The organism is Helicobacter acinonychis (assembly GCF_900461455.1).
Taxonomy (GTDB): domain Bacteria; phylum Campylobacterota; class Campylobacteria; order Campylobacterales; family Helicobacteraceae; genus Helicobacter; species Helicobacter acinonychis.
This window is the reverse complement of sequence record NZ_UGIA01000001.1, coordinates 980,414-1,038,084: the sequence shown is the minus strand read 5'-3', so window position 1 is coordinate 1,038,084 and position 57,671 is coordinate 980,414. Positions and strand designations below refer to the sequence as shown.

Sequence of the window (57,671 nt, the reverse complement as noted above, 5' to 3'; positions counted from 1 at the left end):
GGTTTTTAAAAACGCTAGCATGCTTAAAGGGGCTAGTAGGCTTGTGAGTATGATAGGAATATAGGGGTTTTCAATAGCAAAAGCGTCTAAAAAAACATTCGCATACACGCTTGAAACAAATACGCATGCCAATAAAAAAGCGTTTTGATTGAACAGAATAAGACGCATAATTAAATTTTGAAACCTTGAGATTGTTTTAGAATATTATAGCTATATTTTATTAAAGAATTTTAGCTTGATTTTAATTTTAAGGGTAGTCTTTTTTAAGTTATGTTATTATTTTAAAATTTCAAGTCTAAAGAGTGCGTCTTGATGGCGTTAAAATCATGGGCGTTTTAGCACTCACTATCTTTATGAGAGATAGAGATAATAGAAATAGAGATGCATGAAAGAAAGGTTTGGGTTTAGGGTTTGAATTATATTGATTTGGCGTTACTTGTGGTGGTGGTAGCCTTTGGGATTAGGGGATTTTATCATGGCTTGGTGAGTGAAGTAGCAGGGATTTTAGGGATTGTGCTTGGCGTGTATTTAGCGTCTCGCTATTCTGTGGCGATCGGTCAATTGTTTTCAGATCATCTGTATGATTTAAGAAATGAAACCATGACTAATCTCATTGGTTTTTTATTGGTGTTGGCATCTGTTTGGGTGTTTTTCTTGGCTTTAGGCGTGGTGCTAGGAAAGGTGTTGAAGTTCAGTGGGCTAGGCATTATAGACAAGGCGTTGGGGTTTATTTTTTCATGCTTAAAGACTTTTTTAGTGCTTTCTTTCATCCTTTATGCACTCTCTAAAATGGAATTGATGAAAGACGCCAATACCTACTTGCAAGAAAAAAGCGATATTTTTCCCACCATGAAAAGTATCGCTAGCAAGATCATGCACCTTGATGGCGTCAAACATGTGGAGCAAAACCTTAAAGAAAACCTTGAAGAAATGAGCGATGAAGTCAAAAATAAAGAATCTTTTAACAAAGCTAAAGAATCTTTTGATAAGGTCATGGATAAGGGCGTAGAAGTTCTAAAAGAAAAGGCTAAAGATTCGCCTAAAAACATGCTAGAGCTAAAAGATAACCTAATTAAGCCCAACCAAAACCCATCTAAAGAACCCCTATAAAGGCAAAACATGTTTTCTAACCAATACATCCAACAACGCATTCATAAAGCCAACAGCTTGAGAGAAGAAGGGAAAAACCCTTATAAAAATGGCTTGAAACGAAGCCTAACAAACGCCGCTTTTTTAGAAAAATACGCTTATGTTAAGGATTTAGAAGGGCCTAAAGACAAAGAAAAATGCGAGAGTATTGTAGGGAGGGTCAAGCTCTTGCGTTTAATGGGTAAGGCATGTTTTATTAAAATTGAAGATGAAAGTGCGATTTTACAAGCCTATGTTTCACAAAATGAATTGAACGATGAATTTAAAAGCCTAAAAAAGCATTTAGAAGTGGGCGATATTGTGTTGGTGAAAGGCTTTCCTTTTGCCACTAAAACCGGTGAATTAAGCATTCATGCCCTAGAATTCCACATTTTAAGCAAAACCATTGTCCCCTTACCTGAAAAGTTTCATGGATTAAGCGATATAGAATTGCGTTACCGCCAGCGTTACTTGGATTTGATAGTCAATCCTAGCGTTAAAGATGTGTTTAAAAAGCGCAGTTTGATTGTCTCTAGCGTGCGTAAATTCTTTGAAATGGAAGGCTTTTTGGAAGTAGAAACTCCGATGATGCACCCCATTCCTGGCGGGGCGAACGCAAGGCCTTTTATCACTTATCATAACGCTTTGGAAATTGAAAGGTATTTAAGGATTGCCCCAGAATTATACCTTAAACGCTTGATTGTAGGGGGTTTTGAAGCGGTGTTTGAAATCAATCGTAATTTTAGGAATGAAGGCATGGATCATAGCCATAACCCCGAATTTACGATGATTGAGTTTTATTGGGCGTATCACACTTATGAAGATTTGATTGAACTAAGCAAGAGGTTATTTGACTACTTGCTAAAGACTTTAAATTTAGATTCAAAAATCATTTATAACGACATGGAAGTGGATTTCAATCAAACGAGCGTGATTTCCTATTTAGACGCTTTAGAAACAATAGGGGGCATTAGCAAGGAGATTCTAGAAAAAGAAGACAAACTTTTAGCTTATTTGTTAGAGCAAGGTATCAAAGTAGAGCCTAATCTCACTCATGGTAAATTACTCGCTGAAGCGTTTGATCGTTTTGTAGAACACCAACTTATTCACCCCACTTTTGTAACCGAATACCCTATTGAGATTAGCCCGCTAGCCAGACGCAACGATAGTAACCCTAATATTGCTGACAGGTTTGAATTGTTTATTGCAGGAAAAGAAATCGCTAACGGCTTTAGCGAATTGAATGACCCCTTAGATCAATTAGAACGCTTTAAAAATCAAGTAGCCGAAAAAGAAAAAGGCGATGAAGAAGCCCAATACATGGACGAAGATTATGTGTGGGCGTTAGCTCATGGAATGCCCCCCACTGCAGGGCAAGGCATAGGCATTGACAGATTAGTGATGCTACTCACTGGGGCTAAAAGTATTAAAGATGTGATTTTATTCCCAGCGATGCGTCCTGTTAAAAACGATTTTAATATTGAGAGTGAAGAATAATGGCTTATTTTTTAGAACAAAGCGATAGTGAAATTTTTGAGTTGATCTTTGAAGAGTTTAAGCGCCAAAATGAGCATTTAGAAATGATAGCGAGCGAGAATTACACTTTTGCTAGCGTTATGGAAGCTATGGGAAGTATTTTAACGAATAAATACGCTGAAGGCTATCCTAATAAGCGCTATTATGGAGGCTGTGAAGTGGTGGATAAAGTAGAAAGCTTGGCCATAGAAAGGGCTAAAAAGCTTTTTAATTGCCAGTTTGCTAATGTGCAAGCGCATTCAGGCTCGCAAGCTAATAACGCTGTCTATCACGCCCTTTTAAAGCCTTATGACAAGATTTTAGGCATGGATTTAAGCTGTGGGGGGCATTTAACGCATGGCGCTAAAGTGAGTTTGACCGGTAAGCATTACCAGAGCTTTTCTTATGGCGTGGGTTTAGATGGCTATATTGATTATGGAGAAACGCTAAAAATCGCTCAAAGCGTTAAACCTCAAATCATTGTGTGTGGGTTTTCAGCCTATCCAAGGGAGATTGATTTTAAGAAATTTAGAGAAATCGCTGACGAAGTGGGGGCATTACTGTTAGGCGATATAGCCCATGTGGCAGGGCTTGTAGTCGCTAGTGAGCATGCCCATCCTTTCCCACATTGCCATGTGGTTTCAAGCACCACTCACAAGACTTTAAGAGGGCCTAGAGGGGGGCTTATTTTAACCAATGATGAAGAAATAGCGGCTAAGATTGATAAAGCGATCTTTCCAGGGACTCAAGGCGGACCTTTGATGCATGCGATTGCTGCAAAAGCGGTGGGGTTTAAAGAGAATTTAAAGCCAGAGTTTAAAACTTATGCAAAGTTGGTGAAATCTAACATGCAAGTTCTCGCTAAAGTGTTAAAAGAAAAAAACCATAAGTTAGTGAGCGATGGCACTTCCAACCATTTGCTTTTAATGGATTTTTTAAACAAGCCTTATAGCGGAAAAGATGCTGACATTGCATTAGGGAATGCCGGAATCACTGTGAATAAAAACACCATTCCTGGTGAAACGCGTAGCCCTTTTGTAACGAGCGGGATAAGGATTGGCTCAGCGGCATTGAGTGCAAGGGGCATGGGCACTAAGGAGTTTGAAATCATAGGGAACAAAATATCAGATATTTTGAATGATATCAATAATGTTAGTTTGCAATTGCATGTGAAAGAAGAATTGAAAGCGATGGCTAGTCAATTCCCTGTGTATCACCAACCTATTTTTTAAGGAAGTCAAGATGACAGAAATGGAATTAAAACTTATTAAAATAGACACAAGCCATTATTTTGAAAAAAAACCAGGCTTGGGGGAGAGGGTGGATTATGCAGGGCGTTGCTATTATAATAAATTCCAAAGAGTCAATGCCATGCTCACAAGCACACTTATTCAAAAACATTTAAAAAGAGAAGTAGAAATCGCACACAATCTCATCTTGCGTAACGATAAGGTGGAAAACATTGTGTTTGACTATAACGGAAGGAATCCGGAGCGGTTTTATCATAAGGCACAGTTATTGCTTCGTGAGGAAGGTTTTATGAATTTTACCGCTTATAACACCAAAACACCTGGGCATTTGCATTTGTATGTGCATAAAGGGCATACGGAATTAGGCGAGGGCGAAAGATTGGTTAAAACCTTATCTATGAAGTTGGCGCAAGGGCTGCCTAAAGAGTGGAAAGTCTTCCCTAGCAACGAATGGCCTAAGGAATTTAATATTTTAGCTTTACCTTATGAAGTGTTTGCAAAAGAGCGAGGAAGCTCTTGGGCGAAGCATTTATAACAATTTTTGAAAGGATTTTTGATGTCAGAAAAAGAAAGATTGGATGAAGTGGTTTTAGAAGAGGAAAATAATGGAGGTGGCACTAAAAAGGTGTTTTTGATTGTGGCGATAGCCATTATCATTTTAGCGGTGCTTTTAATGGTGTTTTGGAAAAGCACTAGAGTCGCTCCCAAAGAGACTTTTTTACAAACCGATAGCGGGATGCAAAAAATAGGCAACACGAAAGATGAGAAAAAAGACGATGGGTTTGAAAGCATGAATATGGAACCTTCCAAACAAGAATCCACGCTAGACAAAGTGGCAGATGATGTTAAAAAGCAAGAAGATAATGCGTTTAACATGCCTGTTCAAACCAATCAAGCTCAAACAGAGATGAAAGCCCTAGAAGACGCTAAAAAAGAGTTGGATTTTGTTGAGCACACTCCTATGGTGGCTCAAAAAGAATCTCAAGTTGCGGCTAAAAAAGAGGTCTCTAACAAGAAGCCTAAAGTAACGCCTAAAAATAAAGAAGCCAGTAAAGATAAAGCTAAACATATAGCTAAAAAAGAGTCTAAAGTCAAAAAAGAAGCCCATAAAGAAACTTCCAAAAAGACTAAAAAAGTTAATGCTACTAAAATGCATTATTTACAGGTGGGAGTTTTTGCACACACGCCCAACAAAGCGTTTTTGCAAGCGTTCAACCAGTTCTCTCATAAGATTGAAGACAGGGGGGCTACTAAACGCTATCTTATAGGTCCTTATAAGAGCAAGCAAGAAGCCTTAATGCATGCAGAGGAAGTCAGCAAGAAAGTGGCTAAACCTGTTGTCGTAGAATTGCGTTAAAGGCTTTTGCAAACTTAAAAGAGTTATCTCTCTTTTAAGTTTATTTTTTAAAAACTCCCTAGATTTTTTTACAAAGAAACTCCCCATTATTGTTGCAAACTCCCTAAAATAGGCATTCAAAACTTATACTATAGAAAACATGGGTGGGCTGACTGATGATGAATTGCTGAACATGGGCGCAGTCATAAGGAACGGTAGCGTGGCGTTAAACAGCTTTGAAAAGCTTGCAGATGGGTTTAGGTATGGCTACGAATGGGACAATAACGGCGTGAAGCTCGGGTTAGTGGTAGACGATTTAAACGATGGGAATAAGATTTTTGATTTTTATTCAAATAGAAATTTTGAAAAGTTTGATAGGAGCAATGGCGTTTATAGTCCTGAACTACCTAACGCCACAGATAAGGGAAGCAGACCACAGCCTACAACCCTTAAACCTAATCCTACACAAAAAACCCTTAACCAGTCAAGAGTCTTTATTAAAAAAACCAGAAAACCCTAACGAATTGACACCAGAAACTCCAAATTTATCCCCCCACAAACAAGCTAACGCCGAAAAGCTTGCGAAGTTAGAACGAGAAGCACAAGAAAGCGAACAGGAATTTTTAAAAGCCAAAGAACAAGAAGCTAAAAGGAAAGAAGCCTTAAAACGCAAATTAGAACACGAGCGCGGCAACGCCGGTAACCTTGAAAGCCAGACTAAGATAGAAGTGGGAGAGGATATCCCCACACAGATTTTAGCGAGCATCCCTAAGAGTCGGGTGCGCTTGAACGAAAGAGAGATTTACGACTTAGACTACGCGATCGTGAATGCAAAAGATCTAAAGCCCAGTTTCACTACAGGAGGCACGCAAAAGCGCACCGCCATGAACGAAGAACAGATCCAAAGCATCGCGCGGAATTTTGACCCTAAAAAGATATTCGGGAGCGGAGGGTTTGAAGACTTGCCCATCATCTTGCATGACGGGCAGGTGATCGCGCCCAACCACTGGGTAGAAGGCATGCTCAACTTCACGCCTAAAAGCCGATACGCTTACGATAAAGCGATCAAAGAATACTACCGCGTCCACCTGAAGCCGGATGAATTGTTAGTGAGAATCCCCCACAAACGCTTGAACCACACCGAGATCAACCATTTAGCGGCCGCGTCCAATCAAGGGCACTTTAACAGCGAAAGCGATCACGCGTTAGCGGTTTTGAGCCATTACGAAGCGAAATTAAAAGAATTAGAAAAGAAATTAGACGCTGATAGCATCTACTCATTAAAAAACATCGTAGCTAAAAACCTGAATTTTGATAAGGCCTCCCACCCTATCGTAACCGACAGCAATTTAGCGTTGCTGATGTTCAACATGCCAAGGACCAAAACCCAAGGCATAGAATTACTGAACCGATGGCAGAAAGAATTTTCTAACGACATTAAAAGCTATGAAAAGGTGAAAAAAATGTTTGCAGACAACGCTGGGAGTTTCCATAACCTCATTCATGACATGAACCTCCCTAAAGTGAGCCTGAACGCTTATTTGAGCGGCATCATGGATCGCGCTTTCGCGAACATGAAGAAATACCCGACCACGAGCGAGGGCTTGAAGGATTTGAGCGAGAGATTCTACCAAACAAGCTCCTTAGGGGTGTTTGAAAAATCCGATCAAGCCGTCAGCGATATCAGCGAGATCTTAGGCGCTGGGTTTGCCCGGTTTGCACGCTTGGATGATCCGAGCAAGGCGTTGTTTGAAGCCTTAAAGAGCGATAACATCAAGAAAGGCTTGAAAGAATTCAAGATCGCTGATGAGGCTAAGGACATGTTTGATCCCAACAGCAAGGAATTCAAGGACATTGACATTTACGACTTCACGCGTTACCTTTTGATGGTCAATAGGGAGCCGAATGAAAATAATCCCGTATTGAATCGTTTGATCCAAGCCGTTAAGGACATGCAAAAAGAAAGCGAGAAAGGGATAAAAAAACAAAAACTTGAAACGCCTAGCGAGTGGGGACACAATTATAGTGAGTTTAAGGGTGATGGCTTAGGCACGATCAACAAGCTATTAGAAACTAAAAAAGGTTTTGTAGCAGGAGCGTTTTATAAGGAAGGTTTAGGCGATATTGATTTAGTTTGGGGAAATTCTAAATACGGACTACAACATATATTCACTCGTAGGGAAAGCGATGCGATAGACAAAGGCATGAGCAAAGAAGAAGCTAAAAAATACGCATTAGAAATCATTAACAATATCCCTAATATCATAAGCAATGGAAAACTATCAAAAGATGATTTAGGGCGTTTAAGTATTGAATTCACAAATCAAAGAGTCGGTTTGAATGATAGTTGGAAAGGTGAAACTTTAAATAATAGATGGGTTATTACAAGCTATGAAGTGAATCAATCAAGGAACGGACTAATTGAGTCGCCTTTAGCACCAAATTACAAGGGGAAAGATACTAATCCCCTAAACCTTGATATACCTAATCCTACCACAAAAAAGTGAATAAGGAATAAAATGAATTATCCTAATCTACCTAACAGCGCTTTAGAAATCACAGAACAGCCTGAAGTGGAAGAAACCACTAACGAATTATTAAAGCAATTACAAAACGCTTTAAGAAGTAACGCGCTTTTTACGAATCAAGTGGGATTAAGCCTTAAAGGCATCGTTAGGATTTTAGAAGTGCTTTTGAGTTTGGATTTTTTCAAAAACGCCGACGCGATTGACGGCCGTTTGAGGGATTCCATTGAATGGCTCATTAACGCCGGTGAGAGCTTGAAAAGCAAAATGCACGAATATGAAAGCTTTTTTGAAAATTAGACAAGGTGGATGCTAGTGGAATCACTTGGCTAAAGCATACGGATTTTAACGCCTTAAAATTAAAGGTTTCCCTTTCCATTGTGGCTATTTCAGCGATTTTTTTACTCAAACGCTACATGAGTTTAGAATATGTTTTATCCGGCATCCCTAAAGATGCATTTCTATCGCATAACCCCATTTTTTGGCAAGTCGTGATCCATTTAGTATTTGTGTGTTCAGCGTTGTTGGCTACTGTTACGAATAATATCGCTTTTTCGCAAAACAAAGGGCATTAAAAGGGTTTAGAGTTCTTTTTCAGGAAGGACTTTAGACCATTCTTTAATCAAGCGTAAAAAAAAGGAAGTGTCAGGCGAATTTTTTTCGTGGATTAAGATGCCTTCTTCTGCGGTTTCCCAAATGACTTTATGCCGATACAAGACCAAATGCCATGATTGTTGGGCTTGAGCCTTAAGCACCAAACGCACCCTTTTGGCAAAAGATGGGTTGTCAAATAAGACTGCACTTTCGGTGTTGATGTATGCAGAGCGCGGATCAATATTAAAACTCCCCAAAAGCGTCAAAGCGTCATCAAAAACGATCGTTTTGCTGTGCAAGGAATGTTTGGTGCTAAAACGCCCTTTAATCTGGCGGTTGAAAAAATCGTTTCGTATTTCATAGACATTCGCTCCCATTCGCACCAACTGGTTGCGATACCTTTCCCACGCCCCATAGACGACGATAGCGTCCGTTGATGAAAGGGAATTGGTAAGAACGCTCAATTCCACCCCTTTAGAAACCTGATCCCTAAAGATTTTCATCATCTTTTTGCCTGGGATGAAATACGATGAAGCGATAAAAATGGAGTTTTTGGCGTCTTTAAGGGCTTTTTCAAAAGCGGTTTTGATGGGCGAATACGAGGGCGTGTCAATCTTTGTGGGCAAATCGGCTAAAAAATTTGCATTCCCATAATAAATAGGGTATTGGTATTTTTGAAAGCGCTCCATAAAATCATTGACTTTTTTTTCAAATTCGTTTGCATCTTCAGTGCTGATAGGGATTTTTTCATGGAGTTTGGCGATTTTTTTAGCGTTGTTTTTGAGTCTTTTATGGGTTCTTAATAATGAAATAGGAATAGAGCGGTGGAATTTCCAATAATTTTCAAAACTTTCTTTAGATTTTGAAGTGACCCCCCCCAAAAACAAAGCGTCTAAATCTAAAAAATTCGTCTCTAAATCGTTATCAAAATAATTATCCCCGATATTGCGCCCCCCTATAATGACAGCGAAGTTATCCACGATAAAAAGCTTGTTGTGCATGCGTTTTTTAATGCGTTCATAATCTGCGAGCATTTCAAAATAGCGCAAGCCTTTATTGCGGATATAGTAAGGGTTAAAAATTTTCACTTCGATGTTTTTGTGGAAATTTAAAAGCATAATATCTGAAAAGTCCGAATGTAATCCGTTATCGTCTAAAAGGATGCGTACTTTTACCCCACGATTAGCCGCACTTAAAAGCTCTTTGGCGATCAGTTGGGAGGAAAGATCGTTTTTATAGATATAAGTTTGCATATCAATGCTTTTTTGACTCATCCTAATAAGACCCACTCTATGCAATAAAGCGTCAAAGCCATCTTCTAAAAGAATGGCTGCACTATTATTGGGGTGCTCTTTTAGATTTTTGGCATATAAGCTTCCAATTGTGGTAGTGTAAGGGTTATAAGAGATAGGGGGGTTTGAAATGGGAGCCTCATAGACTAACCCAAAACACCCACTAAAAAAAAAGACGCTTAAAAGAACTAAAAAGACTTTCAAAAACAACCCACTAAAAGAAATTAGCGGCTTTTACCCACTTTCAACATTCGGTTGCGCAAAGTAGCGATACTGCTTTGTAAGGGTAATTCTTTAGGGCAAGTGTCATGGCAAGCGATCAAGCTCATGCACCCAAAAACGCCATCATCATCGCCGACTAATTCATAAAAATCATCATCGCTTCTTCCATCGTGGCTGTCAATCATAAAACGCATGACTCTATTCATGCCAGCAGCTCCAATGAAATTAGGGCGCATGAGTTTGGTCCCACAAGAGGCGATACAGCACCCACATTCAATACACCTGTCTAATTCAAAAACCTCTTGGGCTTCATCAGGCTCAATCCTTTTTTCCGGTTTAGTAATATCCACTTCTTCTTTAGAATGCGCCCAGCTCTCCACTCTTTTAGTCATGTCCAAAAACCAATCGCCGGTATTCACGCTCAAATCTTTAATGAGCGTAAAACTAGGCATGGGCATCAGCGTAATCACCCCACTTTCAAAACTAGAAGTTAGGGTTTTACAAGCTAGTCGTGGTCTCCCATTAACCATCATCGCACAAGAGCCACAAATCCCAGCACGGCACACAAAGTCAAAGCTCAAATCCGGATCTTGATGCTCTCTAATGAGATTTAAAGCGATAAAGAGCGTCATGGATGGCGTTTCTTTCAACTGATACTCTTTAAAATGCGGCTTACTCACCGTGCTTTGAGGGTCAAACTTTAGCACTCTAACTATAATCGTTCGTTCATTATCACCCATGGTGTTCTCCTTTTAGATTGGCGTTGTGTTTGTCTAATAAATCATGGACATTGAAAGAATACAAATGTTCCCCCCTAGCTCTCACCTCTTCATCTTCTAAACGCATATTCCTAGCTTTGTATTTTTCTTGCAATTCAAAAGGCATGAGTGCATGCTGGACTTCTACTCTGTCTTTTCCAAGCTTTTCTAATTCTAAAATCGTTTTTAAAATTTCAGCATCGCGCTCTTCTTTTTTGGGGTGGGGAATGAAATTACCTTTTTTGCCATAGCCCCTAAAATCAGGGCTAATTTCCATTTTCATCACATCTAATTCTTCATATTCAATCGTGGGCATGTCTTGTTCAGCATTAGGCCAACTCGCTAAAGTCCGATTAAGCCATTTTTCATCGTCTCTTTTAGGGTAATCAATCCTTGTGTGAGCCCCTCTGCTTTCAGTGCGTAATAACGCCCCTTGAGTGATACAAAGTGCGAGTTTGAGCATTTTTTTGGTGCGATAAGCGTCTTCTAATTCAGGGTTATTGTGTAAAACCTTGTTTTTCACGCAAATGTTTTTGGAGCGTGCATAAAGCTCTTGCAATTCTTTAAGAGCTTCTTCTAATCTTTTGCCTTCTCTAAAAACGCCCACTTTTTCATCCATGACTTCTTTCATGCGTTCTCTAATTTCATACACATCTTCATCGCCTTCATTGTGTAATAAAAAGTGCATGTAATTCTGGCTTTCTTTAATGAAAGCTTCAATTTTTTGCGTGTTGATTTCAATTTGCGCTTCCAAACAATGCGAGGCGAAATAATCCCCTATAATCATGCCAGCCACCACGGCTTCACTCACAGAATTACCCCCCAAGCGGTTAAACCCATGCAAATCCCAGCATGCCGCTTCGCCCGCACAAAACAGACCTTTCAAATGGGTTTCGCCTTTAGGGTTTGTCCTAACCCCACCCATAGAATAGTGTTGCATGGGTTTTATGGGGATCCAGCCTTTTTGTTTAGCCATCGCTTGTCCGTATTCGGACTCATTGGCGGGCATGCCTTGCATGTTGTCTTTAGTTTGCTCTTCGCTATCAGCCGGATCAATGCCGGCAAAAGTCATGGCAATATCGCGCACATCTCTTAAATTTTTTTCCACATGACTACGCCCTAAAATAGCAATATCCAACCACACATGGTCTCCATAAGGCGATTTAGCCCCATAACCTTTTTGGATATGCTCTAAAATCCGCCTTGAGACCACGTCTCTACTTGCAAGCTCTTTTTTCTCCGGCTCATAAGCGGGCATGAAGCGTCTTCCAAACTTGTCTCTCAAAACCCCTCCATCGCCCCTACAACCTTCGGTCATTAAAATCCCACTTGGCACTAAAGCGGTAGGGTGGAATTGCACCGCTTCCATATTCCCTAATTTAGCCACGCCGGTTTCTAAAGCGCTTGCAGCCCCAGCTCCATCGCAAATCACCGCGTTAGTGGTGTGTTTATACACGCGCCCATAACCCCCAGTAGCTAGAAGCGTGCCTTTAGAAACATACGCTGAAATTTCGCCGGTAATCAAATCCCTTACCACCGCCCCATAGCACTTATTATCATGATGGATGAAAGCGAGCATGTCTTTTCTGTCTTGAATATCCACCTTGTGGTGCAAGGCTTCATTGGCGACCGCATAAAGCATGGTATGCCCTGTGGCATCAGCGGTAAAGCATGTGCGCCATTTTTTAGTGCCTCCAAAATCACGGCTTAAAATATAGCCATGCCTATCGTCTCTTTCAGTGATAGTGACATGCTCACCATTAACGACTGCAGACCTATCGCCTTTTTTGATCCTAGTCCAAGGCACCCCCCAACTGGCTAATTCCCTAATGGCTTTAGGGGCAGTGGTTACAAACATTCTAGCCACTTGTTGATCGCACCCCCAATCGCTCCCCTTAACCGTATCTAAAAAGTGCAAATCTTCGTTATCGCCCTCGCTTTTTTTAGCGTTCGCTAGGCTTGCTTGCATGCCCCCTTGAGCGGCCGCAGAGTGCGAACGCCTAACAGGCACTAAACTCAAAACAATGGTGTTTAAACCCTTTTGTTTGCATGCAATACTAGCCCTTAAGCCGGCTAGTCCGCCTCCAATAATCAACGCATCACAATATGTTATTTTCATTTTCTACCCTTATTCTTTGTGGAATTTTCCATCAGTCTCTATGGCTTCTTGCATGGTTTTAATGCCATTATCTTTGTTTTCCAAACCTTTTTTGATATAAGCCCCATAGGTGCAAAGCCCTAAAACAATAAAAAACACGCTCATCGCCCATTTGATTTTCCTTAAGCCTTGAATACTGATGTTTTTAAACCACCCCCATTTAATCGCTAAACGATACAACCCAATAGAGCCATGCAACTCCACAGCAAACAATAAGAAAATATACAAAAGCCAAAAGTTTTGCGTGACAAAACGATAGCTTGAGCCATGAGGCCCAATGCTTTCAGGCTCTGTGAGCATGACAAACAAGTGGATACTCGCTAAGAAAAACATCGTAAACCCTGTGAAAGCTTGGATAAACCACAAACTCGTATCGCCATGCTTCATCAAATGCTTATGGGTTTTAAAAACCTTGTATTGCCTGTAATTGATAGGGAATTTTCTCAACGCCAAAAACGCATGCACTACTAAAATAAGAATGATCCCTGCTGCAACCACGCTCACAATCGCTGGCTCGCCCGCTTTTAAAAACAAGCTCCCTTCAAAAAATTTCGCTACTTTATACATGGCTTCATCGCTAATTAAGATACTTGAAACCAAAAACATGTGTGCTATCATAAAGAGTGCTAAAATCAAGCCCGTAGCGCTTTGTAAAAAATCTAGCTTAGCATAAATACCGCTCTTTTTAAGCCCTTTGCTAGCGCCATAATAACCCTCTATAATTTCTTCTTGTTGCATAAAAACTGCTCCTAAAAACTCAAATTTAACCTAAATCGCTTGACGCAAAAACACTGCTTTGATTTTACTACATTTGAAATAACTTTTCTTATAAATGGATCTTAAATTGAGAAAAAAATTAAATTCAAGGGGTCTATTGTTTAAAATTTACATTTTCTAAACGCTTTGGATATAATAAGAGCTAGTTACCACATATAAAAATAAGGATCTTTGATGACAAAAATTGCAATGGCTAATTTTAAATCCGCTATGCCTATTTTTAAAAGCCATGCGTATTTGAAAGAATTGGAAAAAACTTTAAAGCCGCAGCATTGTGATAGGGTGTTTGTATTCCCTGATTTTTTGGGGTTATTGCCTAATGCGTTTTTGCATTTCACTTTAGGAGTGCAAAACGCTTACCCTAAAGATTGTGGGGCTTTTACGGGTGAAATCACTTCAAAGCATTTAGAAGAATTGAAAATCAACACGCTTTTAATAGGGCATAGCGAGAGACGAGTGCTTTTAAAGGAAAGCCCTAACTTTTTGAAAGAAAAGTTTGATTTTTTTAAAGATAAAAAATTTAAAATCGTCTATTGTATTGGCGAAGATTTAAAAACTAGAGAAAAGGGTTTAGGAGCTGTAAAAGAATTTTTAAATGAACAATTAGAAAACATTGATCTTGATTATCAAAATTTAATCGTGGCTTATGAGCCTATTTGGGCGATTGGCACAGGAAAAAGCGCTTCTTTAGAAGATATTTATCTCACGCATGGTTTTTTAAAGCAACATTTAAATCAAAAAATGCCCTTATTGTATGGGGGGAGCGTGAATACACAAAACGCTAAAGAAATTTTAGGGATTGATAGCGTGGATGGCTTATTGATTGGGAGCACGTCTTTGGAATTAGAAAATTTTAAAACAATCATTTCATTTTTGTAAAGGAAAATTATGGGATTTTTAAAAGGTAAAAAAGGGCTTATTGTAGGGGTTGCGAATAATAAATCCATCGCTTGTGGGATCGCTCAATCTTGTTTTAATCAAGGGGCTGCTCTCGCTTTCACTTATTTGAATGAGAGTTTAGAAAAGCGCGTAAGGCCTATCGCACAGGAATTGAATAGCTCTTATGTGTATGAATTAGATGTGCGTAAAGAAGAGCATTTCAAGTCGCTGTATAATAGCATTAAGCAGGATTTAGGATCATTGGATTTTATCGTTCATAGCGTGGCTTTCGCCCCTAAGGAGGCTTTAGAGGGGAGTTTATTAGAAACTTCTAAAAGCGCGTTTAACACCGCTATGGAAATCTCTGTGTATTCTTTAATAGAGCTAACAAACACCCTAAAACCTTTATTGAATGATGGGGCGTCTGTTTTGACTTTGAGTTACTTGGGTAGCACTAAATACATGGCACATTACAATGTGATGGGGTTAGCTAAAGCGGCCCTAGAGAGTGCGGTGCGTTATTTAGCGGTGGATTTAGGCAAACACAATATTAGAGTGAATGCCTTATCAGCTGGGCCTATTAGAACACTCGCTTCTAGCGGAATAGCTGATTTTAGAATGATTTTAAAATGGAATGAAATCAACGCCCCTTTAAGAAAAAATGTGAGTTTAGAAGAAGTGGGTAATGCTGGGATGTATTTGCTCTCTCATCTCTCTAGTGGGGTGAGTGGGGAAGTGCATTTTGTGGATGCTGGCTATCATGTAATGGGCATGGGAGCTGTGGAAGAAAAAGATAATAAAGCTGTATTATCATGGGATTTGCATAAAGAAGGATAAAGGGGTATTGATGAAATTAAGCGAATTGTTAAACACCTACTCTATTGAAACAGAATTTTCGAACGATTTTGAAGTGCATGCTTTAGCGGAATTGGATAAAGCAACGCCTAATGATATTAGCTATATTGATCAAGCGCGTTACCTTAAATTTTTAAAGGATTCAAAAGCTGGGGCGGTGTTTATCCGTAAAAAAGAATCTTCTAAAGTGCCTAAACACATGCAAGCTTTAGTCGTGGATAACCCCCATTTGGCTTTCGCTAAAGTCTCGCATGCCTTTAAAGTCCCTTTTTTTAAAAACCCAGAAAGCGTTAGCGAGCCTAAACATTTTGAAAAAGTAACTATCATGCCAAATGTTACGATTGGAGAGAGCGTAGAAATTGGCGAAAACTCTTTGATTTATCCGGGCGTGGTGATCGCTGATGGGGTCAAAATCGGTAAAAATTGCGTTTTATATCCTCGGGTCATTTTGTATCAAAACACGATTTTAGAAGATAATGTCATTATCCATGCAGGCAGTGTGATTGGGGGCGATGGCTTTGGTTATGCACACACCGCTTTAGGAGAGCATGTCAAAATTGAGCATGTGGGGATTGTTAGGATTCAAAAAAATGTAGAAATTGGAGTTAACACGGCGATTGATAGGGCGGTGTTTGGGGAGACTTTGATTAAAGAGGGCGTTAAGATTGATAACTTGGTTCAAATTGGGCATAATTGTGTTTTGGGTGAACATAGCATTGTCGTTTCTCAAGTGGGTTTGAGTGGCTCTACGACCACAGGTCGTAATGTGGTTTTTGGCGGGCAAGTGGGCATTGGGGGGCATTTGCATGTGGGCGAATTCACTCAAATTGGAGGCAAAAGCGCGGTGGGTAAAGATTTGCCCCCTAACACTAATTTTGCCGGAGCAATCCCTGCTATGGAAATCCATGAATGGCACCATTTCTTAGCTCATTTAAGAACGAATTTTAGAAAACAGCAAAAAACGAGTTTGTTGCAAAAAGCTAAAGGGTTTTTTAAGTCTTAAAGAATGAAATAAGCTATAATAAGCCCATTTTGAATACAAACTTTATCACAAGGACAATCAATGAAAGATAGTTTTCTTTTTACTTCAGAATCAGTAACCGAAGGGCATCCTGATAAAATGGCCGATCAAATCAGCGATGCGGTTTTAGATTATATTATTGAGCGGGATAAAAAAGCTAAAGTCGCATGCGAGACTTTGGTTTCTAATGGTTTTTGCGTGATCACTGGCGAGTTAAAAACTTCTATCTATGCTCCTATGCAAGAGATTGCAAGAGAAGTGGTTAAAAAAATTGGTTATACAGACGCTCTTTATGGCTTTGATTATAGAAGCGCGGCGGTTTTAAATGGCATTGGTGAGCAAAGCCCTGATATTAATCAAGGCGTGGATAGAGAAGATGGCGAGATTGGGGCAGGGGATCAAGGGCTTGTGTTTGGTTATGCGTGCAAAGAGACTCAAATGCTCATGCCTTTACCCATTCATTTAGCGCACCAACTCACTTTCGCTCTAGCTCAAAAAAGAAAAGACAACACCTTGCCTTTTTTAAGGCCTGATGGCAAGTCTCAAGTGAGCGTTCGCTATGAGAATAACAAACCCATAAGCATTGATACGATCGTCATTTCTACCCAACATTCCCCAGAAGTTTCACAAAAACATTTAAAAGAAGCGGTGATTGAAGAGATCGTGTATAAGGTTTTACCCAAAGAATATTTGCATGACAATATCAAGTTTTTTGTCAATCCCACAGGAAAATTCGTTATCGGTGGACCACAAGGTGATGCGGGTTTGACAGGAAGAAAAATCATCGTGGATACTTATGGGGGGAGTTGTCCGCATGGGGGTGGAGCGTTTAGCGGGAAAGACCCTAGTAAGGTGGATAGGAGTGCAGCTTATGCGGCCCGCTATGTGGCTAAAAATTTGGTAGCGAGTGGGGTTTGCGATAGAGCGACCGTGCAGCTTGCTTATGCGATTGGGGTTGTAGAGCCGGTGTCCATTTATGTGAATACGCATAACACGAGCAAGTATTCAAGCGCGGAATTAGAAAAATGCGTGAAATTGGTTTTTAAACTCACGCCAAAAGGCATTATTGAAAGCTTGGATTTGTTAAGACCTATTTATTCGCTCACTTCATCTTATGGGCATTTTGGGCGCGAGTTGGAGGCATTCACTTGGGAAAAGACCAACAAGGCTGAAGAGATTAAAGCGTTCTTTAAGCATTAAAAAAATATTTTAAGGGTCATATTTTAAAAAATTTTTGTATAATCAACAATTCACAAGGAGTTTAAATTGAAACAAAGAACGCTGTCTATTATTAAACCGGATGCACTTAAGAAGAAAGTGGTAGGGAAGATTATTGATCGTTTTGAGAGCAACGGCTTGGAAGTCATTGCTATGAAACGCTTGCATTTAAGCGTTAAAGACGCTGAAAACTTTTATGCGATCCATAGAGAAAGACCTTTTTTTAAAGACTTGATAGAATTTATGGTCAGTGGTCCGGTGGTGGTTATGGTTTTAGAAGGTAAGGACGCTGTGGCTAAGAATAGAGATCTTATGGGAGCGACTGATCCAAAGCTCGCCCAAAAAGGCACTATAAGAGCGGATTTTGCTGAAAGCATTGACGCTAATGCGGTGCATGGGAGCGATAGCTTGGAAAACGCACACAATGAAATCGCTTTCTTTTTTGCCACTAGAGAGTTTTAAGATTAAGAGCGTTTAAGAATAAGCATGCAATTTGAAATGCGTAAAATCGCTTTTAATGTGCCTAGAGCGTTTTCTTTAGAGCATGAGGGAGTGGTTTTAGAGGGCGAAGTTGTGCGAGTGGGGGCGAAATTGTTTCGCTTGAAAGCGCAACTCAAGGGCGAGTTGGTGCTTATTTGTGATGCGAGCGGTAAAGAGTTTAAAAAAAGCCTTGATGAGTCGTTGGTTTTGCATATTTCAGATGGGTTGTGGGATACGCAAAGCCAAAGTTTAGATTTTGATAACTTAGATGTTATTGAATCTTTCAATGGTTTTATTGATTTGAGCGAAATTTTACGCTCTGAAGTGGAGTCCATTAAATTAGACTACCATTACGCAGATTGAATATAAGGAGAATTTATGGCAGTACCTGATAGAAGAGTGAGTAAGACAAGAGCGGCAAAGAGGCGCACGCATTATAGCGTTAAGTTGGCTAAGCCTATAAAAGCTAAAGACGGCACTTGGAAGCTCCCACACCATATCAATAAATTCACTAAAGAATACTAAAAGCTATCTTTAATGATAGGGAGTATTTTAAAGGATTGCAACAAGCCTTTAAAGGACGCATGATGAAAATTGTAATAGACTTAATGGGGGCTGACCATGGGGTTTTACCCATTATTGAGGGAGTTTCAAGGGCTTTAGAGAATAAGAGTTTTGGTGCTGTTTTAGTGGGGGATAAAGACAAGGCGACCCCTTTTATTTCTAAAGAGTTAGCTAGCAAAGTGGAAATGATCCACACGCAAGATTATATCAAAATGGAAGAAGCCGCCACAGAGGCTATTAAGCGTAAGGAATCTTCCATTTACTTGGGTATGGATATTTTGAAAAATGGGGCTGACGCTTTGATTTCAGCAGGGCATAGTGGGGCGACTATGGGTTTAGCGACCTTGCGTTTGGGGCGTATTAAGGGGGTTGAAAGACCTGCTATTTGCACTTTAATGCCCAGTGTTGGCAAACGCCCTAGCGTGCTATTAGATGCGGGAGCGAACACGGATTGCAAGCCTGAATATTTAATTGATTTTGCTCTTATGGGGTATGAATACGCTAAAAGCGTTTTAGGTTACGATAGCCCTAAAGTGGGTCTTTTGAGTAATGGCGAAGAGGATATTAAAGGGAACATGCTCGTTAAAGAAACGCATAAAATGTTAAAAGCTTATGATTTCTTTTATGGTAATGTGGAGGGGAGCGATATTTTCAAAGGGCTTGTGGATGTGGTGGTTTGCGATGGCTTCATGGGGAATGTGGTCTTAAAGACGACTGAAGGGGTCGCTAGTGCAATAGGTTCTATTTTTAAAGATGAAATTAAAAGTTGTCTTAAATCTAAAATAGGGGCTTTGATGCTTAAGAATGCGTTTGATACCTTAAGGCAAAAAACCGATTACGCTGAATATGGAGGAGCACCGCTTTTAGGCGTGAATAAAAGCGTGATCATTAGCCATGGCAAGAGCAACGCTAGAGCGATTGAATGTGCGATTTATCAGGCTATTAGTACCGTTAAAAGTCAGGTTTGTTTGAGGATTACAAAAGCGTTTGAGAGTTTGAAGCCTAGTGCTTCTACGCATCAAAGCGATCAACAAGACGCTTAAAGATGACTATGTTAAGGGGATTGAATGGAATTTTACGCTTCTCTTAAATCCATTGCTATGCACGCTCCAAGCGAATGCATAAAGAATGTAGCGTTTCAAGAATTTTTGGATACTAGCGATGAATGGATAGAAAAAAGGACCGGTATCAAAGAACGCCGTTTTGCTAGTGTTGGAGAAAAAAGCAGTGATTTAGGGGTGATAGCGGCTAAACAAGCCATAGAAAGGGCACATTTAACCCCACAAGACATTGACTTAGTGGTTGTAGCGACCTTAAGCCCTGATTTTTTAGCCATGCCTTCAACCGCTTGCGTGTTGAGCGCGAAACTAGGCATTGAAAACAAGCCGGCGTTTGATATTTCAGCCGCTTGCACCGGTTTTATTTATCTCTTGTCCGTGGCTAAAGCTTATGTGGAAAGCGGGATGTATGAAAATGTGCTGATCGTGGGGGCAGAAAAAACGAGTAGCGTGTTGGATTTTAAGGATAGGGGGACTTGTATTTTATTTGGTGATGGGGCTGGGGCGTGTGTGATAGGCAGGACAAAGCATTTAAAAGAAAGCATTTTGGATGTGCAGATTTCAGCGAATGGGAATTTTTCTAATTACCTCTATACGCCAAGGACTCTCAAACCCACGCCTTTTAACGCTAAAGAAGAGACTTCAGATCCTTTTTTGTGCATGAAAGGCAATGAAGTGTTTAAACTAGCGGTGAAAACGCTTTTAAAAGATGTGGAAATGATCTTAGAAAAAAATGCTCTCAAACCTGAAGATGTTCGTTTGTTTATCCCACATCAAGCTAATTTGAGAATCATTCAAGCCGTGCGAGAGCATTTGGATTTTAAAGATGAGCAAGTGGTTTTGACCGTGCATAAATACGGCAACACTTCAGCAGCTAGTATCCCTATGGCCATGGGTGAAGCTTATGAAGAAGGGCGTTTGAAAAAGGGCGATTTGATGCTTTTAGACGCTTTTGGTGGGGGATTGACTTGGGGTTCAGCATTGGTGTATTTTGGAGGCAGTTAGAAAAGGGTTAAAAGGAGCGTTAATGAAAAAGGTTGTTTTTTTATTGTTGGTTATGCTAGGGGGTTTGGGAGCACAAAGTACTTATTGCAGTGATCATTGCGAAGGCACGCCAGATAGCCGTAATCCGCCTATGGAGTTTCATTTTAGTTTTGTGCGATCGGTGAAGTATTATTTGCAAGATCCACAAGAGCGCGATTATAAGCTTAAGAAATGCCAAGAGGCTTTTGACTCTACGCTTAAAATCAATTACATCACAAAGTCGTTTAAAAAAGATTGCAAGCATGCACAAATGGCTTTGGAGCAAGCCCAAAAAGAAGAACCATAAAAACCATAAAATGGAATTTCTTTAACCAAAAAGCAACTCATTAAGCCACTTTTAAAAACGCTCTTTTAGGGTTAATTTAATTTGAGAGGTTGTAGGGGAGGGATTGTTTCAAAACCCCCTTTTCTCTTAAAAAATGGGTTGTACTAAAATTAAGACTTTAGTTGTCGGTATTCAATTGAAATAATCTTTACATTGATAAGTAAAAAAGCGAGTTTTAGAAATAGCATTAGAGCTATTATTTCTACTGAAATAACGAAATCGTGCTACCATGTTACTCCAACATGTCCAACAATTCAGGTGTCGTTTGGTATTGGTATTTATAGTCGTTACCTCTAAACTGATAAGCCCCATCAAAGATTTGAGAAGTCAATACATTTTTGATTTGTGGTAACTTCACATTCTTTAACGCTTCTCTTGGGACTTCAATCACTAATTCGCTTAATGCTTCGTCGCTTAAGGGGTTATCAATATCAAAAATGAAATTCAAGATATTGTGGAGCGAGTTATATGTAACCCTGTCAATTAAAGCATAGAGTAGTCCAACTCCCTCTGCTTGCTCTATGGCGGTTACAATGCTTTTAGATAGTCTAGGGCTGATGTTATCAAGTTGTGTCGCTAAATCTGTCGGTGAGATAAAGCAATAACCTGCATCGGTGTCTATGGTGTTAGCAAGAACGCTCGCTATAAGTGTCTTACTCGCTTTTTTGCCTTGTCGTAAAGCCTTGACAAGTTTATTGACCTTAATGTTGTGGTTATAACTTGCTTTAAAACTTTTACTTTTAGAGCATCTTTTAAATCTAGCCTTTTAATCGCTTGTAGCTCGTATTGTTGGACTTTGTTCATATCAAAAGTGCGACCAGGATAATTTCGTTCCCCTCCTAAACTGCTATGAATAGAAGTTTTAATGTGGCGTTCAATGTAGGCTTTACAAGGAATGTTAAACCCCTCAATGTCTTTAGGCATTCTCATCGCTTTTAATTTTGTCGTAGAAAGCTCCTCAAAACTAACGCCATAATTTTCCATATTTTTCTTTTCAAAGAATGTATAGACTTTATTGTGTAAGCGTGTGATAGATTGGGTTAAAGGGATAGTGAATGTGATGTCAGTGAATTTCGCCCACACATCGCCAAACTCATTAGGTAAAGCGCTCACCAATTCCACTTTATCAGTCTTTGCGTTGTCGCAATAACAAATCGCCGCTTGATTAAAGTGTCTCGCTAACAATAACAACTCCTTTGACAAATCAAATGTGTTACTAGGTTCGTTTTGGAATACAAAAAAGCTAGTCTCTTTATCAGGCAAAAGGTTGTCTTTTAAGCTTTCTTTCCAATAACCAATCACTTGAATATAACCTAAAAAGTGTCGCTTACTATCCAATAGTGATTTTAGCTTTCGTGTCCTTTTCATATTGTCTTTATAGGTGTAGCGGTATTTTTTGAGAAATTTAGGACTAGACATAAAGTCTCTCATTGTGGCTTTTTTCTTTAAGAATTTATCTACATAAAACTCACCTAATTTGTTAGCGATTGTCGTATAAATATTCTCAATCATATCCTTGTATTCTTTAAATTTCCCAGTCTCTTTCTCATTTTCAGGTTGTGGGTGAAAGAAATCTACAACTTTAATAGGATTGTATGGGTCTAAATCCACCGATTTACTTAACCAATATTGAGCTATTATGTCAGCATCTTTAGGGTCTGCTCCGCTCTTATAAGCATAGATTAGTGCGTTTCGCTCTTTTTCAGTAAAGTCTCTATAAAAAGCGTCTTTAAAAGGTCTAAATGCCGAGATAGTCCCAAAAGGTAGTCCGCTCGCAATCTTTTTATAAATACTGATAAGATTAGAGCTTTCAATCGTAGAACCTTTAATAGTCTTGTGGCTCATATCATATTTAAGTCGTGAGATTTCATCGCCAACAGCATCTAAAAACTTGCTTAAGGGCATACTCTTACCAAGCACCCTAACGCTAGGTTTATTTTGTCTAGCTAATTTCTTGTCCGCTAACGCCTTATCAATAGCTGATGTCAAGGAAATGTTTCTATGTGGCTCATCAACTAATTCTAAAAAGTCGTAATTCAATAACATTATCGTGTCCTTTCGCTTTAAATTGATTTTAACCGCTCTTTAATTAGAGAGCGATAATTTAAAACTAACTTTAGCTAAAGATTGATTGTAGCCCATTTTACGCCTTGTAGTTTATATAAGATTTTATCAATTCTTTAGCAAACGCTTTCAATTCGTTAAGAGAGTGATAGCCTCTATTTTGACAATACAAATTCACTTTAGCTTGGAGTGTGTATAGATCTGTCTTATCGTAAAAGAAACGATTATCAACCCACTTGTGGAATTTAAAGACTCTATATTGTTGTCCAATTAGAACAGAGTCTTTATTTTAAACTCTTTAGCAGAAGTCCCAATCGTTAGCGTTTAAGCGCTTTACAAAATACTAGGCGGTTACAATTTTTAGCGTTGTTTTACAAAAAATGATTTTGATGTCTCTCTCTTTAAAAAGAGAGAGTTTTAAATTTTAGCGGGTTTCAGTTGAACTTTTAATGATTACGGTGTTGTAGTCAGGCTGGACGGGGCGTTGGTTAGGCGAATTTTTCATGCGTTTTTTGATTTCAGCTAATTGCTTGGCAGAGATTTCCAAAGGCTCTTCTATCACAAACCATGCCACCCCTTCTGTGCAAGGCGGAGCGGTCAAAGAGCCGTTAAAATGGTAGTAATTGATTGTTTTAGGCAAGAAAGCGTCTAAAACTACCGCCTTAAAATCCTGTTTCTTTTGAATGCCTTCTAAAATAGGGTTAAGGTTTGGGTTTTCTTTCCCTTCTTCAAAGCCAATCGCTAACACTAACAAACGCCCTTTAGCGTCTTTATGCACGAAATGCGCACTCAAAGGCTTATTTTTACCATTGATTAAAAACTCCATAGGGGCGTGGAAATGCACATTATCCAACACATAGTCATGCCCTCTATAATTGATATGATTAGTCGGCTCAAACGAAGCCTTTAAAGTGTGGTGGGTGAAAGATACCGCTTTAGGTTTGGAAGCGGCGTATTTGAATTGCAAATCGGCTTTATCTTGCGTGTGGTAATAATGCTCAATATTGATAGGAGACTGGCTCTTACCGCTTTTGCACATTTCAAAATCTTTATGCAATTTGTCCCAATGGTGTGGGCCATTTTCTTTGTTTTTGTAATCCCAATGGGTTTTTTCAGCACCTATAAGAGAAGTTGCAAGTGCTAGAGCGATCAAAAAAGTTTTTTTCATTTCGTTATCCTTTATTTTAAATTTTTTAAACAACGACTCAATTCTAGCGCTCAAACCATAACGGATGGGGCTGTCAAAAATGAGCTTAAGGATAAGCCCCTAACGGCTTTAAATTTTATTTCAAATGGTAACAATTTTAGGGGGTTTAATCGCAAGCGGTTAAATTTTTTATCTTATAATGGGCGTTTCAAATGGGAGATTTAACCACCTTAATTTTAAGATTGAATGATGATAACCAAACAATCGTATAAAAAACTCGCCTTAATGCGGGTTTTTGTGTTTTCACTTTCGGCGTTTATTTTCAACACCACGGAGTTTGTCCCTATTGCACTTTTATCAGATATTGCAAAAAGTTTTGAAATGGAGAGCGCGAGCGTGGGGCTTATGATCACACTTTATGCGTGGATCGTGTCTCTTGGCTCATTGCCTTTGATGCTGCTTAGTGCTAAAATTGAAAGGAAACGCTTGCTGCTTTTTCTTTTTGGTCTTTTTATTGTCAGCCATATCCTTTCAGTGGTGGCGTGGGATTTTTGGGTGTTATTAATTTCGCGCATGGGCATCGCTTTGGCTCATTCTGTTTTTTGGTCTATCACGGCTTCTTTAGTCATTCGTGTCGCACCCATTGGCAGGAAACAACAAGCTTTAGGGTTATTAGCGTTAGGGAGTTCGCTAGCGATGATTTTAGGGTTACCGCTTGGGAGGATCATTGGGCAAATGTTAGATTGGCGCTCCACTTTTGGCATGATTGGGGGCGTTGCTTTGTTGGTAGCATTGCTTATGTATAGGCTGCTCCCATCTTTACCGAGTAGAAACGCCGGTACTTTATCTAGCCTTCCTGTGTTAATGAAACGCCCGCTTTTAGTGGGGATTTATTTGCTTGTGATTTTGGCTATTTCTGGGCATTTCACCACTTATAGTTATATTGAGCCTTTTATCATTCAAATCAGCCAATTTTCCCCTGAAGTGGCGACGCTGATGCTGTTTGTGTTTGGGCTAGCGGGTGTTATGGGGAGCTTTTTATTCGGTCGTTTTTATGAGAAAAACCCTAAAAAATTCATCGCTTGCGCCATTATTTTAGTCCTTTGCCCGCAACTTCTACTTTTTTCATTCAAGCATTTAGAGTGGGTAATTTTCTTGCAAATTTTCTTATGGGGGATTGGGATCACTTCGCTTGGGATTTCCTTGCAAATGAGGGTGTTGCAACTTGCACCCAATGCCACGGATGTTGCAAGCGCGATTTTTTCAGGGAGCTATAATGTGGGGATTGGATCAGGAGCGTTGTTTGGCAGTATTGTGATCCACCAATTGGGGTTAGGGTATATTGGCTTTGTGGGTGGGGCACTAGGTTTGTTGGCGCTATTTTGGTTTAATTTCATCACGATCAAATTTGGGGCAAAATAGATGAAAATCTCTCCTTAAATTGAGCGGTATTTAACTGATAAATTGTCTCTTTCTTTATGTTAAAATAACAAAATTTGTCACATTTTTTAAACAACAAGCGAGATGGCCATGCTCAAAAAAAAGATTGATTTGCATAAAGATTCTATTGGGAAGCTCTTTTTTTATTACTTTATCCCTTTAGCTTTTTCTATGATTTCACTTTCCACTTATTCTATGATAGACGGCATGTTTGTGGGCAAGAAACTGGGTAAAGAAGCTATTGCAGCGGTCAATATCGCATGGCCTATTTTTCCGGCTTTAATAGCGTATGAATTGCTTTTTGGTTTTGGGGCAGCGAGCATTGTGGGGTATTTTTTAGGTCAAAATAAAACCCATAGAGCTAGGCTTGTGTTTAGCAGCGTGTTTTATTTTGTCGCCATTAGCACCTTTATTTTGAGCATGATTTTACTGCCTTTTAGTGAAAATATCGCGCGCCTTTTTGGGAGTAGTGACGCTTTATTAAGCATGTCTAAACGCTATATTGAAATCATTTTAATGGGTGCGGTTTTTATGGTTTTGCACCCTTTGGCGGATGTTTTTGTGGTGAATGACAAACGACCGATTTTAGCGATGGTGGCGATGTTGATTGGCTCGTTAGTGAATGTTTTTTTCAACTACTTGTTTATTTTTGTTTTGGAAGTGGGGGTTCAAGGCAGTGCGATAGCCACGGTGATAGGGCATGCGATAGGCTTTTTAGTCTTAATGCAGCATTTTTGGTTTAAAAAAGGGCAGTTGTATTTTATCAAGCGTTTTTCTTTGTCTTCAATCATTTCTTCAACCAAAAGCGGTGTGCCTCAAAGCACGGCAGAATTTAGTGCCTCTATTATGATTTTATTGTTTAATACCGCTATCATACACACTGCAGGGGAGAGGTTTGTGAGTATGTATGGGATTATCATGTATAATGCGGTGATCTTTTTCACGACTTTGTTTGCGATTTCTCAAGGCATCCAACCTATTGCGAGTTTTAGTTATGGGGCTAAAAGTTTAAAGCGCGTCAAAGAGGTGTTTGTTTTTGGTTTGAAGGTGGCGTTTTGCGTGGGGATTCTTTTCTATGGCGTTTATTATTTCTTAGATGAATTTTTAATCAAGCTTTATTTGCAACCAAGCGATCAGGATGCACTTTTTATGCAAGAGACTAAAAGGGCGATGAATATTTATTATACCGGTTATGTTTTTTTAGGCATGACTTTGTTGTGCGCGGTGTTTTTCCAATCTATTCAGCGCACTAGAAGTTCGTTTATTATCACTATTTCGCACACGCTAGGGTTTATGGTGGTTTTACTACCGATTTTAAGCTATTTCTATGGGATTGATGGGATTTGGGCGACTTACCCTATCGCACAATTTTTGGCGTTTTTGACCGCGTTAGGGGTGACTTATTATGAAATCAAAAAAGGGGTTTTCACCACTTACAAAGAGAAAAACCCTATCGCTGTGAAAACTTAACCAATATTAGGGTAAAATTAAGCCATGCATGCAGAATTTTTCACTTTCGCGCTCATTATGCTTTTAATTGTGATAGCCCCTTATGTTTCTGGGTTCTTTCGTTTGCCTATCACGGTTGTAGAGATTTTATTTGGGTCCATTGGGGCGTATTTGGGCTTGATTGAGCCAACCAAAGGCTTTGAAGTCATGTCTGAAATTGGCTTTTTGTTTTTAATGTTTTTGTGCGGTTTGGAAGTGGAAATTTATTTGTTTAAAAAGTTAGGAGCTTCTCTTTTAAAACGCATTCTAGCTTATTTTTTGATTTTATACACGCTTTCATTTATCCTTACTTTTAGTTTTGGGTTAGAGCCTATTTTTATGGTGATTTTCCCCATTGTGAGTTTGGGGATGATTATGACTCTAATCAAGGATTACGGCAAAGAAACCTTATGGCTTGATCTAGTCTTAAAAGTGGGCGTTATTGGGGAGTTGTTAAGCATTGTTGGGTTAGTGGTCGTGGATGGGGTGTATTCGCATGGTTTGGGTGTGGATTTGGTGAAAGATTTAGGCATTCTTATTGTCTTTTTGATTCTAATCATCGTGGCGTTTCAAATCTTTAAGATCTTGTTTTGGTGGTTCCCGCATTTAAGGCTTTTTGTGATGCCTAAAACCAATCAATTCAACCAAGATGTGCGCTTTTCGCTGATGCTCTTTTTTTCGTTGGTTGCGATCGTGGTGTGGCTCAAAATAGAAATGGTTTTGGGGGCGTTTTTAGCTGGGTTAGTCGTTTCTACTTTTTTCCCCCATAAATCAGAGCTCATCCACAAGCTCAATGATGTGGGTTTTGGGTTTTTTGTGCCTTTGTTTTTCATCCATGTAGGCTCTACTTTAGACTTAAAATTAGTGTTCCTAAACCCGCATTTGATCCTTGAAGGGGCATTGATTGTGGCGGGCATGTTGGGTTTGCATTTAATCGCTTCAAGTTTGTTGTGGCACAAATATTTTAAAGAGACTAAAAACCTGTTTTCATTCGCTCTAGGGGTTTCTATGCCTTTAACCTTTTTAGTCACCACCGCTGCAGTGGGTTTAAAAGCGCAAGCGATCTTGCCAAACACTTACTATGCATTGCTTTTGGCAGCTATCTTTGAAGGGGTGCTATTCACAATCGTGATTAAAATGCTCAACAAAAAAGCTTAAAGAAAGCTTAAGCATCTAAATATTTAGCGTCGCTAAAGCTGTTCGCCTGAACATTATTGAATGCATTTTCTAGGCTGTCAAAGAAATGAGGGTGCAGGTTTTGCATTTCTTTTAAAAAATTTTTGGTGGCTAATCGTGCGATAGGGGGTTTATCAGAGGTGGGCTGTTTGGCTGGGCAATTGCAATCAGGGGCTATGGGGATATTTTGAGAAGTGACAAAATGAATACTACTAGCTTCTCGCACTTTAATCAAAGGGCGGATCACCAACAAGCCGTTTTCAGCCCTGTAAATAGGGGGCATGCTCCTTAAACTCCCATTATAAGTGAAATTCATAAAAAAGCTTTCCACCGCATCATCTAAATGGTGCGCGATAGCGACTTTATTATAGCCTTCCTCTAAAGCCTTAGAATACAAAGTCCCCCTTCTCAAACGAGAGCAAAACGAACAAAACGAGCTTTTTTCACGGCGTTTTTCATTGATAGTCGCAGCGATTTGGGTGTAAATAATCTCATGCTCAATGCCTTGATCTTTACACAAATCGCTCAACCATTTCAAATCTTCGCCCAAACCATAATGCACGGTAACCGCTTTAAAATCAAATTTGAAAGGGGCATGTTTTTGCATTCTGGCTAAAATACAAGCGAGCATGATAGAATCCTTGCCCCCACTCAATCCTAACAAGACTTTATCGCCTTCTTCTATGAGTTTGTAGGTGGCGTTTGTCTTGCCTACAATGTGCAAGACTTTTTTAGAAATTTCATAGGTCATTTTTGATCCTTGATTGGTTTATTTTCTGAAGTTTTGCGCTAAATGAATGATTTCTTCTTCGCTAATTTGATCGGAATTATATTTCACAATAATGATTTCTTCGCTAATATTGACATACCATTCAATAATTTTATCCCCTAAAGTTTCAAATTGTTCCCCATTATAAGCGTCTAAGGGGAAATAAACATTTTTTTGCTTAGAAGGGTTATTGAGAAAAAAGAGCGATAAGCCCCAAACAAGCCCCAAGATAACAACCACTAAGCTCGTGTTAGAAATGCCTAAATAATGGTAGCTCAACCCCCCACTCACGCCTCCAACAAAGCTCCCTAAATAGCCAAAAGTGGTGAATTGCCCTAAAACCTTGCCTTTTTCATGCACTCTAGCGAATTTAGACGCTAAAGATTGCATGATAGGCTCCAAGGTTGCAAAGCCAATAAAGAAAAACGCCACCCCAACAATAAAAAGCCATAAATATTTACCCAAAAAGCTAGAGTCTGCTAAAAACAAGCATAAATAACTCACAATAAATAAGAACACCCCCGAAAGCATCACCCCTTTAGGCTTATTGTATTTTTCAGCCATAACGCTCGCTATTCCCATGCTTAAAACCCCTAGCAGGGCTCCAGGCACATACACTAAAATTAAAAAACTCTCATCTTTATGGAATTCATTCACTAAAGCTAAAGGGATTAGCACAAAAATAAGCGTCATGAACGCTTTTTCAAAAAAAGAGCTTAGATACAAGAGATACAAGGCTTTGGAGTTGGGTTGGTAAGCTATTTTATTTTTGATTTGATAAGAAATTTTAGGGGCGTCTTTGACTTTTAAAAGCATCAATAAACTCAATAGAGTTAAGATCGCCGTGAGTAAAAAGAGCCATTTCGCACCCCCAAAAAACGCCACAACTCCTGGACCAATCGCCATGCTTATGGTAAAGCTAATGAAAATAAACACCCCCATGATGGTCATGGCTTTGGTGCGCTCTTCTTCTTTCACTTCATCAGCCACCATCGCACTAACGACCCCCCCTAAAGCCCCCATGCCTTGAATGAAGCGCCCAATAACGAGCAAAACAATATCATCCGCCACAAAGCACACTAACGAGCCCACTAAAAACAACAACAAGCACACCACTACCACCACTTTACGGCCTATCTTATCGCTAAGAATACCCATAGGGGTTTGAAAGATGATTTGCGTGAGATACGCTCCGCCCACCGCCAAACCTATAAGCAAAGGACTGCTTGAATGGAAACTATCTGCATACAAGCTAATGACAGGCAAAACAATAAAAAGCCCTAAAAACCGCAACGACGACACTAACGCCAATGGAAAAATTTTCTTAAACATGCGTAGTATTTTACAAGAAAATATCCAATTTACAAGAAAATATCCAATTTTTATCATTAATTTAGGAAAGTAGGATTGATAATAAAAGTTTAATGGATTTTTAAGAAATTTTTTTGTACAATCTCTTCTTTAATTTTTTATAATTTTAATATTTGCTTGTGTCAAGGTAGCTCAGCTGGTTTAGAGCGCTGGTCTCATAAGCCGGAGGTCGGGGGTTCAAGTCCCCCTCTTGACACCATGATTTTGATTTAATTTTCGTTTAAACTCCATTTAATCTTTTTTTTAGAAAATCTAAACTACAATAGTAGTGTTGCATCTTTTAAATTTCTTATAGGGATTTGACGATGATTTCTAGCTCTCTTTTTAGTGTTGTAGGGATGGCGGTGCTTTTTCTTATTGCTTGGGTTTTTTCTGGCGATAAAAGGGCTATTAATTATCGCACGATTATCAGTGCGTTTGTAATCCAGGTGGTTTTAGGGGCGTTTGCTTTGTATGTGCCTTTAGGCAGAGAAATGCTACAAGGTTTAGCGGGTGGCATACAAAGCGTGATTAGTTACGGCTATGAGGGGGTGCGCTTCTTGTTTGGCAATCTCGCTCCAAACGCTAAAGGCGATCAAGGGATAGGTGGGTTTATTTTTGCGATCAATGTTTTAGCGATAATCATCTTTTTTGCCAGCTTGATTTCGCTTTTATATTATTTAAAAATCATGCCTTTAGTGATCAATCTTATCGGTGGGGCGTTGCGAAAATGTTTAGGCACTTCTAAAGCAGAAAGCATGAGTGCAGCGGCTAATATTTTTGTCGCGCACACCGAAGCGCCCCTAGTCATTAAACCTTATTTGAAAAGCATGAGTGATTCAGAGATTTTTGCGGTCATGTGCGTGGGTATGGCGAGCGTTGCAGGGCCTGTGTTGGCTGGGTATGCGAGCATGGGTATTCCTTTGCCTTATTTGATCGCTGCATCGTTTATGTCCGCTCCTGGGGGTTTGTTGTTCGCTAAAATCATCTACCCACAAAGCGAAAAAATTTCTAACCATGCAGATATTTCTGTGGAAAAGCATGTCAATGTTATAGAAGCTATCGCTAATGGGGCAAGCACAGGGCTTCATTTGGCTTTGCATGTGGGGGCGATGCTTTTAGCTTTTGTGGGGATGCTTGCACTCATTAATGGGCTTTTAGGGGTTATAGGGGGATTTTTGGGCATGGAGCATTTGTCTTTAGGGGTGGTTTTAGGCACGCTTTTAAAACCTTTAGCCTTTATGTTAGGCATTCCTTGGAGTCAAGCTGGGATTGCCGGAGAAATCATAGGCATTAAAATCGCTCTCAATGAATTTGTGGGCTATATGCAATTATTGCCTTATTTGGGCGATAACCCTCCTTTAATCTTGAGCGAGAAAACTAAAGCCATCATCACTTTTGCGTTGTGTGGGTTTGCTAATTTAAGTTCAGTCGCTATGCTTATTGGAGGGCTTGGTAGTTTAGTGCCTAAAAAGAAAGATTTCATTGCAAGACTCGCTTTAAGAGCGGTGCTTGCAGGCACTCTTTCTAATTTCATGAGCGCGACTATCGCTGGGCTATTCATAGAGCTAAACAGCCATTAAAAGGACAAGACATGCAAAAAAGAGTGGTGGTTTTATTACTAGATTCTTTTGGTATAGGGGCTAGTGAAGACGCTAAAGATTTTGGCGATTTGGGGGCGAACACTTTAGGCAATATCGCTAAGGCTTGTTTTAACAACCTAGCTGATTCTAATGATCGCAATGGGGCTTTAAAACTGCCTAACTTAGAGAGTTTGGGTTTAGGCTTGAGCGCTTTAAAAGCCACGAATGAATTGCCTTTGGGTTTTGATTCTCATCCCAACTTAATAGGGGCTTACGCTTACGCTCAAGAACTCTCTAGTGCTAAGGATACGATTTCTGGGCATTGGGAGATGATGGGTGCACCCATTCTTTTTGAATGGGGGTATTTTAAAGATAAAAACAATTCTTTCCCTAAAGAAATTTTAGATGAAATTATGCATAAAACCAAGATTAAGGGTTATTTAGGGAATTGCCACGCATCAGGGACTGAAATCATTAAAGATTTAGGCGAAAAGCATTTAGAAACTTTGTACCCCATTTTTTACACTTCAGCGGATTCAGTGTTTCAAATCGCTGTGCATGAAGAAAAGTTTGGGCTTGATAAGTTATACGCCCTTTGTGAAGAAGTGTTTGAAATTTTAGAGCCTTTAAAAATCGCCAGAGTGATCGCAAGGCCTTTTATTGGCACAAATAAAGATAATTTCAAACGTACTTCCAACCGCAAAGACTATGCGATAAAGCCTCATAAAAAATTGCTTTTTGAAACATTCATTGAAGAAAAACAAGGCGAAGTCATTAGCATTGGAAAAATCGCTGACATTTACGCCCATGTGGGGATCACTCAAAAATTCAAAGCCGGTAGTTTGATGGAGCTGTGCGATGTAACTTTAGAGCAGGTCAAAAACGCCCAAAACAATAGCTTGATTTTTACGAATTTTGTGCATTTTGATAGCGATTATGGGCATAGGCGTGATGTGATTGGGTATGCTAACGCTTTAGAATATTTTGATGCGTACTTAAAAGAGATTTTAGAAAGTTTAAGAGAAAATGACTTGCTCATTCTTTGCGCTGATCATGGGTGTGATCCTAGTTTTAAGGGCACAGATCACACACGAGAATATATTCCTGTTTTGATGTATCACAAAGATTTACAACCGACCTTTTTAGGCAGGAGCGAGACTTTTGCGGATATTGGGCAGAGTATCGCTCATTTTTTGGGATTAAGCCCCCTAGATTATGGCAAAAATTTATTGAATTTTAAAGGACAACCATGACCCCTCACATTAACGCCAAAATCGGCGACTTTCATCCTCAATGCATTTTATGCGGCGATCCTTTAAGGGTGAGCTATATTGCAAAAAATTTTTTACAAGACGCTAGAGAGATCACGAATGTGCGTAACATGCTCGGTTTTAGCGGGAAGTATAAGGGGAAGGAAATTTCTTTAATGGGGCATGGCATGGGCATTGCGTCATGCACGATTTATGTTACAGAGTTGGTTAAAACCTATCAAGTTAAAGAGCTTTTAAGGATTGGCACTTGTGGGGCGATCAGCCCGAAGGTCGGCTTGAGAGACATTATCATGGTTACTGGAGCTTCAACGGACTCTAAAACCAATCGGATCCGTTTCTTGAACCATGATTTGAGTGCAACGCCTGATTTTGAATTGAGCTTAAGGGCGTATCAAACGGCAAAGCGTTTGGAAATTGACTTGAAAGTGGGTAATATTTTTACGAGCGATTTTTTCTATTCTTTTGAAACGCATGCCTTTGATTTGTTGGCCAAATACAACCACTTGGGTATTGAAATGGAAGCGGCAGGGTTATACGCCACGGCGATGGAATTAAGTGCTAAAGCTTTATGCTTATGCTCCGTGTCTGATCATTTGATCACTAAAGAAGCCTTAAGTCCTAAAGAAAGGATAGAAAGTTTTAACAACATGATCATTCTAGCTTTAGAGATGATGGGCTAACGATCTTTTTAAACTTTATTTTTTGCCCCCATAAGTTAAGGATAAACTTTTAAGGAAAACCCTTAAAGTTAAAAGCCTTAAGGGAGCTTTGGAAAAACTAAAGCTATCTTTCTAACGAAACAATCACTTTAAACCCTAAAAAAGAAATTTCAAGGCATAATGTTCTCTAGGAGTTTTTGCCATTTTTGTCGTTCATGGCAAACTCCTTATGTAAAGGTTATTCCCATAATTGCACTTATGGGGGTGTTTATTTTACAACAATCTTTCCAAAACCAATATGAAATCAAATTAAAAAATTAAAGTTAGCTTAAAAAGGTTTTTACCCGCTTCTTTCAATCTAAACAAAACAAGTAAATACCTTAAGGCAATTTTTAAAATAAAAGTGGTAATATAACCCCAAAGCCCCTTATTAAATTAATCTATACCAAATAGTAAGGAGTTATCTAACATGGGGTTTTTTAAGCTTAAAGAACACAACACTAACATTGCTACCGAGTTTAGAGCAGGTTTAACGACCTTTATCACCATGGTCTATATCGTGCCTTTAAACGCTCTTATCCTTTCTCACGCCAACATGCCTTATGAAGCCCTTTTAAGTGCGATCGCTATCATCACTATCTTATCAAGCGTGTTTAATGGGCTATGGGCAAACACCCCCATCGCTATGAGCGTGGGATTAGGGTTGTCAGCTTATTTTAGCTTTGGGCTAGTTCAAGGGTTAAAACTCCCTTGGCAGAGCGCTTTAGGCATCGTAGCGCTCTCTGGAGCGATTTTTGTGGTTTTGTCTTTCACCAAATTTAGAAGTTGGGTCATGCGAAGCATTCCTAGCGATTTAAGGCGTGCGGTGAGCGCGGGGATAGGTGCTTTTATCGCGTTTATTGGTCTTAAAGAAATGCATATTGTAGTCACCCATAAGACCACGCTTGTCACTCTAGGCGATTTTAGCGATCCGCATGTGCTATTAGGGGTTTTTGGGATCATTTTAACTTTTGCACTCTACACGCTAAAAGTTAGAGGCTCTTTTATCCTAGCGGTGCTGATAGTCTCTGTTTTCGCATGGGTTTTTAAGATAGATCCTTACCCCACCGAAATTTTTTCCATGCCCGCTAGTATTAGCCCTATCGCCTTGCAACTAGACATTAAAGGCGTTTTTTTTGATGCGAGCGGGGCTTTCACTTTGGCGTTAGTGCCGGTTATTATCACTTTTTTTGTAACCGATTTGTTTGATTCTTTAGGCACGCTTGCAGGGATTGGCCATAGGACTGGTTTCTTTAATGACAAAGAGACAAACAAGGATTTAGAAAAAACTTTAGAAGCGGACGCAGCGGTTTCTTTAGCGAGTGCGGTGGTGGGCGTTTCTACCACGACAGCTTTTATAGAGAGCGCGAGTGGGGTTGAAGAAGGGGGGCGCACAGGGCTTACCGCGGTTTTTACTGGGTTGTTTTTTGTCTCAACACTCTTTTGCTTACCTCTCTTAAAAGCCATTCCTAGCAACGCGATTTATCCGGTGCTTGTGATAGTAGGGGTTTTGATGTTTAGTGCATTAGAGGGCGTGAATTTCAAAGACATGGCCGTTAGCGTTTCCACTTTTTTAACCGTGGTGATGATGCCTTTAACCTTCTCTATCACCGACGGATTAGCCTTTGGTTTCTTGTCCTATGGCATCATTAAGTTAGTCCAAAAAGACTTTAAGGCTATCAATTTTGGCATCATCACTCTTTGTATCATTTCCTTTTCTGTATTCATTTTCCGTTAAGCTCTTTTTAAGGGGCTTTGCTTTTTTTACCCACTTCTTGGCTCTTTTTCTCATTTTAAATCGTTTATTATCCTAAAACACTCACAATAGCATTATGATTATAGTAACTCAATCATAAGGAGAAGGTATGCAAAAGACTTCTAACACTTTGGCGCTGACGAGCTTGACGGCGTTATTCTTTTTAATGGGTTTCATCACGGTTTTAAATGACATTTTAATTCCGCATTTAAAACCCATTTTTGACTTGACCTATTTTGAAGCCTCGCTCATCCAGTTTTGCTTTTTTGGGGCGTATTTTATCATGGGGGGAGTTTTTGGGAATGTGATCAGTAAAATCGGCTACCCTTTTGGCGTGGTGCTTGGCTTTGTGATCACGGCGAGTGGGTGTGCGTTGTTTTATCCGGCGGCGCATTTAGGTTCTTATAAGGTGTTTTTAGGGGCGTTGTTCATTTTAGCGAGTGGGATTGTGTGCTTGCAAACTGCCGGAAATCCTTTCGTAACCTTGCTTTCAAAGGGTAAAGAAGCCAGAAACTTGGTTTTAGTCCAGGCGTTCAACTCGCTTGGCACGACTTTAGGGCCTATTTTTGGGAGCTTGTTGATTTTTAGCACGACTAAAATGGGCGATAATTCAAGCTTGATAGACAAATTGGCGGACGCTAAAAGCGTTCAAATGCCTTACTTGGGCTTGGCGGCGTTTTCGCTCCTTTTAGCGCTCATCATGTATCTTTTAAAATTGCCTAATGTGGAAAAAGAAATGCCTAAAGAGACGACGCAAAAAAGCCTGTTCTCGCACAAACACTTTGTTTTTGGAGCTTTAGGGATCTTTTTTTATGTGGGAGGAGAGGTTACGATTGGCTCATTCTTGGTGTTGAGCTTTGAAAAGCTTTTAAATTTAGACGCTCAAACAAGTGCGCATTACTTGGTGTATTATTGGGGAGGTGCGATGGTAGGGCGCTTTTTAGGTAGTGTGCTGATGAATAAAATCGCTCCTAATAAATACCTAGCTTTCAACGCCTTAAGCTCTATTGTTCTTATCGCTTTAGCCATTCTCATTGGAGGTAAGATCGCTCTATTTGCTTTGACTTTTGTGGGTTTTTTTAACTCTATCATGTTCCCTACCATCTTTTCTTTGGCCACGCTCAATTTAGGGCATCTCACTTCTAAGGCTTCTGGAGTGATCAGCATGGCAATTGTGGGAGGGGCGTTAATCCCCCCCATTCAAGGCGTGGTTACAGATAAGCTAGCGGCAGCTGATTTGAATTTGCTCTACGCTTATAGCGTGCCGTTGTTATGCTATTTTTATATTTTGTTCTTTGCTCTTAAAGGATATCAACAACAAGAAAACTCCTAAAAAAAGGGGGTTTCTTTTTTATTTTTCTTTGCTTACTTTTGAAAGCTTAAAAAATACTAACAGCATTTTTAAAACAAAAACAAAAGAGCTTGACGCTAGTCAAGTAAAACCCCACAGAGTGGTTAAAATTTCATTTTAAAAAATATTAAGTTTTATTTGTTGGTAGTGCATGCAAATTTTTAAAATTTTAAGACGCACTCACAAACACCCCTAACGAATAAAAACCTCCTAGTCATCAAAAGACTAAGAGATTTTTAAGAATGAAGCTAAAAAGAAGACTAGTAAATGGGTTTAGCGTCTTTGAATTTGTATTCCGTAAGAAACCCAGTGCCATCAAAATTACCCACTAAAGAGAGCTTTGCAATATCTTCTAGTTGGCAATCCGTTTCTAAAATAAGATAGGGCACTTCATTTTGACCGATTAAGGTGACTACCCTGCCTTTTTTCTCACGGCTTTGTTTGGGGAATTCTTTAGGATCAAGGCTTGTAGTGTCGCCGGTTTGGAGCATTCTAAAAGCATAGCACATGCCTTCATTGATTTGAGCGCTATAAATTTTGCCTTTTTTAACTTCTTGATTAACCCCCGGTTTAAGCTTGATGCGTATTTCGGAATGGATTTGAACTTCTTCCATTTTGCCGTTATAGTTACGCACCTGCACTTTATGCACGCCATTAGGATCCCCCTTTTTAAGCAAAGAATCTTCATAGCTGAATTTTTGAATGTCTAAATCCCCATCAATAAAGCTCCTAGCGTTAAGTTGAGCACTCAAAAGCCCCACGCCTAGCAACCCAACTAACGAAGATTTTAAATAACGCTTATAACAAGAAAAATCATTCACAAATAATCCTTTTCAAATAAAATAAATCTTTCAAAAATACAGAGTTAAAGACCCATGATCCTAGCAACAAAAACGCACTCTGTCAAGCAAAGCCTAAAAATCATTCAAAAATAATTTCTTCCGGCTTGATTCCATCCCCATAAATGGGTGCTAAAGTCTCTTGATAAGCTTCTTTTAAAAAGCCGCTAGAAATGAGAGAATCAATTTCATTATTCAGCCATTCTAAAAGTTTAGGGTTGCCTTTTTTAATCGCTGGAGCGATCACATCCTTATCGCCAAGGTTTGTAATACCCAATTTAAATTCAGGGTGTTGTTTCGCCCAAGCGAGTAAGAGAGTGTTATCATGGGCTAATGCGATAGCCTTATCTTTTAAAAGGGCTAGAAAAGTCTCTGTGTTTTGCTCAAATTTTAAAAGTTTGATATGGGGGTAATTTTTAGTGAAATAAAAATCTGCTGTCGTGCCTTTATTCACAATAAGCTCTTTATCTTTCAACTCTTCTATATTTTTAATCGCCCCATCTTTAGAGATAACCCCTAAAGCGACTTTCATATACGGCTTAGCAAAATCTACGACCGCTTCTCTTTCTTTAGTGCGCGTGAAATTAGCCATGATAACATCCACTTTATTGGCCTTTAAAAATTCCACCCTAGCTGAGGCTTCTACGGGAATAAACTCTATCTTATTTTCATCGCCCAATAAATCAAGCACTATGCGTTTAGCGATAACTACATCATAACCTTGATATTTCCCTTTAGAATCCACAGAGCCAAAAGGAGGTTTATCGCTAAAAACCCCCACTTTTAAAACCCCCCTTTGTTTAATGACTTCTAAAGCGTCTTTCTTTTCTTTATGGCTATCAGAGCATGCATTAAAGACTAAAGCGATCAAAATTAAAAATAGTCCCCATGCCTTAAAAAGCTTATTGGTTTTCATGAAACCACCTTCTTTTGAAAATTAAAAGCATCTTTTTAGCAAACTTTATTTAACAACTCCCTAAAAAATGAAAAGTTTCTAAAAATTTTTGCGCTCTTTGAGATTTAGGGTGGTTAAAAAACTCTTTAGCGCTATTTTCTTCAGCGATCTTACCGCTATCAAAAAACACGATTTTACTAGCGATTTTTTGGGCGAATTTCATTTCATGCGTTACAATCACCATGCTCATGCCCGTTTTAGCTAATTCTAAAATCACTTCTAAAACTTCTTTAACCATTTCAGGGTCTAAAGAGGCGGTTACTTCATCAAAAAGCATGATTTTTGGCTGCATGCATAAAGAACGCACAATCGCTACTCGCTGTTTTTGCCCACCGCTCAACTCTTTAGGGTAAGCTTTTTGTTTATGCTCCAAACCCACTCGTTTTAAAAGCTCTATGGCTTGAGAAATGACCTCATCTTTGGAGCGTTTTTGCACTTTTAAAGGAGCGAGCAAGATATTATCCAGCACATTTAAATGCAAGAACAATTCATAATTTTGAAACACCATGCCTATTTTTTGGCGCATTTTATTCCAGTTAGTGCTTGGCGTATTAAGGTTAATGTTTTCAAAAAGAATTTCACCTTCATCAATCTTTTCAAGCCCATTCAAACACTTTAAAAAAGTACTTTTCCCACACCCACTAGGCCCTAAAATCACTGCCACTTCACCCTTATTTAAAGTGAAATTAATGCCGTCTAAAACCAAATGGTTTTGATAGGTTTTTTTTAACCCTTTGGTTTCTAAAATCACGCTCATTTTACCCTCTAATGTATTGGAATTTTTTTTCTAAATAGGAACTATATAGGCTCAAACTATAACATAAACTAAAATAAAACATTAAGATAACGCCATAAACCACAAAGCTCGCATTAGGCATGCGCAAGAGGTTAAGCTCTATGATTTGTTGGCCTACTTTTAATAAATCAATCGCTCCAATAAGAGAGACTAAAGCCGTGGTTTTAATCATGCGCGTGAATAAATTAAGAATTGAGGGCAATAAAGACAAAAAGCTTTGGGGGAAAATAATGTTAAAAATAACCCTTTTTGAATCCATGCCTAAAGCCAAAGCGCTTTCTACTTGGTGTTTGCTCACGGAAGTTAAAACCCCTCTGGTTAAATCCATCATTTCAGCGCTACCCCACAAACTAAAAACGACAATGCTCGCCAAAATTGCACTAATATGCAAATCAAACAAGCTCGCTAACCCAAAATACACGATAAACAGCCATGCTAAAAGTGGGATAATGCGAATGCTTTCCAAATACACACGGCATATAAAAATTAAAAATTGAGAGCCAAACGCCATCAAACTCCCCAAAAGCACCCCAAAAATGATTGAAACAATTGCAGAGCTAAGAGCGATTAAAAGAGTGATTTCAAACCCCTCTAACAAACGCTTAAGGTTATCTAACTCTAATAAAACCCCCATTTTAAGCCACTTTCTTTTTAAAAAAACGCTCTAAGATCACAAATAAAACGCTCAAAGGGAGCAAAACGATCAAATAAGTGATGCTTAACATTAAAAGGTTTTCAGTCGTTTTATAATAAATGCCAATAAAATCTTTTGCCACAAACATAATATCAGTTAAGGCTATCGCGCCTACCACAGAAGTTTCTTTGAGTAAAAAAATCACATTCGCCCCTATGGAAGGCATAGAAACGCTCAAGCTTTGAGGTAAAACAATGTAATACAAAAGCTTCAAAGGGCTAAACCCTAAACTCAAAGCGCTTTCTCTTTGAATGGAAGCCAAGCTCTTAAACCCAAGCAAAAAACTTTGACTCATATACCCCCCACCTAAAAACCCTAACGCTAAAATCGCACATTCTAAAGCGCTCAAACCGATTGCATTCAACCCATAATACAAAAAGAAAAGCTGGATGAGTAGGGGCGTGTTCCTAGCGATTTCACCATAAATATAAACTATAGGAGAGATAAAGCGCATTTTAAAATACAAAATAACCGCACACAAAAACCCCACGATAAGCGAGAGTAAAATCCCAAAGAAAGAAACATAAAGCGTGAGTTCTAATCCCTTAAGAAACGCAGGGATGGAGCGATACATAAAATCCCAGTCTAATGCCATTATTTTGCCTTAATGAATGCCCTAAAGTGTTTAAAAATAGCCCATGTTCTAATTGTTACTAAAAGGCGTTTGGATAAACTCAAGCCTTCAATAAAAAATCCATGAGCTATCTTTTGCTTCTACTCCAAAGAAAATCTGAATTATAATAAAAAAACGGCTGAAAGCAACAACAATCATTAAATGGAGAGGACATGCAAAAAAGTTTAGTTTCTTTGGCTTGGGTTTTTGTCGCTATTTTAGGGGCGATTTGTTTAGGGGTGCTAGCCCTACATAAGGGTGAGAGCATCAACACACTATGGCTTGTAGTAGCGAGCGCTTGTATTTATAGCATAGGCTATCGTTTTTATAGCCATTTTATTGCTTATAGGGTGTTAAAGCTAGATGACAACAGAGCCACGCCTGCATGCATAAGAAATGATGGCAAGGACTTTGTGCCTACGGATAAAGCGATCACTTTTGGGCATCATTTTGCCGCTATTGCTGGGGCTGGCCCTTTAGTAGGTCCGATACTAGCCGCTCAAATGGGTTACTTGCCCTCTATTTTATGGATTTTGATAGGCTCGGTTTTAGGGGGTTGTGTGCATGATTTTGTCGTGCTTTTTGCGTCCATTAGGCACGATGGCAAGTCTTTAGGCGAAATGATCAAGCTTGAAATGGGTAAATTCGTAGGAATGATCGCCAGTTTAGGCATTTTGGGGATCATGCTTATTATCATTGCGATTTTAGCGATGGTGGTCGTCAAGGCTTTAGCGCATTCGCCTTGGGGCTTTTTTACGATTGCAATGACTATTCCCATTGCGATTCTTATGGGGATTTACATGCGATTTTTCAGACCGCATAAGATTTTAGAAGTTTCTGTTATTGGCTTTGTGCTGTTGCTTATAGCGATTTATGCGGGTAAATATGTTTCTTTAGATCCTAAATTAGCGTCAATCTTCACTTTTGACGCTAGCTCTTTAGCGTGGATGATCATGGGTTATGGTTTTGTGGCTTCTATTTTGCCGGTATGGTTTTTACTCGCTCCACGAGATTATTTAAGCACTTTTTTAAAAATTGGCGTTATAGGGGTGTTGGTTGTAGCTATTATTTTTGTCGCTCCACCCTTACAAATCCCTAAAATCACGCCCTTTGTAGATGGCAGTGGACCTGTGTTTGCAGGAAGTGTGTTCCCTTTCTTGTTTATCACGGTGGCTTGCGGGACAATTAGTGGCTTTCATGCCTTAATTTCTTCAGGCACGACCCCTAAAATACTCGCTAAAGAAAGCGATGCAAGGCTAGTGGGCTATGGCTCTATGGTGATGGAGAGTATTGTGGCTCTTATGGCGTTAGTGTGTGCAGGGATTTTGCACCCAGGGCTTTATTTCGCTATCAATTCGCCAGAAGTGAGCATTGGTAAAGATATAGCTGATGCGGCTTCGGTGATTAGCTCATGGGGTTTTAGCATTAGTGCTGAAGAAATCAATGAAATGACCAAAAACATTGGCGAAAGCTCTATTTTGAGCCGCACCGGTGGGGCACCCACTTTTGCGATTGGTTTAGCGATGATCGTGTATCACATTTTAGGGGATCCAAGCGTGATGGCGTTTTGGTATCATTTTGCGATTTTGTTTGAAGCTTTATTTATTTTAACCGCCGTGGATGCAGGCACACGAACCGCTCGCTTTATGATTCAAGATTTGCTCGGTAATGTTTATAAGCCTTTGGGCGATCTTAGCTCTTATAAGGCTGGGATTTTTGCCACTCTTTTGTGCGTGGTAGGGTGGGGGTATTTCTTGTATCAAGGCACGATTGACCCTAAAGGGGGGATTTATACGCTATGGCCTTTATTTGGCGTGAGTAATCAGATGTTAGCGGGCATGGCGTTGTTGTTGGTTACGGTGGTGTTGTTTAAAATGGGGCGTTTTAAAGGGGCGATGATAAGCGTTTTGCCGGCAGTCTTGATTTTGGCTATCACTTTTTATAGCGGTATTTTAAAGGTGATGCCAAAGAGTGATGATAGCGTGCTTAATAATGTTTCGCATGTGGCTCAAATGCAAATCATTAAAGAAAAAATAGCGATCACTACCGATGAAAAAGCGCTCAAAACACTCCAAAAATCCTTTTTTAACCACATGATTGATGCAATTTTGTGCGTGTTTTTCATGTTTGTAGCGTTGTTGGTGTTAGTTGTAAGCGTTAGGATTTGTTCAAACGCGTATTTTAAAAATAAAATTTATCCACCGCTGGCTGAAACCCCTTATATTAAAGCCACTTGAATAAAGGGGGTTTAAACCCCCTTATTGCAAACCTATAAAATCTTATAAAGAGCTATAAAATCATTTAAACTTTTGCTATATTTGTAACCTTTTTATAACCTTTAAGGGGATAATAGGGGGGTTTTGAAATAATTCTTTCCTTAACGCCTTAAGATCTCCCTAACCAAAGAGCGCTTTTTGAAGAGGTTATCGCTTGATTAAAATCAAGTTCTTTACTATTCAATAAAAAATGCTAAAAACATTTTTTAGATTTTAAAGATTATGAATTTTTGCTTATGCGATTTACAAAAAGAGTTTTTGCTTGAGTTTTGCATTATTTTGCATTATAGAGATTAGAGAGATAGCACCGAAGATACCTAATTATAGGAGTAAGCATTTAAAAAAGGATGCTTACCATATTTTGTTATCGGCATCTAAAAAACACGCTACCATATCATAGAGTAGCGCTAGAAAGACGCATGCTATTATTTTGTTATTCGTAGCATCTAAAAAGACGCTACCAAGGCCGTGTATAACGCACTCCTATCAGAATAAAGAGCCGGAAAGTCTTTAGGCACAGGCCCATTTTCACCGGCTTTAAAGCCTTTATTGGTGTGTATGCCATAATACACAAGATCAATGCCACCGCTCAAGTATTCAGAGAATTTATACCCTAAAGAGAGCATCGCTCTCGCCTCCCAAGAAACCACAGAAGTGGAATATTGCGTAGCGAATTTCCATGTGAATTTTTTCACAAAATGAGCACCCCCACAAGACACTAAAATCGTAGAAGCGTTTCTTTTAAGAGCCGTGCCTGAAAAACCCGCATAGACGCTGTTATTCCCAGTCATCACACCGCTTGGATTCCCCATGTTGCCTATCCAACCATTAGCGTTTTGAAAGACTTGATAAAAGGCGATTGATACATTGTAATTGTTTATATCGAAGCGTTGGCGGATCATGAGATTTTGCCCATATCGAGTGGCTGGGGTGTCGTATCTATACACCGGACTCCCATTAGCCTTAACGATCATCCAAGGGTAGTAGATAGGGAAAAACCCTGTGATAGTCGTATCCGAGCGAAAGCCTGTGCCGCTAAAGTTAGGGTTAGAGTTCCAACCAACCTTAACGCCTGGAGCGTTGAAAATTTGAGGCGAAAGGTAATAAAAAGCCTCTACAACAAAACGCTGTGGATTATAAGTGAGCTGCACCGCATGCGTGCCATAAAGCACCTTCTCCCCATGCTTGTCATAACCCCCTTTATCGTTTTTGGTAAAGCCACCGCTATAAGTGGTCCTAGCGGCAAACCAATCCATCATAAACGAGCCATAAGCGAACGCCCTCCCAAAAGAGCTAAACCAAGTCAAGCGTGCTTTTTTGTATTGCCCAGAGACCTGAAAGCCTTGCGTTTGACCGCTCTTAAAAGGCATGGTGGAGAGATAGCGCCCACCTTTAAATTCAAAATAATCTTTATAGCTGTATTCTAAATACGCATCGCTAAAGACATAGTTGCGGACATTTTCGTTGTATTTTCTGTTTGCTGTCGCTAAATCATCGGTTTGTAAGATATTTGTATAACCCCCCATAAACCCATCATAATAACCAAAGAGATTATAAGCCACAGAGCCGTCTTCAAACTTCTTCGTGCCGTCATAGAAAATGGACCCTACCATGCCTCCTATTTTGCCTTTTAAGGCATGATCGGACACTTTTTTAGGTAGTAGGTTAAAACCAAGCCCTAAATAACCCGCAATCGTTGCAAATTGTTGCATAGGATAGATGCCTCTTGCTTTATTAATCTTGTGTTGGTTGAAACCAATCGTGCTAGATTGATCCACAAAGCCATTGAGTTTGGCTTCAAAACCTTGCAAAGAAGCGTTAAAAACCGCTCCACAGAATAGAAACGCCTGCCATGATTTTTTCATGAGCACCTCCTAAAATGAGATTGATAAACACAAACGCCCTTAATGATAAATCTATTCTTTGGTTTTTATTATTCTTAAATTTAGAGTATTGTAGTATGTAAAGTAATGCATAGGATGAGAAAAATGGATTTTAAACGCCAAAAAAATTTAATTTGTGAAAAATATACTCTTTTTTGAACTTTAATGGCTAACATGCAGCGCTAAACCCATTATGATGGTTTCCACATATAAGTGCTTTACAACGCTTTTTCATTTGGTGGTTGGGTAATATTGTTAAAGATTATGGTAATCAAACAAGTTTAAAGCAAGCTATCACAATAAGCGGTAAGTGAAAAACTAAAGTCGTGGTGCGGAAGAAAGGAATCGAACCTTCATGCCTTGCGGCGCTAGATCCTAAGTCTAGTGCGTCTACCAATTTCGCCACTTCCGCACACCATCGCGTATATATAATATAAGAATAGAAAATAAAGAAGCGACATTCTAGTTTTTTAATCCTTTAAAAATACTGAAAAAAATTGAAAAATTTGAGTTTTTGTTTGCTTTTAGGGGGTTTTAAATTCTTTTAAGGTATTCTAATAAGACTGTTAATAGATAGTTTTTAAGCAAAAATAAGGAACCAAATGGAAGTTTTACGCAAGAAAATTTACAACCCCGATTCTACAGAAAGTGTGAATGAAAGAAAGATTTTTGGGGGCAATCCTACAAGCATGTTTGATTTGAATAAAATCAAGTATCAATGGGCGGATCATTTATGGAAAACGATGCTCGCTAACACCTGGTTTGCTGAAGAAGTGAGCATGAATGATGATAAAAGAGATTATTTAAAATTAAGTGCAGAAGAAAAGATCGGCTATGACAGAGCTTTAGCGCAACTCATCTTTATGGATAGCTTGCAAACCAATAATTTAATTGATAATGTCAATCCCTTTATCACCAGTCCAGAGATTAATTTGTGCTTGGTGCGTCAAGCTTATGAAGAAGCCTTACACAGCCATGCGTATGCGGTGATGGTAGAAAGCATTAGCGCTAATACCGAAGAGATTTATGACATGTGGCGTAATGACATGCAATTAAAAAGCAAGAATGATTATATCGCGCAGGTGTATATGGAATTAGCCAAAAACCCCACAGAAGAAAACATCCTCAAAGCACTTTTTGCGAATCAAATTTTAGAGGGGATTTATTTTTATAGCGGGTTTAGCTATTTTTACACTTTGGCTAGGAGTGGTAAAATGCTCGGATCAGCGCAAATGATTCGTTTTATCCAAAGAGATGAGGTGACGCATTTGATCTTATTCCAAAACATGATCAACGCTTTAAGGAATGAAAGAGCGGATTTATTCACACCGCAATTGATTGATGAAGTCATAGAGATGTTTAAAAAAGCGGTAAAAATTGAAGCTTCGTGGGGGGATTATATCACGCAAGGTAAGATTTTAGGGCTTACCTCAAGCTTGATTGAGCAATACATCCAGTTTTTAGCGGATAGCCGTTTGAGTAAGGTGGGTATCGCTAAAATTTATGGCGTCCAACACCCCATTAAATGGGTAGAAAGCTTTTCAAGTTTCAATGAGCAACGCTCTAATTTCTTTGAAGCTAGGGTGAGCAATTACGCTAAAGGGAGCGTGAGTTTTGATGATTTTTAAGGGGTTTGTTTGAATAGTATCAAAAACCATTTGATGTGTGAAGAAATCCATAAGCGTTTTCATTTGCACCCTAAAGTGAGAAAGGCCATGGAGAGTATTGAAAGAGAGATCTTTGTGCCAGCCCCTTTCAAGCATTTTGCTTACACTTTGAACGCTCTTTCCATGCAGGCACAACAATATATTTCTTCGCCCCTAACCGTGGCTAAAATGACGCAATACCTAGAAATCGATCATGTGGATAGTGTGCTAGAAATTGGCTGCGGAAGTGGCTATCAAGCGGCGGTGCTGTCTCAAATTTTTAGGCGTGTTTTTAGCGTTGAAAGGATTGAAAGCCTGTATATAGAAGCGCGTTTGCGCCTTAAAAATTTGGGTTTAGAAAATGTTCATGTCAAATTTGCTGATGGGAATAAAGGCTGGGAGCAATACGCTCCTTATGATAGGATTTTATTCTCTGCTTGCGCGACTACTATCCCGCAAGCACTTATTGATCAGCTTGAAGAAGGTGGGATTTTAGTTGCACCCATTCAAGAAAATAACGAGCAAGTGATCAAACGATTCGTGAAGCAAAATAACACCTTGTGCGTCCAAAAAGTGCTAGAAAAATGCTCATTTGTGCCTGTTGTAGATGGGGTGCAATAAAAAGTGGAAAAAGATTAAAATGGTTAAACGCTACCTTTTTATGGCGGTTTCGCAAGTCTTTTTTTCTTTCTTTTTAGTACTGTTTTTTATCTCTTCTATCGTGCTATTAATTAGTATCGCAAGCGTAACACTTGTGATTAAAGTGAGCTTTTTGGATCTAGTGCAACTTTTTTTGTATTCCTTGCCTGGAACTATCTTTTTTATTTTGCCGATCACTTTTTTTGCGGCTTGTGCTTTGGGACTTTCAAGGCTTAGTTATGACCATGAACTATTAGTCTTTTTTTCTTTAGGGGTTTCGCCTAAAAAAATGACTAAAGCGTTTGTGCCATTAAGTATTTTAGTGAGTGCGATTTTATTGGTGTTTTCGCTTGTTTTAATCCCCACTTCCAAGAGCGCTTATTATGGGTTTTTGCATCAAAAAAAGGACAAGATTGACATTAATATAAGAGTGGGCGAGTTTGGGCAAAAATTAGGCGATTGGCTCGTGTATGTGGATAAGGCTGAAAACAATTCCTATGATAATTTGGTGCTTTTTTCTAATAAAAGTCTCTCTCAAGAAAGCTTTATTTTGGCTCAAAAAGGCAATATTAACAACCAAAATGGCGTGTTTGAATTGAATTTATACAAAGGGCATGCGTATTTCACTCAAGGCGATAAAATGCGTAAAATTGATTTTGAGGAATTGCATTTACGCAACAAGCTCAAGTCGTTTAACGCTAACGATGCGTCTTATTTGCAAGGCACGGATTATTTAGGTTATTGGAAAAGAGCTTTTGGTAAAAGCGCTAATAAAAGTCAAAAACGCCGTTTTTCTCAAGCGATTTTGGTTTCATTATTCCCTTTAGCGAGCGTGTTTTTAATCCCTTTATTTGGTATCGCCAACCCACGATTCAAAACGAATTGGAGTTATTTCTATGTCCTTGGGGCGGTTGGGATTTATTTTTTAATGGTGCATGTGATTTCTACCGATTTGTTTTTGATGACCTTTATCTTCCCCTTTATTTGGGCGTTTGCCTCTTATTTGTTGTTTAGAAAATTCATTTTAAAGCGTTATTAAAATGCGTTGTTTTAAGGCTACTATCGCTTATGATGGGGCGTATTTTTTAGGCTATGCCAAACAGCCTGACAAACTTGGCGTGCAAGATAAAATTGAAAGCGCTCTAAATTTGCTAGGGATTAAAAGCGTAGTGATTGCAGCCGGTCGCACCGATAAAGGCGTGCATGCAAACAATCAAGTGCTATCTTTTCATGCTCAAAAACACTGGAGTGCTGATAAGTTGTTTTATTATCTAGCCCCTAAACTCGCTCCGCATATTGTCTTAAAAAAATTAGAAGAAAAAAATTTCCATGCTCGTTTTGACGCTCAAAAAAGAGCGTATCGCTACCTTTTAACTAAAAGTTTAAAAACACCTTTTTTAGCACCTTATATCGCTTGTGGGGATTATGGATCATTAGATTCATTAAACACCGCTTTAAAGCAATTTATAGGCAAGCATGATTTTTCCATGTTTAAAAAAGAAGGCGGGGCGGCAACCAACCCCAAACGCATCATTTTTAACGCGTTTGCTTATAAGGCTTCTATCATGGGGCATGAGTGCGTAGTGTTTAAAATTATCGGCGATGCGTTTTTGCGCTCTAGCGTGCGTTTGATCATGCAAGCATGCGTTCAATACTCCTTAGAAAAAATCACGCTCGCTGAAATTAAAACACAAATCAATAACATCAAAGCCACCATAAGAACGCCCATAATGGCTAACGGATTGTATTTACATAGGGTGCATTATTGAAATCTTAAAAGGTGTTCTTCCCAAGCCAAAGCGCTTTTGATGATGGTGTCTAGGTTGTTATAAAGGGGTTTGAAAGAGGTGTTTTGTAAGATTTTAGCGTTATTGGCAATAAGGCTTGCTGGATCGCCTTGTCGTTTGTCTAAAATCTCTACTAAAAAATCGTTGTTTGAGATTTCTTTAACCTTATTAATCACTTCTTTCACGCTATGCCCTTGATTGTAGCCGACATTATAAATTTCGCTCTTATTTTGTTCTAAAAGAGCCCGATAGCTCGCTAAATGTGCATTAGCCAAATCATCTACATGGATATAATCCCTAATGCATGTGCCATCTCTTGTGGGGTAATCGGTGCCAAAAATCCCCATTTTTTTCCTTTTCCCCACCGCGCATTCGCATGCAATTTTGATTAAATGTGTGGCGTTTAGGGTGCGCTGACCCAAAGTGTAGGGCGTAGTATAATCATTTTGCATGCATGCCCCAGCCACATTGAAATAGCGCAAAATAACGCAGTTAAAATCCGCCACTTTAGAAGCGTCTAATAAAATTCTCTCACTCATCATTTTAGACGCTCCATAAGGATTGATGGGGTTTAAGGGGCTTTCTTCGTTCAAGCTTGAATTGGACTCGCCATAAACCACGGCTGTGGAAGAAAAAATAAAACGCTTGATGTGGTGTTTCAAGCAAAGTTTGACAAGCTCTAAAGTGTTAAGCGTGTTGTTGGTGTAGTATTCTAAAGGCAAGTGCATTGATTCTTCTACGGAGATTTTAGCCCCAAAGTGTAAGATAGTCTCAATAGGATCTTGTAATTGTTGCTTATTCAAAAATGCGTCTAATTTTTGCGTCTCATTCAAATTCGCTTGAATAAACATGACTCTATTAAGGTAGTAATGCTCCAATGCTTTGATATGCTCTAAAAAACCGGTGCTTAAATCATCTACAATAATGATGTTTTCTGTGGTATTTTCTAAAAACGCCCTTGCGGTATGCGAGCCTATGTATCCGCATGCCCCTGTGAATAGTAATGCCATAAAACCCCTTTAATAATGAAAAAATAACAAGTATTCAAGTATTATAGCATCATAATCTCATTTATTTTTTAAGGATTTTTTAAGGAAGTTTAATCTACAATTTCGTCTTTAGTTTTGATTAGTTTAAGGGCTTATAGCTCAGGTGGTTAGAGCGCACCCCTGATAAGGGTGAGGTCGGAGGTTCAACTCCTCCTAAGCCCACCATTCTTTCACAATCTTTGGGGAATTAGCTCAGTTGGGAGAGCGCCTGTTTTGCACGCAGGAGGTCAGCGGTTCGATTCCGCTATTCTCCACCATGTTTTTCTTTTGGAGTTTCTTTTTGTATAGTTCTTGCTAGAATGGATTGGATTTTGTATTGTTTAAAAAACAATATTTTATAGCGGAACTTATTTTCTTAAGAGAATAGGGGATTTTGGATAATTCTCTCCCTTATTTATTGTTTCAACACTTTTAAAAGCACTTCATAATTGGGCTCTTCTAAAAGGTTTTTAACGATTTCTTTATAAATAACCACCCCTTGAGTGTCAATCGCAAACACCGATCGAGCGAGTAAGCCTTGCAAAGAGCCCTTGCCTAACAGCACGCCGTAATTTTCCCCAAAAGCCTTATACCTAAAATCGCTCAAAATTTTCAAATCCTTGATGCCTTCAGTGCCACAAACTTGCCCTTGAGCGGAAGGCAAACCACAGAAACCACCCTAAAACTCACAGAAGCCAACTCGCTCGCTTGCTCATTAAAGCGTTTGGCTTGGAGCAAGCAAACTTACCCAACTAGAGTAGAGAGCGTGCTGATGACTTGAAAATGCACACCAAGATGGAGTAAATTAACTCCTTGCAAATCGTTGGTTACGAGTTTCACATCTGGAGCTTTATTGCCCACTTTTAGGGTTTTCCTCTCTAACTTGGTATGTTTCTTTTTTGAAAGTAACTTTTTCTATTGTTGATCCTTTTTGTTTGGTTGTGTTAGAATAGTAGTCAATTAAGATTAACTTTTAAAAATTTTAAAAGGTTTTGTTTGAAAAGGCTGTTTTCATTCCAAAAAAATCCCCTAAAATCCACAAAATTTGTATAACGATCAATTTTTAAGAAAAGATTTACCAAAAAGCCTTAAAAAATGATTATAATACGGTCATATAATCACAAGGAGAAAACATGTTTGTATTGAGAGAATTGCCTTTTGCTAAAGACAGCATGGGAGATTTTTTAAGCCCTGTAGCGTTTGATTTCCATCATGGGAAACACCACCAAACTTATGTGAATAATTTGAATAATTTAATTAAAGGCACGGAGTTTGAAGAAAGTTGCCTATACACCATTTTGACAAAGTCTAGCGGAGGCGTGTTCAATAACGCCGCTCAAATCTATAACCACGATTTTTATTGGGATTGCTTAAGCCCTAAAGCGACTGCTTTGAGCGATGAATTAAAAGAAGGTTTAGAAAAAGATTTTGGCTCACTAGAGAAATTTAAAGAAGAATTCATTAAGAGTGCGACCACTTTGTTTGGCTCTGGTTGGAATTGGGTGGCGTATAATTTAGACACTCAAAAAATTGAAATCATCCAAACTAGCAACGCTCAAACTCCAGTAACAGATAAGAAAGTGCCGCTTTTAGTGGTAGATGTGTGGGAGCATGCTTATTATATTGACCATAAAAACGCACGCCCTGTGTATTTGGAAAAATTCTATGGGCATATTAATTGGGATTTTGTCTCCAAATGCTATGAATGGGCGAAAAAAGAAGGTTTAGGATCAGTGGATCACTACATCAACGAATTGGTGCATAAACATAAAAAAGCTTAAGCACTATTTTAATAGGGTGGTTTAAAGCTTTATTAAACCACGCTTTTTGTTCGATGAAGGACACTCTTTTTAATGAAGCCCTAGGCAAACGCTTTTGTTTTGATGAAAGAGTCGCCCATGTTTTTGATGACATGCTAGAGCGCTCTATCCCTTATTACCATGAAATGTTAAATTTGGGGGCGTATTTTATCGCTCAAAATTTGAAAGAAAGCATTAATCCTAAACCCTTGATTTATGATTTGGGTTGTTCTACCGGAAACTTTTTTGTCGTGCTTAACAAACAAATCCAACAAGATATTGAGCTTATAGGGATTGACAATTCCATGCCCATGCTCAAAAAAGCGCAAGAAAAATTAAAAGATTTTAAAAATACCCATTTTGAATGCGTGGATTTTTTAGAGATTGACTTTAAAGAAGCGAGTGCATTTTCATTGCTTTTTGTGTTGCAATTTATCCGCCCTATGCAAAGAGAAGTGTTGCTCAAAAAGATTTATAACAGCCTTGCGTTAAATGGGGTTTTATTGGTGGGCGAAAAAATCATGAGTGAAGATAGGATATTAGACAAGCAAATGATAGAGTTATACTACCTTTATAAGCAAAATCAAGGTTATAGCCACAATGAAATCGCTTTCAAAAGAGAGGCGTTAGAAAATGTGCTTGTGCCTTATAGCTTGAAAGAAAATATCGCTCTTTTAGAAAGCGTGGGGTTTAAGCATGTGGAAGCGTTGTTTAAATGGGTGAATTTCACGCTGTTAGTCGCCAGAAAAACCTAAATTTTTTAAAAAATATCCATAGGATCCATATTCACGCTGCAAGGGATATTGGGGGTGGCTTTTAAAAACGCATGCACGCTTTTGACTAGGCTTAAAGGGTTTTTGGAGCGCAATAAAATAAGGTAGCGATAAGAGGAAGCGATTTTTTCAATGGGGGCTTTAAAGCTAGAGAGCGTTACGCCCTTTTCTAAACACAAAGAAAGGATTTGAGAAGCTTTTAGGCTTAATTGTTGGGCTTTTTCTTCGTTTTTATGCTTAAATTCCAACAAACATAGCCTTGAAAAAGGCGGGTAGAGTTCGCATCTTTCTTGCAATTCGTATTGTAGAAAATCTTCATAATCTTCTAAAAAGCTCTCTAACAAACCCCCTTCAATGCTTTGAATGAACACTTGGCCAGAAATTTGTCTCGCGCTCCTTCCGGCGATTTGATGCAACAGTGATACGCCTTCTTCTAAAGCCCTATAACTACTAGATTTAATAATATTGTCTATGCCTAAAATAACCGCTAAACTCACTTTAGCGTAATCATGCCCTTTGCTTATCATTTGCGTGCCGATTAAAATATTGGTTTTTTGGGCGTTGAAGTCATTCAAAATATTATGGAGTTTTTTTGGCGTGCTAGTGTGATCTTTATCTAAAATCGCTATTTTAACCCCCTCTAAAAGGCTTTCTAATTCCTTTAACACTTGCATGGTGCCTATCCTTTTACCCACTAAGACTTCGCTTTGACACGCGCTACAAATTTTAGGGATAGGGCTTGAATAATGGCAATAATGGCACATGAGTTTGTTAGTTCTCAAATGCAAACTCATATTCACGCTGCAAAAGGGGCATTGAACGCTTTTGTAACAATTTTGACACAACAAGGTTTTGAAATTAGCTCTTGTAGGCACAAAAATAATGGCTTGCTCGTTTTTGTCTATCACTTGTTTTAACGCTTCTAGGAGTTTTGGCGTGATAAAATTTGGGGTTTTTTCAAAAATAATGTTTTTTTGTGTGGGGATGTAGCGCCCCTTTAGGCGCACTAAAGCCTTATCTTTAAAGCGTTTGTAGCTACTCAAACTTGGCGTAGCAGAGCCTAAAACCACTTGAATAGGGAATTTATGGGATAAATACAAGCATAAATCCCTAGCGTTATACATAGGGCTTTGCTGGGATTTATAAGAAAAGTCATGCTCTTCATCTACAATAATCAAGCCTAGCTCTTTGAGGGGTAAGAATAACGCGCTTCGTGTGCCTACCACTAATTTTATTTCTTGTGAGTAAAGCTTTTCTAAAAATTGTTTTTTTTGAGTTAAAGAGAGTTTGCTATGCCACAAGCCTAAATTTTCTTTAAAGACTTTTTTAAGGCGCTGTTGTATTTGAGGGGTGAGAGCGATTTCTGGCACCAATAATAAAGCGCTTTTTTTTTGCTCTAACATTTGAGCGATTAAATGCATATAAATTTCGGTTTTCCCACTACCTGTATCACCAAAGAGTAAGCTTGCGGAATGTTTTTGCAATGCGTTTAAAGCATTGGTTTGCGTTTGGCTTAACCCATTAAGATTGGGCTTAATTTTTTCTAATTTTGCAACATCGCATTCTTTAAAGGGGGCAAAAAGGCTTAAGACTAAAGAGAGACTAGCAGAGTAATATTGAGCGATAAATTCAGCAAGTTCTATTTGAATGGGGAGTAAAAAATAAGGGGTTTTTTCTAGCTCCAAGCATTCAAAAGAGGGTTTTGAAACTTCTTCAAGAATGACGCCTAAAAGCGTTTTATTCCTTAAATTAATATTGACTAACACTCCTTTTTGGTGTTGTTCTTTAGAAAAATAGGTTAAAGGGGGGGTTTTATTTTTTAAGGGAGCGATTAAGTAGTAGAACATGATGAGATTTTTTCTAAAAGCTTTTGGAGTTCATTGTGCAAGTACTCGTTTTGACAACGTTCATGTAAATAATCCTTTAAAAGCTCTAATGCGTTTAATTCTTGGTTGTGGAAACGCTCTTTTAGGGTGTGTTTCATCTCATCGCTAAAGGTGTTATTGAGAGAGATTTTATAGCGTCTGCCTAAATAAGTGATTTCTAAGCTATTGTTTTCTAAAGACATGTTTTTAATGGTTTATGACAATAAATCAGAGATTTTGTCATAAAGACCTTGGATACCCTTATCTTTAGCGCTCAACTCATCGTATAAAATAGCGATTTGAATGTCTTTTTCTTCATTTTGCGTGTTTAGTGTGGTGTTTGCTTGGCGTAAAGCGTTTAATTCTTCTTCTTGTTTTTTGATTTTTTCAATCAGTTCATCAATTTTAGTGCCTAATTGGTTTAACAGACTTAGAGATTGCATAATAAACCTTTCATTGTTTTTAGAAGATATTATATCAAAGCTATTTGATTATCGCATAAACGAATAGCTAAGGAAGCGCTAGAGAAGCTCTTGCAAGAAAGGAACGGACAAGTTGCAGGTGTAGCGTATAGGGAGGATTTAGGAGGGATTGATTTGGTGTGGGGGAATAAAAAGACTAAAGACAGCAACGGATATGGTTTAGCTCATATATCAGAAAAGAGAGAAAAACAATACAAAAGGTTAGGATTGACACCAGAACAAGCCAAAGAAAGGACTAATGAATTATTAAAACAAATACCAGAAGTGATAGAGAAAGGTATTAAAGATGATGATTATATTGGGCATGCGACCATAAGATATAATGATATTGAAGTGGGTTTAAGTAGTCAAAAAGGAAATACGCCTTTAAAAAATCATCATATGATTACAAGTTTTGAAAGAGATGAAAAGGTTTTAAGGGAGTCAGAGACCATTGCGACACTCTCTAACGATTACAGAGATGGCATCAACTATAGCATCTCAAGCCTTGAACCCCATCCTAGCGCAAACGCGCTTAAAACGCAAGAGTCTTTATTAAAAAAACCAGAAAACCCTAACGAATTGACACCAGAAACTCCAAATTTATCCCCCCACAAACAAGCTAACGCCGAAAAGCTTGCGAAGTTAGAACGAGAAGCACAAGAAAGCGAACAGGAATTTTTAAAAGCCAAAGAACAAGAAGCTAAAAGGAAAGAAGCCTTAAAACGCAAATTAGAACACGAGCGCGGCAACGCCGGTAACCTTGAAAGCCAGACTAAGATAGAAGTGGGAGAGGATATCCCCACACAGATTTTAGCGAGCATCCCTAAGAGTCGGGTGCGCTTGAACGAAAGAGAGATTTACGACTTAGACTACGCGATCGTGAATGCAAAAGATCTAAAGCCCAGTTTCACTACAGGAGGCACGCAAAAGCGCACCGCCATGAACGAAGAACAGATCCAAAGCATCGCGCGGAATTTTGACCCTAAAAAGATATTCGGGAGCGGAGGGTTTGAAGACTTGCCCATCATCTTGCATGACGGGCAGGTGATCGCGCCCAACCACTGGGTAGAAGGCATGCTCAACTTCACGCCTAAAAGCCGATACGCTTACGATAAAGCGATCAAAGAATACTACCGCGTCCACCTGAAGCCGGATGAATTGTTAGTGAGAATCCCCCACAAACGCTTGAACCACACCGAGATCAACCATTTAGCGGCCGCGTCCAATCAAGGGCACTTTAACAGCGAAAGCGATCACGCGTTAGCGGTTTTGAGCCATTACGAAGCGAAATTAAAAGAATTAGAAAAGAAATTAGACGCTGATAGCATCTACTCATTAAAAAACATCGTAGCTAAAAACCTGAATTTTGATAAGGCCTCCCACCCTATCGTAACCGACAGCAATTTAGCGTTGCTGATGTTCAACATGCCAAGGACCAAAACCCAAGGCATAGAATTACTGAACCGATGGCAGAAAGAATTTTCTAACGACATTAAAAGCTATGAAAAGGTGAAAAAAATGTTTGCAGACAACGCTGGGAGTTTCCATAACCTCATTCATGACATGAACCTCCCTAAAGTGAGCCTGAACGCTTATTTGAGCGGCATCATGGATCGCGCTTTCGCGAACATGAAGAAATACCCGACCACGAGCGAGGGCTTGAAGGATTTGAGCGAGAGATTCTACCAAACAAGCTCCTTAGGGGTGTTTGAAAAATCCGATCAAGCCGTCAGCGATATCAGCGAGATCTTAGGCGCTGGGTTTGCCCGGTTTGCACGCTTGGATGATCCGAGCAAGGCGTTGTTTGAAGCCTTAAAGAGCGATAACATCAAGAAAGGCTTGAAAGAATTCAAGATCGCTGATGAGGCTAAGGACATGTTTGATCCCAACAGCAAGGAATTCAAGGACATTGACATTTACGACTTCACGCGTTACCTTTTGATGGTCAATAGGGAGCCGAATGAAAATAATCCCGCCTTAGAGCGCTTGCTGAAAGCCGTGAAAGCCTTGCAAGAAGAGTGCCATGAAGCCTTGAAAGAAACCAGCAAGAAAACGATAGAATAAGAAACTCAAAAACGATCGTTTGAAGTCATAGAAGACAAAGAAGCGTTTTTGAAATCCTTAAGTGCGATCAAACCCATGCCCTTACCCCAAAAGATCGATACGGATAGCTTTTTGAGTGCTTTGAACGGAGTCAAAAACAAAGAAAACTTCATCAAACACTTAAAAAGCAAGCCTGACAGCAAGCATAGATTAGCGGTTTTGCACTTAGTCGAACCCACCTTGAAAGAACCCAACATGACGCTCATTTTCAAACAGCAAGGCCAAGAAGTGAAGAAAGAGCATATCAAGGCGTTTCAAGGCGATCCTAAAACGATTTACTATTTTTTAGTCACGCAAGATAATGATAGTAAGATTATAACAGGATTGAAAGTTAAGATAAGTACGATTAAAGCAGAGATTGACAAGGCGGACATACCCACTCTTTCATTCCGTAGGCAAGAACGCTTAAAGAATAAGCC

Annotated in this window: 51 protein-coding genes, 4 tRNA genes and 4 pseudogenes (1 of these 59 cut by a window edge); 37 read left to right on the top strand and 22 right to left on the bottom strand. The window is 39.1% G+C overall.

Annotated features, from left to right (window positions below; all coding sequences use genetic code 11):
- Window positions 1-168: the 5' portion of an apolipoprotein N-acyltransferase gene (locus tag DYI00_RS04965; RefSeq protein ID WP_011577318.1), read on the bottom strand. Its footprint begins 1,110 nt before the window's first position; 168 of the gene's 1,278 nt are visible here — the first part of the coding sequence; the start codon lies at window positions 166-168; its stop codon lies beyond the left edge, outside the window.
- Window positions 169-411: 243 nt separating this feature from the next.
- On the opposite strand from DYI00_RS04965, the gene DYI00_RS04960 reads away from it, so the two are divergent.
- From DYI00_RS04960 to DYI00_RS04930, 8 genes and pseudogenes are all read left to right on the top strand, one after another.
- Window positions 412-1,110, top strand: a complete 699-nt coding sequence (locus tag DYI00_RS04960; protein WP_011577319.1) for a CvpA family protein — start codon at window positions 412-414, stop codon at window positions 1,108-1,110.
- Between the two features lie 9 nt (window positions 1,111-1,119).
- Window positions 1,120-2,625 carry a lysine--tRNA ligase gene (gene lysS / locus DYI00_RS04955; RefSeq protein ID WP_011577320.1) on the top strand — a complete coding sequence of 502 codons (1,506 nt, stop codon included), beginning with the start codon at window positions 1,120-1,122 and terminating at the stop codon, window positions 2,623-2,625.
- Window positions 2,625-3,875 carry a serine hydroxymethyltransferase gene (locus DYI00_RS04950; RefSeq protein ID WP_011577321.1) on the top strand — a complete coding sequence of 417 codons (1,251 nt, stop codon included), beginning with the start codon at window positions 2,625-2,627 and terminating at the stop codon, window positions 3,873-3,875. The genes lysS and DYI00_RS04950 overlap by 1 nt, the downstream gene beginning before the upstream one ends.
- 10 nt (window positions 3,876-3,885) lie before the next feature.
- Window positions 3,886-4,428: a DUF1882 domain-containing protein gene (locus tag DYI00_RS04945; protein WP_011577322.1), complete on the top strand. Its 543-nt coding sequence runs from the start codon at window positions 3,886-3,888 to the stop codon at window positions 4,426-4,428.
- Between the two features lie 21 nt (window positions 4,429-4,449).
- On the top strand, window positions 4,450-5,250 hold the full coding sequence (locus tag DYI00_RS04940; protein ID WP_011577323.1) for a hypothetical protein: 801 nt from the start codon (window positions 4,450-4,452) through the stop codon (window positions 5,248-5,250).
- Window positions 5,251-5,389: 139 nt separating this feature from the next.
- A pseudogene (locus tag DYI00_RS08500) lies at window positions 5,390-5,680 on the top strand (DUF3519 domain-containing protein); the annotation flags it as partial.
- Window positions 5,613-7,736, top strand: a complete 2,124-nt coding sequence (locus tag DYI00_RS04935; protein WP_256594186.1) for a DUF3519 domain-containing protein — start codon at window positions 5,613-5,615, stop codon at window positions 7,734-7,736. The pseudogene DYI00_RS08500 and the gene DYI00_RS04935, both read left to right, overlap by 68 nt.
- Before the next feature lie 291 nt (window positions 7,737-8,027).
- Window positions 8,028-8,329 (top strand): annotated as a pseudogene (locus DYI00_RS04930) (YqhA family protein); the annotation flags it as partial.
- A gap of 6 nt (window positions 8,330-8,335) precedes the next feature.
- Here the strand turns inward: DYI00_RS04930 and clsC are convergent.
- The 4 genes from clsC to DYI00_RS04910 are packed head-to-tail and all read right to left on the bottom strand — an operon-like array spanning window position 8,336 to window position 13,516.
- A complete protein-coding gene (clsC, locus tag DYI00_RS04925) occupies window positions 8,336-9,844 on the bottom strand; it encodes a cardiolipin synthase ClsC (protein WP_011577327.1) in 1,509 nt (502 codons plus the stop codon).
- 20 nt (window positions 9,845-9,864) lie between these two features.
- Window positions 9,865-10,602 carry a fumarate reductase iron-sulfur subunit gene (locus DYI00_RS04920; protein ID WP_011577328.1) on the bottom strand — a complete coding sequence of 246 codons (738 nt, stop codon included), beginning with the start codon at window positions 10,600-10,602 and terminating at the stop codon, window positions 9,865-9,867.
- The gene (locus tag DYI00_RS04915) at window positions 10,595-12,739 is read right to left on the bottom strand and encodes a fumarate reductase flavoprotein subunit (RefSeq protein ID WP_011577329.1); all 2,145 of its coding nucleotides are present in this window, start codon (window positions 12,737-12,739) and stop codon (window positions 10,595-10,597) included. The genes DYI00_RS04920 and DYI00_RS04915 overlap by 8 nt, the downstream gene beginning before the upstream one ends.
- Window positions 12,740-12,748: 9 nt before the next feature.
- Window positions 12,749-13,516: a fumarate reductase cytochrome b subunit gene (locus tag DYI00_RS04910; RefSeq protein WP_011577330.1), complete on the bottom strand. Its 768-nt coding sequence runs from the start codon at window positions 13,514-13,516 to the stop codon at window positions 12,749-12,751.
- A 213-nt stretch (window positions 13,517-13,729) separates the two neighbouring features.
- Here DYI00_RS04910 and DYI00_RS04905 point away from each other — a divergent pair, with 213 nt between their 5' ends.
- The 10 genes from DYI00_RS04905 to DYI00_RS04860 all read left to right on the top strand — a co-directional run bounded on the left by DYI00_RS04905 (window position 13,730) and on the right by DYI00_RS04860 (window position 20,960).
- Window positions 13,730-14,434: a triose-phosphate isomerase gene (locus DYI00_RS04905; protein ID WP_011577331.1), complete on the top strand. Its 705-nt coding sequence runs from the start codon at window positions 13,730-13,732 to the stop codon at window positions 14,432-14,434.
- A gap of 9 nt (window positions 14,435-14,443) precedes the next feature.
- Window positions 14,444-15,271, top strand: a complete 828-nt coding sequence (fabI, locus tag DYI00_RS04900) for an enoyl-ACP reductase FabI (RefSeq protein WP_011577332.1) — start codon at window positions 14,444-14,446, stop codon at window positions 15,269-15,271.
- A gap of 10 nt (window positions 15,272-15,281) precedes the next feature.
- A complete protein-coding gene (lpxD, locus tag DYI00_RS04895) occupies window positions 15,282-16,292 on the top strand; it encodes a UDP-3-O-(3-hydroxymyristoyl)glucosamine N-acyltransferase (protein ID WP_011577333.1) in 1,011 nt (336 codons plus the stop codon).
- Window positions 16,293-16,352: 60 nt separating this feature from the next.
- Window positions 16,353-17,510, top strand: a complete 1,158-nt coding sequence (gene metK / locus DYI00_RS04890) for a methionine adenosyltransferase (protein ID WP_011577334.1) — start codon at window positions 16,353-16,355, stop codon at window positions 17,508-17,510.
- Window positions 17,511-17,576: 66 nt separating this feature from the next.
- Window positions 17,577-17,990 carry a nucleoside-diphosphate kinase gene (ndk, locus tag DYI00_RS04885; protein ID WP_011577335.1) on the top strand — a complete coding sequence of 138 codons (414 nt, stop codon included), beginning with the start codon at window positions 17,577-17,579 and terminating at the stop codon, window positions 17,988-17,990.
- A 24-nt stretch (window positions 17,991-18,014) separates the two neighbouring features.
- Window positions 18,015-18,371: a DUF177 domain-containing protein gene (locus DYI00_RS04880; protein WP_011577336.1), complete on the top strand. Its 357-nt coding sequence runs from the start codon at window positions 18,015-18,017 to the stop codon at window positions 18,369-18,371.
- A 15-nt stretch (window positions 18,372-18,386) separates the two neighbouring features.
- Window positions 18,387-18,533, top strand: coding sequence for a 50S ribosomal protein L32 (gene rpmF, locus DYI00_RS04875; RefSeq protein WP_000290428.1), 147 nt, complete (start codon window positions 18,387-18,389; stop codon window positions 18,531-18,533).
- A gap of 62 nt (window positions 18,534-18,595) precedes the next feature.
- Window positions 18,596-19,615 (top strand): phosphate acyltransferase PlsX, encoded by a 1,020-nt coding sequence (gene plsX, locus DYI00_RS04870; RefSeq protein WP_011577337.1) that lies wholly within the window; start codon window positions 18,596-18,598, stop codon window positions 19,613-19,615.
- 24 nt (window positions 19,616-19,639) lie between these two features.
- The gene (locus tag DYI00_RS04865) at window positions 19,640-20,635 is read left to right on the top strand and encodes a ketoacyl-ACP synthase III (protein ID WP_011577338.1); all 996 of its coding nucleotides are present in this window, start codon (window positions 19,640-19,642) and stop codon (window positions 20,633-20,635) included.
- A gap of 22 nt (window positions 20,636-20,657) precedes the next feature.
- The gene (locus tag DYI00_RS04860) at window positions 20,658-20,960 is read left to right on the top strand and encodes a hypothetical protein (protein WP_011577339.1); all 303 of its coding nucleotides are present in this window, start codon (window positions 20,658-20,660) and stop codon (window positions 20,958-20,960) included.
- 271 nt (window positions 20,961-21,231) lie between these two features.
- Here the strand turns inward: DYI00_RS04860 and DYI00_RS08745 are convergent, their stop codons facing one another.
- From DYI00_RS08745 to DYI00_RS04850, 3 genes are all read right to left on the bottom strand, one after another.
- Window positions 21,232-21,447 carry a hypothetical protein gene (locus tag DYI00_RS08745; RefSeq protein WP_011577340.1) on the bottom strand — a complete coding sequence of 72 codons (216 nt, stop codon included), beginning with the start codon at window positions 21,445-21,447 and terminating at the stop codon, window positions 21,232-21,234.
- Between the two features lie 194 nt (window positions 21,448-21,641).
- Window positions 21,642-23,045, bottom strand: coding sequence for a hypothetical protein (locus DYI00_RS04855; protein ID WP_011577341.1), 1,404 nt, complete (start codon window positions 23,043-23,045; stop codon window positions 21,642-21,644).
- A 442-nt stretch (window positions 23,046-23,487) separates the two neighbouring features.
- Entirely contained in the window at window positions 23,488-24,231 is a 744-nt protein-coding gene (locus tag DYI00_RS04850) for a carbonic anhydrase (protein WP_011577342.1), read from the bottom strand.
- A gap of 225 nt (window positions 24,232-24,456) precedes the next feature.
- On the opposite strand from DYI00_RS04850, the gene DYI00_RS04845 reads away from it, so the two are divergent.
- From DYI00_RS04845 to DYI00_RS04835, 3 genes are all read left to right on the top strand, one after another.
- On the top strand, window positions 24,457-25,632 hold the full coding sequence (locus tag DYI00_RS04845) for a sugar transporter (protein WP_011577343.1): 1,176 nt from the start codon (window positions 24,457-24,459) through the stop codon (window positions 25,630-25,632).
- A gap of 108 nt (window positions 25,633-25,740) precedes the next feature.
- Window positions 25,741-27,120 carry an HP1184 family multidrug efflux MATE transporter gene (locus DYI00_RS04840; RefSeq protein WP_041600259.1) on the top strand — a complete coding sequence of 460 codons (1,380 nt, stop codon included), beginning with the start codon at window positions 25,741-25,743 and terminating at the stop codon, window positions 27,118-27,120.
- 24 nt (window positions 27,121-27,144) lie between these two features.
- On the top strand, window positions 27,145-28,296 hold the full coding sequence (locus DYI00_RS04835) for a cation:proton antiporter (RefSeq protein WP_011577345.1): 1,152 nt from the start codon (window positions 27,145-27,147) through the stop codon (window positions 28,294-28,296).
- Window positions 28,297-28,303: 7 nt separating this feature from the next.
- On the opposite strand, the gene DYI00_RS04830 is transcribed toward DYI00_RS04835, so the two are convergent.
- Complete coding sequence (locus DYI00_RS04830) at window positions 28,304-29,065, bottom strand: tRNA 2-thiocytidine(32) synthetase TtcA (protein ID WP_011577346.1); 762 nt, start codon at window positions 29,063-29,065, stop codon at window positions 28,304-28,306.
- 18 nt (window positions 29,066-29,083) lie between these two features.
- Window positions 29,084-30,415 (bottom strand): MFS transporter, encoded by a 1,332-nt coding sequence (locus DYI00_RS04825; protein WP_041600176.1) that lies wholly within the window; start codon window positions 30,413-30,415, stop codon window positions 29,084-29,086.
- A 160-nt stretch (window positions 30,416-30,575) separates the two neighbouring features.
- Here DYI00_RS04825 and DYI00_RS04820 point away from each other — a divergent pair.
- From DYI00_RS04820 to DYI00_RS04795, 6 genes are all read left to right on the top strand, one after another.
- A tRNA-Met gene (locus DYI00_RS04820) sits at window positions 30,576-30,653 on the top strand.
- Window positions 30,654-30,759: 106 nt separating this feature from the next.
- Window positions 30,760-32,016 carry a NupC/NupG family nucleoside CNT transporter gene (locus tag DYI00_RS04815; RefSeq protein ID WP_011577348.1) on the top strand — a complete coding sequence of 419 codons (1,257 nt, stop codon included), beginning with the start codon at window positions 30,760-30,762 and terminating at the stop codon, window positions 32,014-32,016.
- Between the two features lie 11 nt (window positions 32,017-32,027).
- A complete protein-coding gene (locus DYI00_RS04810) occupies window positions 32,028-33,269 on the top strand; it encodes a phosphopentomutase (protein ID WP_104687395.1) in 1,242 nt (413 codons plus the stop codon).
- Window positions 33,266-33,967 carry a purine-nucleoside phosphorylase gene (gene deoD, locus DYI00_RS04805; protein ID WP_011577350.1) on the top strand — a complete coding sequence of 234 codons (702 nt, stop codon included), beginning with the start codon at window positions 33,266-33,268 and terminating at the stop codon, window positions 33,965-33,967. The genes DYI00_RS04810 and deoD overlap by 4 nt, the downstream gene beginning before the upstream one ends.
- A 448-nt stretch (window positions 33,968-34,415) precedes the next feature.
- Entirely contained in the window at window positions 34,416-35,723 is a 1,308-nt protein-coding gene (locus DYI00_RS04800; protein ID WP_011577351.1) for an NCS2 family permease, read from the top strand.
- Between the two features lie 127 nt (window positions 35,724-35,850).
- Window positions 35,851-37,074: a sugar MFS transporter gene (locus DYI00_RS04795; protein ID WP_011577352.1), complete on the top strand. Its 1,224-nt coding sequence runs from the start codon at window positions 35,851-35,853 to the stop codon at window positions 37,072-37,074.
- Window positions 37,075-37,352: 278 nt separating this feature from the next.
- On the opposite strand, the gene DYI00_RS04790 is transcribed toward DYI00_RS04795, so the two are convergent.
- The 5 genes from DYI00_RS04790 to DYI00_RS04770 all read right to left on the bottom strand — a co-directional run bounded on the left by DYI00_RS04790 (window position 37,353) and on the right by DYI00_RS04770 (window position 40,971).
- Complete coding sequence (locus DYI00_RS04790) at window positions 37,353-37,913, bottom strand: hypothetical protein (RefSeq protein WP_011577353.1); 561 nt, start codon at window positions 37,911-37,913, stop codon at window positions 37,353-37,355.
- A 100-nt stretch (window positions 37,914-38,013) separates the two neighbouring features.
- Entirely contained in the window at window positions 38,014-38,847 is an 834-nt protein-coding gene (locus DYI00_RS04785) for a transporter substrate-binding domain-containing protein (RefSeq protein ID WP_104709256.1), read from the bottom strand.
- Window positions 38,848-38,896: 49 nt separating this feature from the next.
- A complete protein-coding gene (locus tag DYI00_RS04780) occupies window positions 38,897-39,643 on the bottom strand; it encodes an amino acid ABC transporter ATP-binding protein (protein WP_011577355.1) in 747 nt (248 codons plus the stop codon).
- Window position 39,644: 1 nt separating this feature from the next.
- On the bottom strand, window positions 39,645-40,316 hold the full coding sequence (locus DYI00_RS04775) for an amino acid ABC transporter permease (RefSeq protein ID WP_011577356.1): 672 nt from the start codon (window positions 40,314-40,316) through the stop codon (window positions 39,645-39,647).
- Window position 40,317: 1 nt separating this feature from the next.
- Entirely contained in the window at window positions 40,318-40,971 is a 654-nt protein-coding gene (locus tag DYI00_RS04770; protein ID WP_041600177.1) for an amino acid ABC transporter permease, read from the bottom strand.
- A gap of 191 nt (window positions 40,972-41,162) precedes the next feature.
- Here DYI00_RS04770 and DYI00_RS04765 point away from each other — a divergent pair, with 191 nt between their 5' ends.
- Window positions 41,163-43,226 carry a carbon starvation CstA family protein gene (locus DYI00_RS04765; protein WP_011577358.1) on the top strand — a complete coding sequence of 688 codons (2,064 nt, stop codon included), beginning with the start codon at window positions 41,163-41,165 and terminating at the stop codon, window positions 43,224-43,226.
- 485 nt (window positions 43,227-43,711) lie between these two features.
- On the opposite strand, the gene DYI00_RS04760 is transcribed toward DYI00_RS04765, so the two are convergent.
- Both DYI00_RS04760 and DYI00_RS04755 read right to left on the bottom strand, forming a co-directional pair.
- Window positions 43,712-45,130: an outer membrane family protein gene (locus tag DYI00_RS04760; RefSeq protein WP_104709255.1), complete on the bottom strand. Its 1,419-nt coding sequence runs from the start codon at window positions 45,128-45,130 to the stop codon at window positions 43,712-43,714.
- A gap of 345 nt (window positions 45,131-45,475) precedes the next feature.
- Window positions 45,476-45,560, bottom strand: a tRNA-Leu gene (locus DYI00_RS04755).
- A 190-nt stretch (window positions 45,561-45,750) separates the two neighbouring features.
- Between DYI00_RS04755 and DYI00_RS04750 the strand changes: the two genes are divergently transcribed.
- The 4 genes from DYI00_RS04750 to truA are packed head-to-tail and all read left to right on the top strand — an operon-like array spanning window position 45,751 to window position 49,202.
- Complete coding sequence (locus DYI00_RS04750; protein ID WP_011577360.1) at window positions 45,751-46,776, top strand: ribonucleotide-diphosphate reductase subunit beta; 1,026 nt, start codon at window positions 45,751-45,753, stop codon at window positions 46,774-46,776.
- Window positions 46,777-46,785: 9 nt separating this feature from the next.
- Window positions 46,786-47,415 (top strand): protein-L-isoaspartate O-methyltransferase, encoded by a 630-nt coding sequence (gene pcm, locus DYI00_RS04745; RefSeq protein ID WP_011577361.1) that lies wholly within the window; start codon window positions 46,786-46,788, stop codon window positions 47,413-47,415.
- Between the two features lie 19 nt (window positions 47,416-47,434).
- Window positions 47,435-48,472: an LptF/LptG family permease gene (locus DYI00_RS04740; protein WP_041600178.1), complete on the top strand. Its 1,038-nt coding sequence runs from the start codon at window positions 47,435-47,437 to the stop codon at window positions 48,470-48,472.
- A gap of 1 nt (window position 48,473) precedes the next feature.
- Window positions 48,474-49,202, top strand: coding sequence for a tRNA pseudouridine(38-40) synthase TruA (gene truA, locus DYI00_RS04735; RefSeq protein ID WP_011577363.1), 729 nt, complete (start codon window positions 48,474-48,476; stop codon window positions 49,200-49,202).
- Here the strand turns inward: truA and galE are convergent.
- Window positions 49,196-50,230 carry a UDP-glucose 4-epimerase GalE gene (galE, locus tag DYI00_RS04730; RefSeq protein WP_011577364.1) on the bottom strand — a complete coding sequence of 345 codons (1,035 nt, stop codon included), beginning with the start codon at window positions 50,228-50,230 and terminating at the stop codon, window positions 49,196-49,198. The two genes, truA and galE, sit on opposite strands and share 7 nt — an antisense overlap.
- 127 nt (window positions 50,231-50,357) lie before the next feature.
- Here galE and DYI00_RS04725 point away from each other — a divergent pair.
- Together DYI00_RS04725 and DYI00_RS04720 are read left to right on the top strand one after the other, a co-directional pair.
- A tRNA-Ile gene (locus tag DYI00_RS04725) sits at window positions 50,358-50,434 on the top strand.
- A gap of 16 nt (window positions 50,435-50,450) precedes the next feature.
- Window positions 50,451-50,526: transfer RNA gene (locus DYI00_RS04720), tRNA-Ala, on the top strand.
- Window positions 50,527-50,663: 137 nt separating this feature from the next.
- On the opposite strand, the pseudogene tpx reads toward DYI00_RS04720, so the two are convergent.
- Window positions 50,664-51,167: pseudogene (tpx, locus tag DYI00_RS04715) on the bottom strand (thiol peroxidase).
- A 214-nt stretch (window positions 51,168-51,381) separates the two neighbouring features.
- Here tpx and sodB point away from each other — a divergent pair.
- Together sodB and cmoA are read left to right on the top strand one after the other, a co-directional pair.
- Complete coding sequence (gene sodB / locus DYI00_RS04710) at window positions 51,382-52,029, top strand: superoxide dismutase [Fe] (RefSeq protein WP_011577366.1); 648 nt, start codon at window positions 51,382-51,384, stop codon at window positions 52,027-52,029.
- Window positions 52,030-52,082: 53 nt separating this feature from the next.
- On the top strand, window positions 52,083-52,802 hold the full coding sequence (gene cmoA / locus DYI00_RS04705; RefSeq protein WP_011577367.1) for a carboxy-S-adenosyl-L-methionine synthase CmoA: 720 nt from the start codon (window positions 52,083-52,085) through the stop codon (window positions 52,800-52,802).
- Window positions 52,803-52,807: 5 nt separating this feature from the next.
- Here cmoA and DYI00_RS04700 read toward each other — a convergent pair whose 3' ends face one another.
- From DYI00_RS04700 to zapB, 3 genes are read right to left on the bottom strand one after another with little or no spacing between them, the layout of a single operon-like run.
- Window positions 52,808-54,667 carry a primosomal protein N' gene (locus DYI00_RS04700; protein WP_011577368.1) on the bottom strand — a complete coding sequence of 620 codons (1,860 nt, stop codon included), beginning with the start codon at window positions 54,665-54,667 and terminating at the stop codon, window positions 52,808-52,810.
- Entirely contained in the window at window positions 54,652-54,888 is a 237-nt protein-coding gene (locus tag DYI00_RS04695; protein WP_011577369.1) for a hypothetical protein, read from the bottom strand. The genes DYI00_RS04700 and DYI00_RS04695 overlap by 16 nt, the downstream gene beginning before the upstream one ends.
- A 12-nt stretch (window positions 54,889-54,900) precedes the next feature.
- Window positions 54,901-55,128 carry a cell division protein ZapB gene (zapB, locus tag DYI00_RS04690; RefSeq protein ID WP_011577370.1) on the bottom strand — a complete coding sequence of 76 codons (228 nt, stop codon included), beginning with the start codon at window positions 55,126-55,128 and terminating at the stop codon, window positions 54,901-54,903.
- A gap of 69 nt (window positions 55,129-55,197) precedes the next feature.
- Between zapB and DYI00_RS04685 the strand changes: the two are divergent.
- Window positions 55,198-57,647: pseudogene (locus tag DYI00_RS04685) on the top strand (DUF3519 domain-containing protein); the annotation flags it as partial.
- Window positions 57,648-57,671 lie beyond the last annotated feature (24 nt).

Excerpts from the sequence above, each read along its gene's own strand:
- lysS (WP_011577320.1), top strand. The coding sequence starts at position 1,120 with ATGTTTTCTAACCAATACATCCAACAACGCATTCATAAAGCCAACAGC.
- DYI00_RS04950 (WP_011577321.1), top strand. The coding sequence starts at position 2,625 with ATGGCTTATTTTTTAGAACAAAGCGATAGTGAAATTTTTGAGTTGATC.
- DYI00_RS04945 (WP_011577322.1), top strand. The coding sequence starts at position 3,886 with ATGACAGAAATGGAATTAAAACTTATTAAAATAGACACAAGCCATTAT.
- DYI00_RS04940 (WP_011577323.1), top strand. The coding sequence starts at position 4,450 with ATGTCAGAAAAAGAAAGATTGGATGAAGTGGTTTTAGAAGAGGAAAAT.
- DYI00_RS04935 (WP_256594186.1), top strand. The coding sequence starts at position 5,613 with ATGGCGTTTATAGTCCTGAACTACCTAACGCCACAGATAAGGGAAGCA.
- DYI00_RS04920 (WP_011577328.1), bottom strand. The coding sequence starts at position 10,602 with ATGGGTGATAATGAACGAACGATTATAGTTAGAGTGCTAAAGTTTGAC.
- DYI00_RS04915 (WP_011577329.1), bottom strand. The coding sequence starts at position 12,739 with ATGAAAATAACATATTGTGATGCGTTGATTATTGGAGGCGGACTAGCC.
- DYI00_RS04910 (WP_011577330.1), bottom strand. The coding sequence starts at position 13,516 with ATGCAACAAGAAGAAATTATAGAGGGTTATTATGGCGCTAGCAAAGGG.
- DYI00_RS04905 (WP_011577331.1), top strand. The coding sequence starts at position 13,730 with ATGACAAAAATTGCAATGGCTAATTTTAAATCCGCTATGCCTATTTTT.
- fabI (WP_011577332.1), top strand. The coding sequence starts at position 14,444 with ATGGGATTTTTAAAAGGTAAAAAAGGGCTTATTGTAGGGGTTGCGAAT.
- lpxD (WP_011577333.1), top strand. The coding sequence starts at position 15,282 with ATGAAATTAAGCGAATTGTTAAACACCTACTCTATTGAAACAGAATTT.
- metK (WP_011577334.1), top strand. The coding sequence starts at position 16,353 with ATGAAAGATAGTTTTCTTTTTACTTCAGAATCAGTAACCGAAGGGCAT.
- DYI00_RS04880 (WP_011577336.1), top strand. The coding sequence starts at position 18,015 with ATGCAATTTGAAATGCGTAAAATCGCTTTTAATGTGCCTAGAGCGTTT.
- rpmF (WP_000290428.1), top strand. The coding sequence starts at position 18,387 with ATGGCAGTACCTGATAGAAGAGTGAGTAAGACAAGAGCGGCAAAGAGG.
- plsX (WP_011577337.1), top strand. The coding sequence starts at position 18,596 with ATGAAAATTGTAATAGACTTAATGGGGGCTGACCATGGGGTTTTACCC.
- DYI00_RS04865 (WP_011577338.1), top strand. The coding sequence starts at position 19,640 with ATGGAATTTTACGCTTCTCTTAAATCCATTGCTATGCACGCTCCAAGC.
- DYI00_RS04860 (WP_011577339.1), top strand. The coding sequence starts at position 20,658 with ATGAAAAAGGTTGTTTTTTTATTGTTGGTTATGCTAGGGGGTTTGGGA.
- DYI00_RS04855 (WP_011577341.1), bottom strand. The coding sequence starts at position 23,045 with ATGTTATTGAATTACGACTTTTTAGAATTAGTTGATGAGCCACATAGA.
- DYI00_RS04850 (WP_011577342.1), bottom strand. The coding sequence starts at position 24,231 with ATGAAAAAAACTTTTTTGATCGCTCTAGCACTTGCAACTTCTCTTATA.
- DYI00_RS04845 (WP_011577343.1), top strand. The coding sequence starts at position 24,457 with ATGATGATAACCAAACAATCGTATAAAAAACTCGCCTTAATGCGGGTT.
- DYI00_RS04840 (WP_041600259.1), top strand. The coding sequence starts at position 25,741 with ATGCTCAAAAAAAAGATTGATTTGCATAAAGATTCTATTGGGAAGCTC.
- DYI00_RS04835 (WP_011577345.1), top strand. The coding sequence starts at position 27,145 with ATGCATGCAGAATTTTTCACTTTCGCGCTCATTATGCTTTTAATTGTG.
- DYI00_RS04830 (WP_011577346.1), bottom strand. The coding sequence starts at position 29,065 with ATGACCTATGAAATTTCTAAAAAAGTCTTGCACATTGTAGGCAAGACA.
- DYI00_RS04825 (WP_041600176.1), bottom strand. The coding sequence starts at position 30,415 with ATGTTTAAGAAAATTTTTCCATTGGCGTTAGTGTCGTCGTTGCGGTTT.
- DYI00_RS04815 (WP_011577348.1), top strand. The coding sequence starts at position 30,760 with ATGATTTCTAGCTCTCTTTTTAGTGTTGTAGGGATGGCGGTGCTTTTT.
- DYI00_RS04810 (WP_104687395.1), top strand. The coding sequence starts at position 32,028 with ATGCAAAAAAGAGTGGTGGTTTTATTACTAGATTCTTTTGGTATAGGG.
- deoD (WP_011577350.1), top strand. The coding sequence starts at position 33,266 with ATGACCCCTCACATTAACGCCAAAATCGGCGACTTTCATCCTCAATGC.
- DYI00_RS04800 (WP_011577351.1), top strand. The coding sequence starts at position 34,416 with ATGGGGTTTTTTAAGCTTAAAGAACACAACACTAACATTGCTACCGAG.
- DYI00_RS04795 (WP_011577352.1), top strand. The coding sequence starts at position 35,851 with ATGCAAAAGACTTCTAACACTTTGGCGCTGACGAGCTTGACGGCGTTA.
- DYI00_RS04785 (WP_104709256.1), bottom strand. The coding sequence starts at position 38,847 with ATGAAAACCAATAAGCTTTTTAAGGCATGGGGACTATTTTTAATTTTG.
- DYI00_RS04780 (WP_011577355.1), bottom strand. The coding sequence starts at position 39,643 with ATGAGCGTGATTTTAGAAACCAAAGGGTTAAAAAAAACCTATCAAAAC.
- DYI00_RS04775 (WP_011577356.1), bottom strand. The coding sequence starts at position 40,316 with ATGGGGGTTTTATTAGAGTTAGATAACCTTAAGCGTTTGTTAGAGGGG.
- DYI00_RS04770 (WP_041600177.1), bottom strand. The coding sequence starts at position 40,971 with ATGGCATTAGACTGGGATTTTATGTATCGCTCCATCCCTGCGTTTCTT.
- DYI00_RS04765 (WP_011577358.1), top strand. The coding sequence starts at position 41,163 with ATGCAAAAAAGTTTAGTTTCTTTGGCTTGGGTTTTTGTCGCTATTTTA.
- DYI00_RS04760 (WP_104709255.1), bottom strand. The coding sequence starts at position 45,130 with ATGAAAAAATCATGGCAGGCGTTTCTATTCTGTGGAGCGGTTTTTAAC.
- DYI00_RS04750 (WP_011577360.1), top strand. The coding sequence starts at position 45,751 with ATGGAAGTTTTACGCAAGAAAATTTACAACCCCGATTCTACAGAAAGT.
- DYI00_RS04740 (WP_041600178.1), top strand. The coding sequence starts at position 47,435 with ATGGTTAAACGCTACCTTTTTATGGCGGTTTCGCAAGTCTTTTTTTCT.
- truA (WP_011577363.1), top strand. The coding sequence starts at position 48,474 with ATGCGTTGTTTTAAGGCTACTATCGCTTATGATGGGGCGTATTTTTTA.
- galE (WP_011577364.1), bottom strand. The coding sequence starts at position 50,230 with ATGGCATTACTATTCACAGGGGCATGCGGATACATAGGCTCGCATACC.
- sodB (WP_011577366.1), top strand. The coding sequence starts at position 51,382 with ATGTTTGTATTGAGAGAATTGCCTTTTGCTAAAGACAGCATGGGAGAT.
- cmoA (WP_011577367.1), top strand. The coding sequence starts at position 52,083 with ATGAAGGACACTCTTTTTAATGAAGCCCTAGGCAAACGCTTTTGTTTT.
- DYI00_RS04700 (WP_011577368.1), bottom strand. The coding sequence starts at position 54,667 with ATGTTCTACTACTTAATCGCTCCCTTAAAAAATAAAACCCCCCCTTTA.
- DYI00_RS04695 (WP_011577369.1), bottom strand. The coding sequence starts at position 54,888 with ATGTCTTTAGAAAACAATAGCTTAGAAATCACTTATTTAGGCAGACGC.
- zapB (WP_011577370.1), bottom strand. The coding sequence starts at position 55,128 with ATGCAATCTCTAAGTCTGTTAAACCAATTAGGCACTAAAATTGATGAA.